Raw genomic sequence first — 55866 nt, 5'->3', positions numbered from 1 at the left:
CTGGAAGCCATTCAGGCAGCATGGATCGATGAAGCACGCTAAGCAAACCAACCAAGCCCCGGCAGCGCTGCCGGCGGAAGTCCGTCCCGGCCAGTCGATCGAGCTGCTGAAGGAGCTCCACATCCTCACGCGCGACGGCAAGCTGAACCAGGACAGCCGCCGCAAGCTCAAGCAGGTCTACCACCTGTACAACTTCATCGAGCCCCTGCTGAAGGACGTGCTCGAGGAGAAGGGCAGCGTGTCGCTGGTCGACCACGGCGCCGGCAAGTCCTACCTCGGATTCATCCTGTACGACCTGTTCTTCAAGGGTTTGCAGGAAGGCTCGCACATCTACGGCATCGAGACCCGGGAAGAGCTGGTCAGCAAGTCGACCGAACTGGCCGCGCGCCTGGGATTCGGCGGCATGTCGTTCCTGCCCCTGTCGGTGGCGGAATCGACAACATCCGGCATGCTCCCGCCGACCATCGACATCGTCACGGCACTGCACGCCTGCAATACGGCCACCGACGACGCCATCGACTTCGCGCTGAAGAAAAAGGCCAGGCACATGGTGCTGGTGCCGTGCTGCCAGGCCGAGGTGGCCACGGTGCTGCGCAAGAACAAGGGCAGGGACCTGGGCCGCAGCGCGCTGACCGAGATCTGGCGCCATCCGATCCATACCCGCGAGTTCGGCAGCCAGGTCACCAACGTGCTGCGCTGCCTGCAACTGGAAGCGCACGGCTACCAGGTGACCGTGACCGAGCTGGTGGGCTGGGAGCACTCGATGAAGAACGAACTCATCGTTGCCACGTACAAGAACCTGCCGCGCCGCCGCCCGACGGAGCGCCTGCAGGAAGTCATGGCCGAGCTTGGCCTGGATGAAATGAAGCAGCGTTTCTATACCCCCGTTGAAGCAAACCAAGCAGACTGAGAACGAGATGAGCGACAAGCACCAGAAGTGGATCGACCTGCGCAGCGACACCGTGACCCAACCGTCCGAGGCGATGCGCGCCGCGATGGCCGCTGCCGATGTCGGCGACGACGTGTATGGCGACGACCCGTCGGTCAACCGCCTGCAGGACTACGCCGCCGAGCTGTTCGGCTTCGAAGCCGGCATGTTCGCCCCTTCGGGCACCCAGACCAACCTGATCGCCCTGATGACCCACTGCGGCCGCGGCGACGAGTACCTGGTCGGCCAGGAAGCGCATACCTACAAGTACGAAGGCGGCGGCGCCGCGGTGCTGGGCTCGATCCAGCCGCAGCCGATCGTCAACCAGCCGGACGGCAGCATTGCCCTGGCGGACATCGAGGCCTACATCAAGCCCGACGACATGCACTTCGCGCGCACCCGCCTGCTGGCGCTGGAAAATACCATCGGTGGCCGCGTGCTGCCGCAGGAGTACGTGAAGGCCGCCACCGACCTGGCGCACAGCCGCGGCCTGGCGACCCACCTCGACGGCGCCCGCATCGCCAACGCGGCCGTCAAGCAGGGCATCGGCCTGCGCGAAGCCGTCAAGGGTTTCGATACCGTGTCGGTCTGCCTGTCGAAGGGCCTGGGCGCCCCGGTCGGTTCGGTCCTGCTGGGCCCGAAGGACTTCATCGAGCAGGGCAAGCGCTGGCGCAAGATGCTGGGCGGCGGCATGCGCCAGGCCGGCGTGCTGGCGGCCGCCGCGCAGCATGCGCTCGAGCACAATGTGCAGCGCCTGGCCGAAGACCACGACAATGCCGCTGCGCTGGCGCAGGGCCTGGCGCAGATCGGTGCACTGAAGGTCGGCACCCCGCAGACCAACATTTTCTGGCTGGACATCCCGGCCGCCGCCTGCGAAGCGCTGCGCCAGTACCTCGCGCGGGCGCGGATCCGCGCCTCGATCGGCCCGCGCACCCGCCTGGTGACCCACCTGGACGTGTCCGCCGCAGACGTGGCGCGCACCGTCGAGGTGTTCCAGGCCTTCTTCGCCGACTGGCGGGGCCAATGATGGAACAGGGCATCCGCCTGGCCAAGCGGGTCGCGGCGCAGCTGGGCTGCTCGCGCGCCGAGGCGGAGCGCTACATCGCCGGCGGCGGCATCAGCGTCGACGGCGTCGTCGTCGAGGATCCGGCCAGCCGGGTCCTGCCTTCCCAGGACGTGCGCGTGCTGCCGGGTGCTTCTTCCGAAGAAGCGCCGCCGGTGACCATCCTGCTGCACAAGCCGGCCGGCTTCAATTCCGGCGTCGGCGCGCGCGGCGAACCGGCGCTGGGTTGCCTGACGGCCGAATCGCTGGCGCAGGGGCACGGGCAGCCGCGCTTCCTCAAGCGGCATCTCGCCAGGCTGACCCTGACCTCACCGTTGGAAACCGATGCGAGCGGGCTGGTCGTGTACACGCAGGACTTCCGGGTCGCGCGCAAGCTGGTAGACGACGCGGCGCGCGTCGAGCAGGAGTACATTGTCGACGTCGCCGGCGCCATCAAGGAAGGCGGACTGGCCTTGCTGAATCACGGTTTGAGCTTCAACGGCAAGCCGGTCGCGCCAATGAAGGCCAGTTGGCAGAGCGAGCATCGGCTGCGTTTTGCGCTGAAGGATGCAAGGCCGGGGCTGATCGACCACATGTGCCGCGAAGTCGGACTGGAGATCGTCGAGATGCGCAGGATCCGCATCGGGCGCGTGCCGATGGCGGGCCTGCAAGCCGGGCAATGGCGCTACCTGCTCGACCACGAGCGGTTCTAACTCGGGTTCTAACTCGGTTACTGGCCCACAAGCAAACTTGGCAATGAATAAGCGTCAGCCTTCATCCGCTCCGGCGGCGCCAGAACCGCACCCCGATCGCCGCAGCAAGCGCCACTGCGCCCACCACGAGCGCCTTGTTGCCTGACTGCTCCGGCCGCCGCTGCCCGCTATGGACCCCGCTGGCTCCGCGCTGGGGCTCGTACAGCACGCCGCGGGTGTCGGGTGCGGGATCCGCACGCTTCGCCCACGCATCGAGGAAGCGGTTCATGCCTGAGGCGAGCAGGTTGGGCGCCGCGATGTTGGCCAGCCTTTGCAGGAAGACCGGTGCACCGAGCGCCGTGGAGTCGCGCGGGTGGCGTGCCAGGTCGACGATGGCCGCGGCCACCTGCTCGGGGCGCAAGGCTCCGGGCGGCACGGAAAGTTTGGCCCCGGTGTAGTTGGCCGCGTGGCGCATGCCCGGCGTGTCGACGAAAGTGGGATACACGTCGCAGACGTGGATGTGGGGCCGCTTGCCCAGTTCGGCGCGCAAGGCCTCGCTGAAGCCGCGCAGGCCGTACTTGCTGGCTGCATAGGCGGCGGCGTAGGGCGAGGCGACGAAGCCGCCGGCCGAGATCATGTTGATCCAGATGCCATGGTCTTGCTCGAGGAAGATCGGCATCACCGCATGGGCGTCGTTCATGTGGGTGAGGAGGTTGGTCTCGATGATGCGCCGGTGGTCGCGCATCGGCACATCGGCATACTTGCCGACCACGCCGGCGCCGACGTTGCTGTACCAGAGGTCGATCCTGCCCAGGATCGCCCGGGCTTTGCGCGCAAACGCCTCGACCGCGTCGGCATCGGTGGCATCCACGACCAGGGCCTCTGCCTGGCCGCCGGCCTGGCGGCACCGCGCGGCGATATCCTCGAGTCCTTCCTTGCCGCGCGCACCCAGCACGAGCCGCGCGCCCTCGCGCGCGAATGCGATAGCCGTTGCCGCTCCGATGCCGCTCGATGCGCCCATGATCACGACGCGAATGTCCGATAGCTTCATGCTTACCTTTCTGTGGGGGTCGGGTTGAAGGCTTCGATTATTCCGCTGTTTTCGCCTTTGGCGCGTCCGAATGCACCATGGCAACAGGTGTTGTAAAACGTGTAGTATCGATATTTACTACAGGCAATTATGCATATCAACTGATACAATTGGTGACAACACGCCACCCGACCCCGTGGTGGCTCCCGACCTCTGTTCCCCAGTGATGCTGCAGCAATCGACAGGCATTTTGTCGGCACATCCGTATTCCCGGCAAAGACAAGCAATGCAGTGTCCCCCAACGTTTTTCGTCCTACCCTTTAGCTTGATGGCGATGAGCTGCGCTCCCGCGCACGCCGATGCCGACAATTCGTTTGCTCCGGTTGATTTTTCCCTCAGGTTCCCCGCTGCTTTGGCAAAATTTTCCTCCTACGGGGATGTGGCCGGTTTCGGCGGCGCATCGGCCGCCAGCCGCTATGGATCAGGAGTCAATCCGGCCTCCTCGGACTGGATGCCGCCGCCGGGCGGCCTGGCTTCCATCAGTCCCCAGCTGTCCCATGTGCGCTTCGAACGCGGGACAAACATGCGGATCGCGACTGTTTCAGGGACTGTCAGCAGCAGCGTCTACGGTACGTTCCAACCGTCGTATGCGCGGGTGACGAACAATGGCAGCATGACCGGCGACTTCCTGCTCGCCGACGGCAAGGTCGCGCAGCTCCAGTGGGGTAAAAAGCTCGACAATGGTCTGGCAATCGGCGCCAACGTCAACCGTTCGGAGTTCGACACCAGGGCCGGCTTCGGCGGCCTGCTGATGGCCGACGACGACAGCGCCAGCAATAGTGTGCGTGGCGGTGTGTTGTGGGCGGCATCGCCACAACTGCTGGCCGGCCTGGTCGTGGATGTCTCGTCCGGACGTTCAAGGTCCATTCTGCTCGACCCGGCCTGTTCCTGTCCCGGCCGGTTTGACGATGCCAGCCGCGCCGCCACGGCACGCGTGGGCCTGACCTACGAATATGCGCCGCAGTCATCGATCTACGCCGATTACCTGCTTGGCCGTTACCGGAACGGTGCGATGTCGATGGTCAGCCGTACGGCCATGCTGGGCGCCGAACACCTGGTATTGCCGGGCTTGTACCTGCGCGCCGGCGTCGCCCATGAGCCGAGAGGTGCGTGGGGCAGGTCCGTCGGTATCGGCTTCATGCCGTCGAAGAACCTGTCCATCGACTTCGCGCTGCAGCGCGACATGTTCCCTGAACTGCGTCCGGAATTCGGCCGGGCGACGCTGGCCAACCTTTCCATGAGTATTGCGCTCTGACCTTGTGCGGTCGGGCTTGCCTCAAGTTTATGCTAACTACGACACCTGGTTCGGGCACCAATAGCCTGCCGGACAGCGGATTCGGCGCACGCCGCGCGCCATGGTCGATGCGCTTCGCCGACCGCGCGCTCGAGCGCAGCTTCCTGCGCGCTTACCTGATCGACGCAGTCCCGATGTGCCGCTGGGGAGTGATCCTGTCCGCCGTGATGGCCCTGGCATTCATGTGGCAGGACACGGAAATTTCCGAGGACGGGATTTACGCCACCTACATCCGGGTCGGCCTGATCATGCCTTTGTGCGCGCTCAGCTGGTTCGCCATGCGCCGCCCCGGCGCCCACAAATGGATCCAGGTAATCATCAGCGTATTCTTGTTGCTGTACTCGGCATGTACGGCTGCAATCTTCGTTGTCTTCGAGCCGACCATCTATGGCATTTCGGGGGCGATTGCCGAAGGTAACTTCGTGATGATCATGCTGGCTGCGTTCACGATCACCTGCCTGCGCCTGTGGTGGGCCATGAGCGTCGGTGTCGGCATCATCGCCATCTATGCGCTGGCGGTATCGCAGTGGGGGGCCGGGGACTACACGGAGTTCATGCTGACCCATCTCTCTAACATCGTCATGGCGTTCTGCCTGGGTGCGCTGACCTGCGGCATGTTCGAATCCTTGCGGCGACGGCAGTTCCTGACACTCAGCCTGCTCGATAACGAGAAAGAGCGCTACAAGAACCTGCTCTGTACGCTGGTGCCGCCGGCCATTGCAAGCCGTATCGAGCGCGGCGAAACACCGATTGCCGATTCCCACTCCGACATCGCGGTCCTGTTCTCGGATTTCGTCGGCTTTACCACCCTGACCAGCCGGGTTGCGCCGCACCGCCTGGTCCAGCTGTTGAATGACTTGTTTTCCGAGTTCGATGCTGCCGCTGAGCGACATGGCATCGAGAAAATCAAGACCATCGGTGATGGTTACATGGCTGCGTGCGGCGCGCCGGTGAGCGAGTCGATGCGGACGATCACGCTGGTAAAGTTCGGGCTCGAGCTGGTGGCCATCACCGAGCACATATCGGAAAAACATGGGATCCCGGTCGGCGTCCGCGTCGGCGTCCATTCCGGCAGCCTCATCGCCGGCGTGATCGGCAAGAGCCGCTTTGCCTATGATATGTGGGGCGAGACGGTCAACATGGCCAGCCGTATGGAGTCGTCGGGCGTACCGGGGCGCGTGCAGGTGTCCGAATCGGCGTTCCAGCGTCTGCGCGGCCATTTCGCCGTCGAAGCACGAGAAAACGTGCAGATCAAAGGGGGAGGCGAGGTCGCTACCTACCTGATCAAGGAGCTTGCAACGCAGCGCGACTAGCGTGCGGCTTTCGGCAGGGCGACCAGGCGCGTGCCGGCCAGGCGGTCGTGCAGGAACTGGCGATCCTTGTCGAACAGCGCGGTCATGGCCCAGGCCACGATCCCGGCCAGGAAGACCAGGGCGATCTCGCCCTTGCCGTGCAGCCCGAAGGCCCGGATGACCAGCAGGGCCGGCAGGAACCAGCCCCAGGCCAGCAGGAAGCGGATCGCCGCCGTCCGGACCGGCAATCGCTGATGGCCCGGCTTGACCACCTTGATGCGCCAGGTCTTCATGGCCAGCGTGTGGCCCGTGTTGGTCCAGCACCAGATGAAGTAAGCCGCCGTCACCAGGAACAACCAGGCTTTCACTCCTTCCTTGGCCACCGGATGCTGGCTGTTCAGTGTCGCCAGCATGTAGACGGCGATCGCCAGCATCTCGACCGAGATCAGCAGCAAGGCCTCATACAGCATGACGGTGACCCGGCGCACGACGGTCGGGGTGGCGGCCGGCGCGGGCCTAGTTGTTGGCGGTGCTGACGTTGCTTGCATTGCTTGCGCTGGTTGCATTCGGAGCGGACGGGGTGGACGGTGCGGCAGGCAGAGGTGCGACAGGCGCCGGCGCCGGCGGCGCCGATGGAGCGGCGGCTGGCGGCGTGGACGTGATCGTGGCCGGAGCGGCGGCGGCCGGCGTGCTCGGCGCCGGGATGATGCAGGAGGTGCCGCGGCGCGTGGCGCCAGGCGGGCAGCTCACCGGGGTGTCGATGATCGGCGAATGCGGCAGGGAAGGCACGCCCTGCGGTTTGGTGCTCGAGCGGGCCAGGCGGCGCTTTTCTTCCTCGGACAGTTGCTTGTAGCTTTCCCAGGTCGCCGCTTTCTTGCCGGGGTCCAGCTTGCGGGTCTTGTTGAAATTCTCGCGCGCCAGGTTGCGCTCGGCCGGCGTCAGGCGCATCCACTCGCGCATGCGCTCGTGCACGCGCTGCTGCTCGGCCGGGCTCATCGAGGCGAAGCGGGCCGACAGTTCGAGCCAGCGGCGTTTCCGGATGCCGTCCATGCCGTCCCATTCGGGTTGCAGGGGCTTGAGCGCGGTCTGCTGGCCGCGCGACAGTTCGCGCCAGAGGGGCTTGTCGAGGGTTTTGGCAGGCGGCTTGGCGCCGGCTGCGATGGTCGGCGGTGCGCCGGCGCCGCGCCCGGCCGGCGCCGTCGACTCGGACTTGTTATAGACCGCCCAGGTCGCGGCCCCGGCAATCAAGACCGCTGCCGCAGTTGCAACAACGGCGATGCGGGGCTTCGGCGCGGTTTTCGTCATTGCTGGCGCTGTTGCGACTCCATGTAGGCGTTGAAACCATGGTCGAGGTAAGCGGTCAGCGGCAGTTCATCGGCCAGCACGGCGGCGTCGATCTCCGCCATCGCGGCGAGGCGCTGCTGTTGCTCGTACTGGTAGACACCGCCCATGCCGATGACCAGCGCCAGCATCGGCGCCGCGACGGCCATGCGCGCCAGCGCCGGGCCAGTAAAGAGGGCCTTGACGTCGAACAGCGGACGCTTGGCCGGCTGGCTCTGGCGCGGGGCCTCAGGTTTCTTGCGAGACAAGGCGAGCGCACGCGCCGCGGCCAGCCGGTCGGTCGTCGAGGCCGGCAGCGCGTCGAGGTTCTCGTTCAGGGCATGGCGTATCTTGTACGCGAGGTTGATGTCGTCCGTGTTCATAGCTTGATTCCCTTGGCCTTGAGCGCCTCGGCGAGAGCGTGGGTTGCACGGGAACAATGCGTCTTGACGCTTCCCTCGGAACAACCCATCGCTTCGGCCGTCTCGGCCACGTCCATATCCTGCCAGTAACGCATAAGGAATGCTTCCCGTTGACGCGGTGGGAGCTTTTCTACTTCTTGTTCGATCAGGCGCAAGGTTTGTGCGCGCTCAAACTGATCGGCGCTTGACTCCGCAGCGGCCGTGCCTTCCTCCGCTTCGTACGAAGAAAGTATATCAAATTCCTCATCGTCCCCTTCCTGCCGGCTGAAGCCGGAAAAAAGACTGACCCAGGTGTTTCGAACCTTTTCTCGGCGGAAGTAATCGAGGATGGTCGTCTGCAGGATGCGCTGGAACAGCATCGGCAACTCGGCCGCCGGCTTGTCGCCGTACTTCTCGGCCAGCTTGATCATCGCGTCCTGCACGATGTCGAGCGCCGATTCGTCCTTGCGAACCGCATAGACCGCCTGCTTGAACGCACGCCGTTCGACATTCTCGAGGAAGTCGTTGAGTTCTTTGTCTGTGGCCATGCGTGCTTGGAAGGGCGTGTGATACGGATGCCGTGAGGAAAACTATCGAATCCTAGCAAAAAACCATGTCGAGCGCATCCGAATCGCGCAGCAGCAGCCTGGAGGACGCGTTCGGTACTTTCAAAAAATGCATGAAGTTAGTCGAAATGATTTGTTGTTGGGCCTGTCGTGCGTGGCTATTCTGGACGCAGGCCCACTCAACATGATCGATTCAGTACCTCACTACGCCGCTCGACTCGACCCGCCAGGATTTCGACATCCGCCCCCTCGTCAACCAGCCGCTCGGCGCGGAAGTGCTCGGCCTCGACCTCGCCCGACCGCTCAGCGACGACGACTTCGACCGCCTGCACTGCGCCACCTGGCGCTGCTGTGGTTCGGCCTGGGCAAGGGGAGCCTCCTGATGGTGCTCGTCCATTCGGCGCTGTGGCCGCTGACCCTGAACGCCACCGCCGGATTCCGCTCGGTGCCGGAGACGCTGCGCATGGCCGGCCGCAACTACCGCCTGGGCGGCCTGCGCACGGTGCTGCAGATCCTGATCCCGGCCGCGCTGCCTGCGATCCTGTCCGGCCTGAAGATCGGCTGGGCCTTTGCCTGGCGCACCCTGATTGCTGCCGAGTTGGTTTTTGGTAGCACTTCCGGACAGGGCGTACTCGGCTGGTACATCTTCCAGAGCCGTAACGAACTCTTCACCGACAGGGTCTTCGCGGGCCTGGCCGCCGTCATCCTCATCGGTCTGGCCATCGAACACCTGGTGTTCCAGACGCTCGAGCGCTTGACCATCCGCCGCTGGGGCCTGCAGAGCTAATCCCTCTGCAATGCACCATGCGAGTGCACCATTCTGGCCGGGGAAAAAAATCATCATTTACGCCTTGACCAAAATGGTGCAACGCAGTAATGTGTTTGAACGCTTTGCACCCCCGAAGCTCTCCGGTCACCCGGTGAAGGCCCACAAGCCATCTCCGGATTGACGCGCTTTCATTTGTAGGCAGTTTGCTCCGACCCGCGCCACAAGCGCGAGAGATGCGTATAAACGCTACAGACACTCAAGCCGAACGAGTTGCGCCCAGCGCCCGTGCGTAAGGACCCTACGGTGTCCTGAACCACAGCCGCGACCGCAGAGAGAAGGGAAGCATGAGGGCTGTTGCGCATTTCGCATTTCGTTAGGAACGGGCATCCGATCAAACTCCCATTGGGTCTTGAAAGGAATGAACATGAATAACGAAACATCAGCCCCCATCACGGGTGCTGAGATTGTGGTGCGTTGTCTCGCGGAAGAGGGCGTCAAGCACGTCTTCGGTTATCCCGGCGGGGCAGTCCTCTACATCTACGACGCCATCTTCAAGCAGGACAAGTTCCAGCACGTCCTCGTCCGCCACGAACAGGCCGCCGTGCACGCCGCAGACGCCTATTCGCGCAGCTCCAACACCGTCGGCGTTGCCCTCGTGACCTCGGGTCCGGGCGTGACCAATGCCGTCACCGGCCTGTCCACGGCCTATATGGATTCGATCCCGATGGTCGTCATCTCCGGCCAGGTGCCGAGCCATGCGATCGGCCAGGACGCCTTCCAGGAATGCGACACCGTCGGCATCACCCGCCCGGTGGTCAAGCACAACTTCCTGGTCAAGGATGTCCGCGAACTGGCCTCGACCATCAAGAAAGCCTTCTTCATCGCCCGCACCGGCCGTCCCGGTCCCGTGCTGGTCGATATTCCGAAGGACATCTCGATGCACAAGTGCGTGTACGACTACCCTCGCGAGATCGAGATGCGCTCGTACAAGCCGGTGGACAAGGGCCATGCCGGCCAGATCCGCAAGGCCGTGCAGCTGCTGCAGGGCGCCGAGCGCCCCATGATCTACGCCGGCGGCGGCGTCATCCTGGCCAACGCATCGAATGAACTGAACCGCCTGGTCGACAAGCTCGGCTTCCCGGTCACGAATACGCTGATGGGCCTGGGCGCCTCGCGCTCGTCGAGCCCGCACTTCGTGGGCATGCCCGGCATGCACGGCACCTACGAAGCCAACATGGCGATGCAGCACTGCGACGTCCTGATCGCGATCGGCGCGCGCTTCGACGACCGCGTGATCGGCAACCCGAAGCACTTCGCCACCAATCCGCGCAAGATCATCCACATCGACATCGACCCCTCGTCGATCTCGAAGCGCGTGAAGGTCGACATCCCGATCGTCGGCAACGTCAAGGACGTGCTGGTAGAACTGCTGTCGCAGCTCGACGCCAGCGCCGCCTCCACGAACACGAATGCACTGCAGGCCTGGTGGAAGCAGATCGCCGAATGGCGCGGCAAGGATTGCCTGGCCTATACCGGTTCGAATGAGCTGATCAAGCCGCAGTCGGTCATCGAACAGCTGCACCGCGTGACGGGCGGCGACGCCTTCATCACCTCGGACGTCGGCCAGCACCAGATGTGGGCCGCGCAGTACTACGGCTTCGACAAGCCGCGCCGCTGGATCAATTCGGGCGGCCTGGGCACCATGGGTGTCGGCCTGCCGTACGCGATGGGCGTGCAGATGGCGAACCCGGACGCGACGGTTGCCTGCGTCACCGGCGAAGGCTCGATCCAGATGTGCATCCAGGAGCTCGCCACCTGCAAGCAGTACCACCTGACGCCGAAGATCATCCTGTTGAACAACCGTTTCCTCGGCATGGTCCGCCAGTGGCAGCAGATCGACTACGGTTCGCGCTATTCCGAGTCCTACATGGACTCGCTGCCGGACTTCGAGAAGCTGGCCGAGGCCTACGGCCACGTCGGCATGCGCATCGAGAAGCCGTCCGACGTCGAAGGCTCGCTGGTTGAGGCCTTCGCGATGAAGGACCGCCTCGTGTTCATGAATTTCATCACCGACCAGAGCGAGAACGTCTGGCCGATGGTCAAGGCCGGCAAGGGCCTGAATGAAATGCTGCTCGGCTCGGAGGACCTGTAATGCGACACATCATTTCCGTCCTCCTCGAGAACGAAGCCGGCGCGCTGTCGCGCGTGGTCGGGCTGTTCTCGGCGCGCGGCTACAACATCGAAACCCTGACCGTGGCGCCGACCGAAGACGCGACCCTGTCGCGCATGACGATCGTCACCAGCGGTTCGGACGACATCATCGAGCAGATCACCAAGCACCTCAACCGTCTCATCGAAGTGGTGAAGGTGGTCGACCTGACCGAAGGCCAGCACATCGAGCGCGAGCTCATGCTCATCAAGGTGCGGGCGGTCGGCAAGGAGCGCGAAGAGATGAAGCGCACCGCCGACATCTTCCGCGGCCGGATCATCGACGTGACCGAGAAGACCTACACGATCGAACTGACCGGCGCCAAGAGCAAGCTCGACGCCTTCATCGACGCCATCGACCGCGCCTCGATCCTGGAGACCGTCCGTACCGGCGGCTCGGGCATCGGCCGCGGCGAGCGCATTCTCAAGGTTTAAGTCGTAGGGTGGTCGGCTATGCCGACCGCGCGTTCAACTGACGCAAACATACATACACATTAAAAATTTAAAGGAATGACCATGAAAGTTTTCTACGACAAAGACTGCGACCTCTCCCTCATCAAAGGCAAGAACGTCGCCATCATCGGCTACGGCTCGCAAGGCCACGCCCACGCCCAGAACCTGAGCGAATCCGGCGTCAACGTCACCGTCGGCCTGCGCCGCGGCGGCGCTTCCTGGAACAAGGTCGAAGCGGCCGGCCTCAAGGTCGCCGAGGTCGATGAAGCGGTGAAGAACGCCGACGTCATCATGATCCTGCTGCCGGACGAGAACATCGCCGAGGTCTACAAGAACAACGTCGAGCCGAACGCCAAGCAGGGCGCCGCGCTGGCCTTTGCCCACGGCTTCAACGTGCACTATGGCCAGGTGGTGCCGCGCGCCGACCTCGACGTGATCATGGTCGCACCGAAGGCCCCGGGCCACACCGTGCGCGGCACCTACCGCCAGGGCGGCGGCGTGCCGCACCTGGTCGCGGTCTACCAGGACAAGTCGGGTTCGGCACGCGACATCGCCCTGTCCTACGCCATGGCCAACGGCGGCGGCCGCGCCGGCATCATCGAGACCAACTTCCGCGAAGAGACCGAGACCGACCTGTTCGGCGAGCAGGCCGTGCTGTGCGGCGGTACCGTCGAGCTGATCAAGGCCGGCTTCGAGACCCTGGTGGAAGCGGGCTACGCGCCGGAGATGGCCTACTTCGAGTGCCTGCACGAGCTGAAGCTGATCGTCGACCTGATCTACGAAGGCGGCATTGCCAACATGAACTACTCGATCTCGAACAACGCCGAGTACGGCGAGTACGTCACCGGCCCGAAAGTCGTCACCTCGGCGACCAAGGACGCGATGCGCCAGTGCCTGAAGGACATCCAGACCGGCGAGTACGCGAAGAGCTTCATCCTCGAGAACAAGGCCGGCGCCCCGACCCTGATCTCGCGCCGCCGCCTGACCTCGGAGCACCAGATCGAAGAAGTCGGCGCCAAGCTGCGCGCGATGATGCCGTGGATTGCCAAGAACAAGCTGGTCGACCAGAGCAAGAACTGATCCGTAGGGTGGGCGGGTCTCCCGCCCACGCGGTGAGTGCGATCGGTTCCACTCTCGGGCTCGATGATCTTGCTGCAAACTATCACCGCGTGGGCGGCATAGCCGCCCACCCTACAAAAAGCGACAAATCGCGACACCTGTTACTCCAGCCGCTCAGTTGCAACGATCCATTACAAAATCACGATGGAAGTTGCTGGACCGGTATCGTATAAGTCATGCGGGCAAGCGCTTGAATTGCTGACTTTTACTGGAGAACAAAAATGAAGATTTCCAAAACGCTCGTCGCCGCCGCCCTGGTGCTGGCCTTCCACACCCAGGCCCAGGCGCAGACCGCCCCGTCCACAACCGGCACGCTGGTCGTGGTCCCGGCCTTCGGCGAGGTGAAGCATGCCAACGACCAGGCCACCGTCACCTTTGCGGTCGAAGAGCATGACAAGGACAAGAATGCCGCTGCGGCACGCGTGAACCGCAAGATGAAGGAGGGAACCGAGATCGTGCGCCGCGCCGATCCGAAGGCCGAGCTGAAGACGATGGGCTACTACACCTACCCGGTGTACCCGGAAGTACCGCCGATGCCGCAGCCGATCACGCGCACGCCGGTAAAGCCGGTGCCGATCGCCTGGCGCGTCGGCCAGTATCTCGAGGTGAAGACCACGAACCTGGCAGACCTGCCGAAGACCGCCGCCGCAGCCCAGAAAGTTCTGCAGATTAACAACGTGAGCTTCGGATTGAGCCCGGAACTGGAGAAGCGCCTCGATGACCAGCGCATCGCCGCGACCTACCGCAACCTGAACGAACGCATCGTCTCGATCGCCGGCGCGATGGGACGCAAGCCTGCCGAGGCAGTACTCGACACTGTCGATTTCGAGGGTTCCGGCAACTATGCGGGCGATAACCAGGCAGCGGGAGCGCCGATGATGATGCGGGCCAGCGCAATGAAGGAAGCGGCCGACCAGATGCCGGAACCGAGCTTTGAACCGGGAGAAACCACGCTCCAAATGCGTCTCGTGGGAAAGGTGCGCTTCAAGTAAATGATCACACAGCAGTGATCATTCGCAAACAGGGGGTTCCCGCCTTTATAATGCTGACAACAGCATTATTTTTTTGACGGACCACTATGCCCAATTTCCCACGACGCCGAGTACCTGGAGCGGCGCCCAAGGCGCCACGATTTTCCCGCTTGAAACGCTTCGGGCGCCGGGCGGAAGACCGTGTCCAAGGCGAGCGCGGCCGCGGCATCTACCTGCTGCCGAACGCGTTCACGACCGGCGCGCTGTTCTGCGGCTTCTACGCGATCGTCATGGCGATGAACCAGCGCTTCGAGCACGCGTGCTGGGCGGTGTTCATCGCGATGATCCTCGACGGGCTGGACGGCCGGATTGCACGGCTGACCAATACCCAGTCGGAGTTCGGCGCGCAGTACGACTCCTTGTCGGACATGGTTTCGTTTGGTGCGGCGCCGGCGCTGGTGATTTATGAATGGTCGCTGCGCGGCCTTGGCAAGCTGGGCTGGATCGCGGCCTTCATTTATTGCGCGGGGGCCGCGCTGCGCCTGGCACGCTTCAACACCAATATCCAGGTGGTGGACAAGCGCTTCTTCCAGGGCTTGCCGAGCCCGGCGGCGGCGGCGCTGATCGTCGGCTTCATCATGATGATGACCGACCCGGACATCAATGTCAGCTCGCGCCAGGTGGACTGGGTGAGCTGGGGCCTGGCGGTGTTCGCCGGCTTGACGATGGTGTCGAACGTACCGTTTTACAGCTTCAAGGACGTGAACTTCCGCAAGTCGGTGCCGTTCATCGTGGTGTTCCTGATTGCCCTCGGCTTCGCGCTGCTGGCGATCGACCCGCCGAAAGTCCTGTGGCCGATTTTTGTGATTTACGGCTTGTCGGGGTATGCCGTGTTCGCCTGGCGCGCAGCCAAGGGCAAGCCGGTGAGCATCATCCCGCTCGACGACGACGAGCCGGAGGACGGCGTGCGCCGCTAGCGCGGACCTTCGGGTCGGGGCAGGGCGCCCGCTAAACATGATTTAGTGAATGGAGCCCTGCATGTCCACCTTGCCTGACCTGAAGCCTGACACTTCGCGTCTCATCATTTTCGACACCACCCTGCGCGACGGCGAGCAATCGCCCGGCGCCTCCATGACCCGGGACGAGAAGGTGCGCATCGCGCGCCAGCTCGAGCGCCTGCGGGTGGACGTCATCGAAGCCGGTTTCGCGGCGGCCTCGCCCGGCGACTTCGAAGCGATCCGTGCGATTTCAAGCGCGGTACGCGAATCCACCATCTGTTCCCTGTCGCGCGCCAACGACCGCGACATCGCCCGCGCCGCCGAGGCGCTTGCTCCGGCCGCGCGCAAGCGCATCCACACCTTCATCGCGACCTCTCCGCTGCACATGCAGATGAAGCTGCGCATGGAACCCGAGCAGGTGCTGGAGCAGGCGAAACTCGCCATCCGCTACGCGCGCAACCATACCGACGACATCGAATTCTCGCCCGAGGACGGCAGCCGCTCGGACGAGGAATTCCTGTGCCGCGTGCTGGAAGCCGTCATTGCCGAAGGCGCGACCACCATCAACTTTCCCGACACGGTGGGCTACGCGGTGCCCGAACAGTTCGGCGAACGCATCCGCCGCCTGCGCGAGCGCGTGCCGAACTCGGACAAGGCCATCTGGTCGGTGCACTGCCACAACGACCTGGGCCTGGCGGTGGCCAACTCGCTGGCCGGCGTGGCCATCGGCGGCGCGCGCCAGATCGAATGCACCATCAACGGCCTGGGCGAGCGGGCAGGGAATACCTCGCTGGAAGAGGTCGTGATGGCGCTGCGCACCCGCCACGATTACTTCAACCTGATGGTCGGCATCGACACCACGCAGATCGTGCCGGCCTCCAAGATGGTCTCGCAGATCACGGGCTTCGCGGTGCAGCCGAACAAGGCGGTGGTGGGCGCCAATGCGTTTGCCCACGCCTCGGGCATCCACCAGGACGGCATCCTGAAGGCGCGCGAGACCTACGAGATCATGCGCGCCGAAGACGTGGGCTGGACCGCCAACAAGATCGTGCTGGGCAAGTTGTCGGGCCGCAATGCCTTCAAGTCGCGCCTGCAGGAGCTGGGGATCGAGCTGGAATCGGAGGCCGAGGTGAACGCGGCTTTTGCGCGCTTCAAGGAGCTGGCCGACCGCAAGGCCGAGATTTTTGATGAGGACATCATGGCCCTGGTGTCCGCCGAGGATCATGCGCAGGAGGGGGAGACCTACCGCCTGGTGTCGCTGGCGCAGCGTTCGGAAACCGGCGAGCTGCCGCATGCGCGCGTCGTGTTCGCGGTGGACGGCAGGGAAGTGTCGGCCGAGTCCTCGGGCGACGGGCCGGTGGATGCGGTGATCGGCGCGATCGAGAGCGTCGTCAAGAGCGGAGCGGAGCAGGTGCTGTTTTCGATTAACGCGATCAGCAACGGGCCGCAGTCGCAGGGCGAGGTCACCATTCGCCTGTCGCACTCGGGGCGGATCGTGAACGGCGTGGGGGCGGATCCGGACATCATCGTGGCCTCGGCCAAGGCCTACCTGTCGGGGCTGAACAAGCTGCACTCGAAGGTCGAACGCGTCAATCCCCAGGGCGTGTAGGCGCCGGCCCGTGCCTGCCGATCCCGGCCGTGCCGGGGTCGGCGTTCCTTACCACCCCATCCTGTCCCTCGGCTCATACATCGGATCCGGCCCGTTCAGCATCTGCCGCACGATCCCCTGCTGGTCGAAGTGGACGTGCATCATCGAGTTCCACACCCCCGCCTCCTTGTAGCGGTAGGACCACACCTCGTAGTCCTTCAGGCCGACATAGGAACGCTCGGCCGGTCGCCCGATGGTGCGCAGCACCTCTTCCTTGGTGGCGGCGTCTACCTTGATGGTCGCGAACTTCTCCCCGGTCAGCACCTGCTCGTAGGACACCAGCCGCCCATCCGCCCCGATGCGCGCCATCCAGGTGCGCTGGCCCATCGGCCCGGTGGCGTACTCGAAGATGCGGTCGTTGCCGGCGCCATAGATGCTGGTGGGCAGGCCCATCTTCTTCTGCACCAGGTCTTCCGGATCGCCAATGCTGGGCGCCTCGCGCAGCATGCCGGCGCAGCCGCCGAGCATGACGAGCGCCACGAATGTTGCAAATCTGATCAATTTGTTCATTATTCGAGCCTCCAAATGCCTCAAAAACCCCCATGATCCACCATCCCGGCGACGCAAACAGTGGCCGCACGCCCAGTTTTCCCCTATACTGGCGGGTCTGTCCGTTTTGGGGCAGGTAATTCGTCAATCACGGTGCGCTGGGTTTCGACTCATGCACCGCATGTGAAAGGTAACATCATGACCGTAGAAAACATCAACAAAGCCGCGATCATCGCGGACAACGCACGTGGCCAGAACGATACCGGTTCGCCGGAAGTCCAGGTCGCACTGCTGACCGCACGCATCAACGAGCTGAACGGCCACTTCAAGGCACACCAGAAAGATCACCACTCGCGTCGTGGCCTGATCATGATGGTTAACCGCCGCAAGAGCCTGCTGGCATACCTGAAGCGCAAAGACGCAAACCGTTACCGCGACCTGATCGCCAAGCTCGGCCTGCGTAAGTAATCGTTGGTCAAGACGATTTCGTCACGAAATGCCTGCGCCAGATAGCTGTCGCGGGCATTTTTTGTTTTCGTTCTTCGTTGTTGTTGAGTTAAAGGCGGATTGTAAGAGCCGCCCGTGGTGAGGTGAACGACAGCTCCTGAAAATCTGTCGGCAAATAGAAAGGGATTACCCATGTTTAACAAAGTTACGAAAACCTTCCAGTACGGTCAACACACGGTCACCCTGGAGACGGGTGAAATCGCGCGCCAGGCAAGCGGCGCCGTCGTCGTGTCGGTCGAAGATACTGTCATCCTGGCAACCGTGGTCGCCAAGAAGGACGCCAAGCCGGGCCAGGATTTCTTCCCGCTGACCGTCGACTACATGGAGAAAACGTACGCAGCCGGTAAGATCCCGGGCGGCTTCTTCAAGCGCGAAGGCCGTCCTTCGGAAAAGGAAACCCTGACTTCGCGCCTGATCGACCGTCCGATCCGTCCGCTGTTCCCGGAAGGCTACCTGAACGAAGTCCAGGTCATCATCCACGTCCTGTCGGTCAATCCCGAAATCGACCCGGACATCCCGTCGATGATCGGCGCCTCGGCTGCGCTGTGCATCGCCGGCATCCCGTTCAACGGCCCGATCGGCGCAGCGCGCGTCGGCTACGCGAACGGCCAGTACATCCTGAACCCGACCACCACCCAGCTCAAGACCTCGCAGATGGACCTGGTTGTCGCCGGTACCGAAACCGCCGTGCTGATGGTGGAATCGGAAGCGCAGCAACTGTCGGAAGAAGTCATGCTGGGCGCGGTCGTCTTCGGCCATGAGCAGATGCGTGTCGTGATCGACGCGATCCACGACCTGGTGGCCGAAGGCGGCAAGCCGGAAGTCGAGTGGAGCCCGGCGCCGAAGAACGAAGAACTGATCGCCCGCGTGAACGACCTGGCCGGCGCCGCGATCCGCGACGCCTACCAGACCCGCGAAAAGTCGCTGCGCCAGCAGAAGCTGAAGTCGATCTCGGCTGAAGTGATGGCCGGCCTGGCAACCCAGGGCGTCGAAGCCGATGCGGCCGAAGTCGGCAACATCCTGTTCGACATGGAAGCCAAGGTTGTTCGATCGCAGATCCTGGACGGCGAGCCGCGCATCGACGGCCGCGACACCCGCACCGTGCGTCCGATCGCGATCCGCACCGGCGTGCTGCCGCGTACCCACGGTTCGGCCCTGTTCACCCGTGGCGAAACCCAGGCGCTGGTCGTGGCCACCCTGGGCACCGCGCGCGACAGCCAGAAGATCGACGCGCTGATGGGCGAGTACACCGACGACTTCATGATGCACTACAACATGCCGCCGTTCGCCACCGGCGAAACCGGCCGTGTCGGCACCCCGAAGCGCCGCGAAGTCGGCCACGGCCGCCTGGCCAAGCGCGCGCTGGTCGCAGCTCTCCCTTCGCCGGAAGAGTTCAGCTACTCGGTGCGCCTGGTTTCGGAAATCACCGAGTCGAACGGTTCCTCGTCGATGGCTTCCGTCTGCGGCGGCTGCCTGGCGCTGATGGACGCCGGCGTGCCGATGAAGGCGCACGTCGCCGGCATCGCCATGGGCCTGATCAAGGAAGGCGGCAAGTTCGCGGTCCTGACCGACATCCTGGGTGACGAAGACCACCTGGGCGACATGGACTTCAAGGTGGCCGGTACCCCGGCAGGCATCACCGCGCTGCAGATGGACATCAAGATCCAGGGCATCACCAAGGAAATCATGCAGGTGGCACTGGCGCAAGCCAAGGAAGCCCGCCAGCACATCCTGGCCGAGATGCAGAAGGCCGTGCCGAGCGTGAAGACCGAGCTGTCGGACTTCGCGCCACGCCTGATCACCATCCGCATCAACCCGGAAAAGATCCGTGACGTGATCGGCAAGGGCGGCGCCGTCATCCGCGCGCTGACCGAAGAAACCGGCACCCAGATCGACATCACCGACGAAGGCGTCGTGACCATCGCCTCGGTCGACGCCGCCGCCGGCCAGGAAGCCAAGCGCCGCATCGAAGAGCTGACCGCCTCGGTCGAAGTGGGCAAGACCTACGACGGCACCGTGCTCAAGCTGCTGGACTTCGGCGCGATCGTCCAGGTCATGCCGGGCAAGGACGGCCTGCTGCACATCTCGCAGATCGCCAACGAGCGCGTCAACGCCGTGGCCGACTACCTGAAGGAAGGCCAGCAGGTGCGCGTGAAGGTCCTCGAGACCGACGAGCGCGGCCGCCTGAAGCTGTCGATGAAGGCTGCCGATCCGGTGGAAGGCGCGGCGCAGTAAGCGATCGCGGCTTCAAGCCAAGGAAAACCGCCAGTGCGTGAGCCTGGCGGTTTTTTATTTCCGCGGCATTCCGGTTTGAGCCGCCGCAACGAAGTGCGGTAAGCATGATCCGAGAATCGTAAGACAGTGTCTTCTTTCTGCGGGGCAAGCATGCGTTCCCTGATCCCTGTCCTCTGCCTGTCGCTGTGCCTGCAAGCCTGCGGCGGCAACACCTCGTTCGCGCTGTTTTTCGAGTGGGGCTCGTGCGACTTCGATCGCGTACGCTGGGCGCAGGCAGACCGGATCGGACGCGGCTGCATGATGTCGTCCTTCCTCGACAAGTATCATCCGGTAGGGATGTCCGTCGTCGAGATCAGATTATTGCTGGGCGAGCCCAGCAGCTATGCCGATTTCGAGGATCCTGCCTACCTGGTCGGGCAGTCATCGTCGAACGGTAGCCCGGCCAGGGAACAACTGCTGGTCTTCAGGATCGACCGGATCACCGGCCGGTGTGTCGAGGTCGTGCTGCGACCGGCATACTAAGAGGAGCATCCGCGACTCGGCGGGACTGTGAGAGCACATCGCCCAAGGGCGTTTCCACCCAACGGAAAAACACCGCGCCCGCCAGCAGGCTGGCAACCCACGCCACCAGCATGCCGACTGCCTGCACATGCGCTTGTTCCGAGACGAAGCGGGTAAAGCCTGCATTGACGACCAGGCTGACCGGGAAGTGCACGAGGAAGACCGAAAACGAGATCTTCCCGGCGTAATTGATGGCGGACAGCGCATTGCCCGCATTGAAGGCCGGTCGTAAGCGGCCGAACAGGTACAGCACGCAGGCAGTGGCCAGCGCCACCGCAATGCGGCTGCGGAACTCCAGCATCAACGCGAGGGACGGCAGCAACAGCATTGCGGCCAGCAGCAGGGCGGCGCTGCGCGGCGGGCGCTCCGGATCGCCCGCCCACCATGCCAGCGCACCGAGTCCATAGGCGCCGAAGAAATAGGGCGCCCACACATCCCAATCCGCGTCCAGGTTGAAATGCAGCAGCGAGGCGCCCACGCCCGCCACGACCAGGCCGGGCAGCAGCCAGCCGGGCGAGTGTCCTCCGGCCAAGTGGCCGGACAGCCAGGCCAGCAGGGTCATCAAGGCATAGAGCTGGAAGTCGATCGCCACATACCAGGCGCCCGCCGACAGGGATTCCATGCCGAGCACGCCATGCAGCAGCAGCGCATGGGCGCCCAGTTGGGCCATCGTCGGTGCCGGCGAGATCGAATCGTGCGTCATCCAGCTGCTGGCCCATGCGGATGCGATGACGGCCAGCAGCATGGCGACGCAAAAGGGCGGGGCCAGCTTGAGATAGCGCCGCCAGACGAGGTGCGCGGGAGACCGTATTCCCGGAAGACCTGCGGGTGATAGCGACCTGGCGGCCAGGAAGCCGCCGATGACCAGGAAGACCTGCACGGCGATGCGGGCATGGTCGTAAAGCCAGTCGATAAGGAGCGGCATGATCGCTTGCGCATGGTCGGCCATGGGGCCGTAGAACGCCAGGTGATGCAGGACAATCAGCTGTGCCGAGATCCCCTTCAACAGATTAATCAGGACAAACTGCCTTGGGCTCGTCCGAACCCCGGCTACCATTCCAACTGCGTTCTCTACCACGTGCTGCCAATCTTCGTTCGAGGATGTTGCGCCCGGCATGGATGAGGCGGAAGTGCGGTAAAACAGCCGGGCGTGGCATTGTAGTCGAATTCGAGCGACCGGCAGGTCCGCTCAGCAGTAATATATGTTGCTTCCTGGTTAATCGACGGGGCGGCTTTCGACAGCCATGGCGCACACCGCACGGTACAAGCGTGTCATAACCTTAATGCAATAAGTGTTATAGTTGTTTATTTCCGTAATGATGGGTTTGCACGCCCGTGTTCCGCGTCGCACCCACCGACTTCAACCATCCAAAAACTAGGAAACGAACAGATGACCACGAAGGATTACGCCGCCCGTATCAGCCAGCTCATCCAGGAACACCAGGCCGACATCGGCGCGGAGTGGATCGCACAGCTGGAAGCGCTGACCGTGCGCGGAACCTCGAGCTCGAAAGAGCAGTTGCGCAACCATTGCCAGCAGTTCCTGGCCACCTTCGCCAGCGCCTCCCGCAGCGGCGAACTGGACAACATCGAGCACCGCTCCTGGGACGAAGTGCGCGACCTGCTGGCCGAAATCTCCTCGACCCGCGCCAAGGCCGGCTCCACCCCGAGCGAGACCGCCACCTTCGTCTTCTCGCTGAAGCAGCCTCTGTTCGGCCGGCTGCGCCAGGGCTTCGACGGCGACAACGAAGGTGTCGCCGCAGCCTCCTGGACCATCAACACCCTGCTCGACAAGCTGGGCCTGTATACCATCGAAGTGTTCCAGAAGACCAAGGACCAGATCATCGTGCGCCAGCAGCAGGAACTGCTCGAGCTGTCCACGCCGGTGGTCAAGCTGTGGAACGGCATCCTGGCGCTGCCGCTGATCGGCACCCTGGACTCGGCCCGCACCCAGGTGGTGATGGAAAACATCCTGCAGAAGATCGTCGACACCGGTGCCATCATCGCCATCATCGACATCACCGGCGTGCCCACCGTCGACACCCTGGTGGCGCAGCACCTGATGAAGACCATCGCCGCCGCACGCCTGATGGGAGCCGACTGCATCATCAGCGGCATCCGCCCGCAGATCGCCCAGACCATCGTGCACCTCGGCGTGAACCTGGAAGACGTGATCACCAAGGCCACCCTGGCCGACGCCTTCCTGGTCGCGCTCGAGCGCACCGGCACGGCCGTCGTGCAGAAGGCTTAAGCGGAACAACCATGGAACGCATTCCTATCCTGCGCATGGGCGACCTGCTGCTCGTGACGATCCAGGTCGACATGCACGACCGCCTCGCCATGCAGCTGCAGGACGACCTGACCGAGCGCATTGTGAGCGATGGCGCCAAGGGCGTCCTGATCGATATCTCGGCACTCGACCTGGTCGATTCCTTCATCGGCCGCATGATCAGCAATACCGCCGCCATGGCCCGCGTGCTCGATGCCCGCACCGTCGTGGTCGGCATGCAGCCGGCGGTGGCCATCACCCTCGTCGAGCTGGGACTGACGCTGCACGGCGTGAGGACCGCCCTGAACGTCGAAAAGGGCATGGCCTTGCTGGGAAAGAGCTATAAATAATGAACGGCGCGCATACCGACGCAGTCCTGTTCGACACCGCGCTGCTGGATCGCCACCGCCAGCATCGCACCGCACGCGTGACCCTGCGCCTGCAGTCGGACGAGGACGTTGTAGGCCTGCGCAAGCAGGTGCGCGAGCGCGCGGTGGCCATTGCCCTGTCCCTGGTCGACCAGACCAAGCTGGTCACGGCTGCTAGCGAGCTGGCACGTAACACGATCAAGTATGGCGGCGGCGGCGAAGTCCACCTCGACAGCCTGGCCGACGGCATCCGCAAGGGAATCGGATTGCTGTTCATCGATGCCGGCCCCGGCATTGCCGACATCGACAACGCGCTGCGCGACGGTTTCACCACCGGTGGCGGCCTTGGCCTCGGCCTTGGCGGCTCCAAGCGCCTCGCGGATGAATTCGAAATCGAAAGCCGTCCTGGAGAGGGCACTGCCGTGCTGGTGGTGAAATGGAAGCGCTGATCAGTTCAGTTGGTTCACTGCGGCAGCAGGAAGTCTTCGCGATCAATCACGCGAGCGACGTGGCGGCGGTGCGGCGCAGCGGCCAGAAGCTGGCCGACGCGCTCGGCTTCAACGAGACCCGCGCCGGCCAGCTGGCGCTGGTCATCACCGAGGCCGCCACCAACATCCTCAAGCATGCGGGCGAGGGCGAAATCCACGTCGGACCGGCGCAGTCGGCCGCCGGCGTCGGCATCGACGTGCTGGCGGTCGACAATGGCCCAGGCATCCTCGACCTGAATGCCAGCCTGGTCGACGGCGTGTCCACCACGGGCACGTCGGGCACCGGGCTGGGCGCGCTGCGCCGCCTGGCCGACGAGTTCGATGTGTACACCAAGCCCGGCGGCGGCGCGGCTTTCTTCATGCGTATCTGGCGCGACGTGCCTGCGCCGGAGCCCTGTGGCGTCGAGATCGGCGCCCTGTGGGTGCCGATGGCCGGCGAAGATGAATGCGGCGACGGCTGGGCGGTGCGCTGCGACGCCAGGGGCGCGAGCCTGCTGGCTGCCGACGGATTGGGCCACGGTCCGGAAGCGGCACGCGCTGCCGCGGCCGCGGTGCGTGCGCTGGAAGTGAGCAAAGGCGGGGGGGCAGGGGAGCTGATGCAGGCTGCCCACGACGCCCTGCGCCCGACGCGCGGCGCAGCCCTGGCCACCGCCCGCATCGACTTCGATGCCGGCGAGCTGCGTTTTGCCGGCGTAGGCAACATCGCCGGCTGCGTGATCGACGGCAGCCGCCGGGCGCTGGTGTCCCACAACGGCATTGTCGGCCACAACATGCGCAAGGTGCAGGAGTTCGCGCTGCCCTTCCCGCCGGGGGCAATGTGCATCATGCACTCGGACGGCATCCAGACCCAGTGGGACCTGGACAAGTATCCGGGCCTGGTCGGGCGCAGCCCGGTGCTGGTCGCGGCCATCCTGATGCGCGACTACATCCGCCGCCGCGACGATGCCATGGTGCTGGTCGTGCGCCGGCACGGGAGCTGACATGAGCCTGCATCGCATCCTCAGCGTTGCCCTGGACAGCGACCAGGACGTGGTGGCGGTGCGCCAGCGCGCGCGCCAGGTATCGGAATTGCTCGGATTCTCGCAGCAGGACCAGGTGCGCATCGCCACTGCCGTGTCCGAGATCGCGCGCGCTGCCTGCCATCAGGGCTCGGGCGGGCGCGCCGCCTTCCTGTTGGGCCGCAAGCTGGGAAGCCAGTACCTCGAGGTGACGATCCACCCCGGCGCCGGCGAACGGCTGGCGCCGACAGCGGATGCGCTCAGCCAGGGCATCAGCCGGACGCTCCCGGAACTGGCCTTGATCAGCGCGCATCGCCTGATGGATTCCTGCGAGGTCGAACCGGAGCAGGGCGCGGTCACCGCGGTCACGATGCGCAAGGCGCTTCCGTCGCACGTGCTGGTCGACTCCGCGCGCCTGAACGATATCGGCACGCGCCTTGCCGGCAGCCCGGTGTCGAACACACTGCAGGAACTGCAGCTGCAGAACCACGAACTCCTGGGGACGCTGGCCGAGCTGCGCGAGCGCCAGGAAGACCTGCTGTCGCTCACGCGCGAGCTGGAAGACACCAACCGCGGCATCGTCGCGCTGTACGCCGAAATCGAAGACAAGGCCGAGCGCTTGCGCCGCGCCGACGAGATGAAGTCGCGCTTCCTGTCGAATACCAGCCACGAGCTGCGCACGCCGCTGTCCTCGATCCGTGCCCTGGCCCAGCTGCTGCTGGACCGCATGGACGGCGACCTGACGGTCGAGCAGGAGCGCCAGGTGCAGTTCATCGCCAAGGCCGCCAACGACCTCTCGGACCTGGTCAACGACCTGCTCGACCTGGCCAAGATCGAGGCCGGCAAGGTCGAGGTCCAGCCGGCGCCGGTGGTGGTCGACAACCTGTTCCGCGCATTGAAGGGCATGATGCGCCCGCTGGTCGACGAAGGACGGGTCGATCTGGTCTTCGAGCCGAGCGAGTTCAACGAGCCCTTCGATTCCGACGAGGGCAAGATCTCGCAGGTCCTGCGCAACTTCATCTCCAACGCGCTCAAGTTCACCGAGCGCGGCGCCGTACGGGTATCTGCCACTTATGACGCACAGGCCGATACAATTGCGTTTGCAGTCGCCGACACCGGGATCGGCATCAGCCCGGAAAACCTGCAGCTGATCTTCGAAGAATTCAGCCAGATCGAGCATCCGCTCCAGCGGCGCAGCAAGGGTACGGGCCTGGGCCTGCCGCTTTGCCGCAAGCTGGCAGATCTGCTGCAGGGGCGCGTCGACGTGGAGAGCCGGGTGGGCGAAGGCTCGACCTTTACCCTGACCCTGCCGCGACGCTACCAAGAGCCCAGCCAAGATGGAACCGAAACATGAAAGCCAATTCCACCCTGATCCTCAACGTTGACGACAACGACGGCGCCCGCTACGCCAAGAACCGCATCCTGCGCGGGGCGGGCTTCGAGGTGGTGGAGGCGACCAACGGCACCGACGCGCTGGAAATGGTCAAGCGCCTGTGCCCGGCGCTGGTGCTGCTCGACGTGAAGCTCCCCGACATCAACGGCATCGAAGTCTGCCGCCGCATCAAGGCCAATCCCGAGAGCGCCATGGTGCTGGTGCTGCAGACCTCGGCCGCGCTGACCGGCCGCGCCGACAAGATCCGCGGACTGGAAGGGGGCGCCGACAACTACCTGGCCGCGCCGATCGAGGCCGACGAGCTGATCGCCAACGTGAACGCGCTGCTGCGCATGCGTCAGACCCAGGTCCAGCTGCGCGACAGCGAGGAGCGCTTCCGCCAGATCACGGACAACATCGACGACGTGTTCTGGATGTTCGCCGTGCCGGAAGGCGACCTGGTCTACGTCAGCCCGGCGTATTCGGCGATCTGGGGCGGCAACGCCGAGGATCTGCGCCAGCGGCCCGAGGCCTGGCTGGAGGCCGTGCATCCGGACGACCGCGAGCGCATCGCCGGGCGCTGGCGCCAGCTGCAGCAGGCGCCGCACTACGACGACGAATTCCGCATCCTCGGGCCGGACGGGCGCACCCACTGGGTACGCGACCGCCTGTTCGCGGTCCGCAACGCGCGCGGCGAAGTGTACCGGGTGGCGCGCGTGACCAGCGACATCACGGCGCGCAAGGAGATGGAAGCGCTGCTGCGCGCGGCCGACCGCAACAAGAACCAATTCCTGGCCACGCTGGCGCACGAGCTGCGCAACCCGCTCAGCCCGATCCGCAACGCGGCCGCGCTGCTCGGTTCGAGCAGTGACGGCGTCGGCAACAGCGTGGGCAACAGCAGTGCCGAGCGCCAGGCGCGCGCGCGCGAAGTCATCACGCGCCAGGTCGACCACCTGGCCCACCTGGTGGACGACCTGCTCGACGTTGCCCGCATCTCCGAAGGCAAGATCGTGCTGCGCACCGAAGAGGTGGACCTGGGCGCCGTGGTCGCCCAAGCCATCGAGACGGCCGGTCCCCTGATCGCCGCGCGCAACCACCACCTGGATGTGCGGCTGCCTGGACCGCAGGTGTGGGTGATGGGCGACCCGGTGCGCCTGGCCCAATCGGTGGGCAACCTGCTGCACAATGCGGCCAAGTTCACGCCGAAGGGCGGCGACCTGTCGGTGAGCGTTTCCCTGGTCGAGAACGAACGGGTGCAGATCGCGGTGCGCGACAACGGCATCGGCATTGCCGAGGACAACCTGCCGCGCATCTTCGGCATGTTCGCCCAGGTGGACGTGCCGCCCGACCGGGCACCCGAGGGACTGGGCATCGGCCTTTCCTTGGTGTCGCACCTGCTCGAGCTGCACGGCGGACACCTGTCGGCGCAAAGCCCGGGCATCGGCATGGGCAGCACCTTCACGGTCGAGCTGCCCTTGCTGCGCGTGAGCGCGCCGCAGGCCAGCCTGGATCATTGCCAGCCATCGGAGCAGGGCGGCAGCGGCATGCGCGTGCTGCTGGTCGACGACAACGTCGATGCGATGGAAATGATGGGCTTCCTGCTGGCCGAAATGGGCTACGAGACCTGTACCACCTCGGACGCCGCCCAGATCGAAGAGCTGGCGCTGCGCCACAAGCCCCAGGTGATCGTGCTCGACATCGGCCTGCCCGGCATCGACGGTTATGAAGTGGCGCGCCGCATCAAGAGGAATCCCGCCTTCTCGGACATCCGGCTGGTGGCCCACACCGGCTATGGTTCGCCGGAGGACCGCAAGCGCGCGATGGATGCCGGCTTCGATGCCCACCTGGTCAAGCCGGCCGAGCTGCCGGACCTGGAGCGGGCGCTGAAAGGCTAGGGCAGCTAGAATATCGCCTTCTGGAGGACGACCTCCCCCGCCGTGGGAACAATGTCCGGGACGGCCCGGCTTTTCGAAAGGAGAGCCGGTATGGCTTGGATCATGTTGTTCGTTGCGGGACTCTTCGAAGTGGTGTGGGCGGTGGCCATGAAGCAGTCGGACGGCTTCAGCAGGCTCTGGCCCACCGTCGTCACGCTGGTTGGCATGGTCGCCAGCTTCGTTTTGCTCGCCGCGGCGATGCGCACCATTCCCCTCGGGACTGCCTATACGATCTGGACCGGCATCGGGGCCGTGGGTGCCTTCGTGGTCGGGATTGCGATGCTCGGGGAGCAGGTCAACACGATGCGCGTCGTTGCGGCGGTGCTGATCGTTTGTGGACTGGTGATGATGAAGCTGTCCGCGGATTAAGGTAGAAAAAAGCCCCGCATTCGCGGGGCCTTGCACATCGGGGACCTGCTTATTTGTCGGTCACCGTGAACTCCCCGAACGCCTTGAGCTGCTCGCCCACCGCCTTCTGGTCGCCCACCACCACGATCGACTGGTTCTCCGGATTGAAGTACTTGCGCGAGACGTCGCGCACCTGCTCCGGCGTGACCTTCTGGATGCGCGGCACGTACTCGCCCAGGAACTCGGCCGGCAGGCCCACCAGCCAGTTGTTCGCCAGGGTCGCGGCGACCGAACGTTGCAGCTGGTTGCTGATCATGTAGCCGCCCGCCACGTAGCGCTTGTTCATCTCCATTTCCTTGGCCGGCACCAGTTCGGTGCCGATGCGCTTGTACTCGCCGAGGAATTCGTTCAGCGCTGCGCCGGTCACTTCGTTGCGCACGTCGGCGCCGCCGACGATCGCGCCGCCCACGCGGTTCATGCGCGCGCCGGCCGAGGCGCCGTAGGTATAACCCTTTTCCTCGCGCAGGTTGATGTTCACGCGACTCGAGAAGCCGCCGCCGAGGATGGTGCTGGCCAGGCGCAGCGGGATCTGGTCTTGCGCGCTGGCGGCGATGCCCGGGCTGCCCAGGCGTACGGCCGACTGCACGCTCTTGTCACGCTGCAGCAGGATGCGCGCCGGCTTGGCGCTGGCCGGGGCGGCGGCGGTATCAAGCAGTGCCGGGCCGCTGGCACGCCAGTCGCCGAAGGCCTGCTCGGCCAGCTTGACCGCTTCCGCTTCCTTGACCGGGCCGGTGATCACCAGCAGGGCGCGGTCCGGACGCATGCGCCTGGCGTGCTCGCTGCGCAGCATGTCCTGGGTCACCGCGTTGATGGCTTCGACCGTCGGGGTGGTGCGGGCATAGGGGTGCTCGCCGTAGATCGCGCGGCTGATGGCACGCTCGGCGCGGAAGCCAGGCTGGGTCTCGGAGACCTTCAGCGATTGCAGCGCATTGGCCTTGGCCAGCTTCACTTCGCTTTCCGGGAAGCTTGGTGTGCGGGCGACTTCGGCCAGCAGCTGCATCATCGGGGCGGCCTGCGACGCCAGCGCATTGGCCGAGACGATGATGCCGTCCGACGAGGCGCCGGCGGCGACTTCGCCGCCCATGCCCTGGGCCGCTTCGGCGATTGCGCGCGAGTCGCGCTTGGCCGTGCCTTCGTTGAGCAGCCCCGCCAGCATGTTGGCGAAGGCGGGGGTTTGCGGGGCGTCGGCCGCGAAGCCGGCGCCGCGCACGGCCAGCACGTAGTCCACGCGCGGCAGGCCCTTGCGCGGCACGACCCAGACCGTCAGGCCGTTGCCCAGGGTTTTCTTGGTGATCTTCGGCACCGGAATCGGCTTGTCCTTGCCGTAGGCCGGCATCGGGAGGTTGTCCGCGGCAGGGGCGGCGCTTGCGGCGTCAGCGGCCGCCGGCGCGAACGCCAGCGTGACAGCGAGGGAAAGGGCCAGTGGCATCAGTTTTTTCATCGATGCGCTCCTTATTGGTTAGCGCCAGCCGGTGCGGCTGCGGCAGGGGTGGCTGGTGCGGCGGCAGGCGCGGCGAGCATCGCGGCCGGCTTGCGGTCGATGACGGTGCGGTTGGTCGGCACCAGGTAGGTGCGCACCGCGCGCTGGATGTCTTCCGAGCTCACGCCTTCGATCAGGCCGGGGATCTTGTTGACCACGTGGGCGTCGCCCCACATCACCTGCATCTTGGCCATCATGTCGGCGCGGTTGATGAAGCTTTCGAGCTGGTTGTTCCAGTTGGCCAGCAGGCGGGTCTTGACGCGCTTGAGCGTCGCCGCATCCACGCCGCCCTGGGCGACCTTGGCGAGTTCCTCGTCGATGGCCTTGAGCATGGCGTCGGCGCTGCTGTTCGGCTTGTACAGGGCGAATACGGTCAGCAGGGTCGGACCGTCGTACTCGAAGGGACCGGTCAGGCCGAACAGGGAGTCGACGTTGAGCGCGATCTCGCGGCCCTTCACCAGGCCCTGGTACAGCAGCGAGGCGTCGCCGCCGGCCAGCAGTTCGCCCAGCACGGCCATGGCGGCCTGGTCGCGGTGGCCGCGCGGCGGCATCTTCCAGGCCGCGGCGATCGCCGGCACCTGGGCCAGGGCGTCGCTCTGCACCAGGCGTTTTTCCTCCGTGTTCAGGCCTTCGCTGAAGTCGGTCGGCTTCGGGGTTGGACGGGCAGGGATGCCGCCGAAGTACTTCTGCGCGAGCGCGAAACCCTCGGCCGGGCTGATGTCGCCCGCGATCGCGATCACGGCGTTGTTGGGGCCGTAGTAGTCGCGGTGGAAGGCGCGCACGTCTTCCAGGCTGGCGTTCTCGAGGTCTTCGAAGCTGCCGTAGCCGTCATGGTTGTTCTCCCATTTCTGGAAGGCGTGCTGGCTGATGTCGATCCACATGAAGCCGCCGTAGGGCTGGTTCTTCACGTTCACGCGGATCTCTTCCTTCACCACGTCCTGCTGGTTCTTCAGCGTGGCCGGGTTGAAGTCGAGCGTCTTCATGCGGTCCGCTTCCAGCCACAGGATCGGCTCGAGCGCCGACCTGGGGGCGGTCTCGATGTAGTTGGTGTAGTCCGGACGGGTCGAGCCGTTGTTGCGGCCGCCGCCGGCGGTGATGGTGGTGTCGAACACGCCCTTCTTGGCGTTCGGCGTGCCCTGGAACATCAGGTGTTCGAACAGGTGGGCGAAGCCGGTGCGGTTCCTGGGCTCCAGGCGCATGCCCACTTTGTAGACGACGGACACGCCGACGGTCGGCGAGCTGCGGTCTTCGGTGACGACGACAGTCAGGCCATTGTCGAGCTTCTTGACGGCGATCGGCAGGGTCCACTGGTCCGCGGAGGCGGCGAACGCCGACAGCGAGAACGTGAGCCCGGCCAGCAAAACAGGTAATTGGCGCATGCGCATGGGTTGACCTCGAAAATATACTCAGGAAGGTAGACGCTGTCGTGCCGTACTGACAGCCCGGGGCGTCATGCGCTGCATCTTAGCTCAATGGCATGCCAATAAGTAATCTTTTTTCTTCGGAAAGTTTGCGCCACGTCCACCCCGCGCCACAGGCAAGCTGTCCGTGCATACGCCGCTCCATGCTGCGATTCCTGCAGTTCATCGCAGACCGGTGGGCGGCGGCGGCCCGAACGGATATAGTTGCAACATGATAATTTTGAGCTGTTGCACACCGGTTCACCCACAAGGCGGCCCACGTACAACAAGAATACGAATTCGGAGAATGTAATGAATCAGCTTTCCAAGGCCGGCCTCGCTTTTGCTGCACTCTGCACCTGGCTGTTTACCTGCATGGGCCTGGCGAAGGCGGCGCCGGATGTGGCCACCGAAATGCGCCAGGTCGATGCGCGCGTGGTGCGCGTCAAGCTCGATGGCGTGGTGGACCTCAAGATCCGCCAGGGCAATACGCCCCAGCTGGTCTTGAGTGGCGACCCGCGCCTGCTCGGCAAGACCACCACGCTGCAAAGCGGCGACACGCTCAGCATCGGCACCGAGACCAAGGGCGTCGGCATCAAGCTCGGCCGCAGCATGGGCTTGCATGCCGAACTGACCCTGCCGAATCTGCGGGAAGTCAGTTCCGAAAGCGTCGGCGGCACCGCCATCAGTGGTTTTTCGGGTGACGAGCTCGAGCTCAACCTCGATGGGGCCGGCTCAATGAATGTATCATGTAACTACAAGGTGCTGACCGCCAACCTCGGCGGTGTCGGCAGCATGAAAATACATGGAATTAACAGCGAGAGCGTCGAGCTGAACCTGAGCGGCGCCGGCTACGTGACCCTGTCGGGCCGCAGCCGCCAGCTCAAGGCGGAGCTGGGCGGACTCGGCGGTCTGGACGCCCAGGCATTCTCGGCCGAGAACGTGATCCTCGAGTTGTCCGGCCTGGGCAACGCGACCGTGACCGCCAAGGACAGCGCCAACCTGACGCTGTCCGGCCTGGGTTCGGTGACGGTGCACGGCAAGCCGCAGAACCGCAAGGTCAGCGTCGACGGCCTGGGCAAGGTCAACTGGAAGTAAGCTGGGCCTGAACAAGAACAACAGGCAAACCTACAAGAACAACGGGAGTCCCGCGAGGACCAAGGGTACGCAGAGATCCTGATTCCATGAACGAGACATGAAAAAACTATTCGTAGCGATCGCATTCGTGCTGGGCCTGCAGGCCGGTGCGCATGCGGGCTTCGCGGAAGGGGCGAGCGCGTATAACGCCCGCAACTACGCGGCCGCACTGAAAGAGATCGTCCCGCTCGCCAAGGCCGGCCATGCGGATGCCCAGCATTTGCTGGGCCTGATGTATTACATGGGTCGCGGCGTCACGCGCGACTACAAGCAGGCCTTTGCCTGGCACCACAGGGCGGCCCAGCAGGGCAAGGCCGACGCGCAGTACGTGGTCGGCGCCATGTACTACACCGGCAACGCCGTGCCGCAGGACCAGCGCCATGCCGTGAGCTGGTTTCGCAGGGCGGCCGAGCAGGGCCATGCCGAGGCCCAGCATGCACTCGGGTTGATGTACCGTTACCACCAGGCGGGCATGCCGCAGGACAAGGTGCTGGCCTATATGCTGTGGAACCTGGCGGCGGCCAGCGGCAACCATAATGCGGTCGAGCAGCGTGCGGCCATCTCGCGCCAGATGACGCAGGAGCAGATCGAGGAGGCGCAGGCCTTGTCGCGCACGTGGAGGCCGGGCAGGCCGCTGCCGACATCGTCGCGCACGGGGAGTAACTCCTGAGATAGAACCGCCGGGATAATGAACTGGCTTCTCGGGAGCTGTAGGGTGGGCGGGTCTCCCGCCCACGCGGTCAACCGTCAGCGGAACTGTCGCAGCGGATCATCGTTTGTCTATCACCGCGCGGGCGGGGAACCCGCCCACCCTACGAGCATCACTTGGCCGGGGCCGGCGCCGCCGCCCGTGCTATCGCGGCACTGCGGAACAGCGCCAGCGACACCGCATTGCCCATGGCCTGGTAACCCAGGTCGTTCGGATGCAGGTGGTCGCCGCTGTCATAGGCCGGCAGGAAGCGTGTCGGACGGGCCGGGTCGCGCGTGACGCGGTCGAAGTCGATCACGGCGTCAAACTCGTCGTTGTTGCGGATCCAGTTGTTCACGGCTTGCCGGATCACTTCCTTCTCGGGCGAGTAGTAGCCTGCGCCTTCGAAGGGCGTGAGGGTAGCGCCGATCACGCTGATGCCCTTGGCGTGCGCGCGGTGGATCAGCTGGCGGTAGCCGGCGATCAGGTCCTCGGCAGTCACGGGATTGGTGGGCGAGCTGTTGCCGATGTCGTTGATGCCGATCAGGACCACCAGGTAGCGTACGCCCGCGGTGGCCAGCACGTCGCGGTCGAAGCGCTCCTGGGCGCTGCGCCCGGCCAGCGGGTTCGGCGAATTGCTCAGCAGGCGGTTGCCGCTGATGCCGCGGTTGACCACGCCGAAACGCGCATTGATGCCGAGGACCGGGTCGCGCTCGGTCTGCAGGCGGCGCGCCAGCCAGTCGGGCCAGCGCTTGTTGGTGTCGGGCGTGCTGCGGGTGCCGTCCGTGATCGAGTCGCCCAGCGTGACGATGGTCGGCCCGGCGGTATCGACATCGACCTCGGTCAGGAAGGGCCAGACCTGGATCGTGCGCTGCACCGGCAGGGTGGGCGCGGCCGTGAAGTTGCCGGGCAGCGACACGTAGTTGGTCTGCAGGGCCAACTGGTGCACGGTGGTCGCCTGCACGGTGCCGGGCAGGTAGAGGCTCACCGCCAGGTCGGACAGCGGCGGCACGTTCAGCTCTACCGGATCCGAGAGCGCGGGTGCGCCGGGCGGGATGGTCACGAAAGCGCGCCCGCCGAAGGTCAGCGCGCGGTCGGTGCCGGCAGCCACGTCCGAGCCGCCGGCACGCAGGCCGATGCGGGCGGCGCCGATCGTCAGCGGCGTCGCGCCGAATTCGTTCGACACGCGGATGCGCACGCGATTGCCGCCGGTGCTGGTGTGCACGATCAGGCGCAGGGTCTGGTCGGTGAAGGTCTGCAGGCTCGCTTCCGGCGGCGGGCCGCTTGGCGCCGTGCCCCAGGTGCCGGTCCAGTTTTCCGTGGTCCAGGGCTGGGCCGCGACCGGATGGGGCGGCAGCGCCATCGCGGCGGCCAGCATGGCGCTGCCCAGCAGCAGGCGCCGGCGCGGCGGATTCATGCCGACGGTGGAGAAGGCGATGCCGTTCCAGAGGCGCCGGGCGGCATCGCGCAGGAGGGGAAGGAAGCGTTTCATGGTGAGCTCCTCGAAGTGAAGGCCATGCGATATGCATGAGCTCGTCTAAACAATGTAGCCAGCAGCGGAACGCCGGACAAGAAGGCGACGGCCGTCTCTTTTGCGCCGGATCGAAGCTTGAAAAGATTATTATTCCTGCAAGAATTTTCTCTGGTGGCGGGAGCAATGATGACCGGCGATTGACCCGTCCTGCTGGCCCCACCGTTCGCGGGCGCACCGAGGCGTACCGGCGAGGAGACTAGCGTGGCGGTTCCACGGACGAGGGAAGCGCCATGACCAAGCATACAGACGTAAGGATCGAGAACCCGACCATGCCGGCCGGCGGCTGGGGTTCGGTGCAGGAAGTCTCCACCATCCTGCTGCACCAGCGGGTGCCGCTGAAGGATAGCCCCCTGCTGCTGAAGCAGAACAAGCCGGACGGCTTTGCCTGTGTCAGCTGTGCATGGGCCAAGCCGGCCAACCCGCACCCTTTCGAATTCTGCGAAAGCGGCGCCAAGGCCACGGCCTGGGAAACCACCAGCAAGGTGATTGGCGCCGACTTCTTCGAACGCCATACCGTCACCGAACTCGAAGCCTGGGACGACCACCGGCTGGAAGACCAGGGCCGCCTGACCGTGCCGCTGCGCTACGACCCGCACACGGACAAGTACCGCGAGATCGCCTGGGACACGGCTTTCGCCGAAATCGGGGCGGCGCTGCGCGGCATGGACCGCAAACAGGTCGTGTTCTACAGCTCCGGACGGGCGTCGCTGGAGACCTCGTACATGTATGGATTGCTGGCGCGCATGTACGGCAACAACAACCTGCCGGACAGCTCCAACATGTGCCACGAAAGCACTTCGGTCGGGCTGCAAAAAACCATCGGCGTGCCGGTCGGCACCGTGGCGCTGGACGACTTCGAGCGCACCGATTGCATTTTCTTCTTTGGCCAGAACGTGGGCGTGAACAGCCCGCGCATGCTGCACCAGTTGCAGCAGGCGCGCCGGCGCGGGGTGCCCATCATCACCTTCAACCCGCTGCGCGAGCGCGGGCTGGTCAGCTTCACCAATCCGCAATCCCCCGTCGAGATGCTCACCAAGGCCGAGACGGCGATCAGCACCCAGTACCATCAAGTGAAGCCGGGCGGCGACACGGCCGCCATCATGGGGCTGTGCAAGGCCATCTTCGCCGTCGACGACGCCACCCGTGCGGCGGGCGCCCGGCGCATACTCGACACCGCCTTCCTGCAGGAGCATACCCACGGTTTTGCGGCGTTCGAGGCGGCGGTGCGCGCCTGCGCCTGGGAAGCCATCGAGCGCGAATCCGGCCTGCGCCGCGCCGCCCTCGAAAGCGCGGCCCGGGTGTACTGCGGATCCGCCGCCGTGATGGCCGTCTACGGCATGGGCCTGACCCAGCACCGCAACGGCGTGCAGAACGTGGCGATGGTCGTCAACCTGCTGCTCCTGCGCGGAAACATCGGCAAGCTCGGGGCCGGCGTGTGCCCGGTGCGCGGGCACTCCAACGTGCAGGGCCAGCGCACGGTGGGCATCACCGAGAAGCCCGGGCTGGCGCCGCTCGACAAATTTAAGGAGCAGTACGGCTTCGAGCCGCCGCGCGAGCCCGGCATGAACACGGTCGAGGCCTGCGAAGCCATGCTGGCCGGGCGCGTGCAGGCCTTCATTGGCCTGGGCGGCAACTTCGTGCGCGCGGTGCCGGAACGCGGCCTGATCGAAGCGGCGTGGCGCGAATTGCCGCTGACGGTGCAGGTGTCGACCAAGCTGAACCGCAACCACCTCATCCACGGGAAAGCCTCCTACATCCTGCCTTGCCTGGGCCGCATCGAGGTCGACCGCCAGGCCGGCGGCCCGCAGGACGTCACTGTCGAGGACTCGACCGGCTGCATGCACGGCTCGCGCGGCATGGCCGAGCCGGTAGCCGGCACGCTGCTGTCGGAGCCGGCCATCGTGGCCGGCATCGCCAAGGCCACGCTCGCGCCCAATCCGCACGTCGACTGGGACCGCTGGGTGGGCGAGTATGCGACCATCCGCGCTGCGATTGCCGAGACTTATCCCGAGATCTTCCACGACTTCAATGCGCGCATGTGGACGCCGGGCGGCTTCCGCAAGCCGCTCGCGGCCGCGCACCGGGTCTGGAAGACGGAGAGCGGCAAGGCCAACTTCACGGTGCCGGAAGCGCTCGAAGGCAATCCGGACCTGAAGTCCGATCCGAACACGCTGCGCCTGTTCACGGTGCGCAGCGACGGCCAGTTCAACACGACGATCTACAGCCACGACGACCGCTTCCGCGGCGTCTACGGCAGCCGCATGGTGCTGTTCATGGCGCGCGCCGACATGGCGAAATACGCACTGGCGCAGGGCGACGTCGTGGGACTGCGCTGCGCGGCCGAGGATGGCGTCGAGCGCCGCGTCGGCGGCTTGAGCGTGGTGCCCTATGACGTGCCGGAAGGTTGCATCGCGGGCTACTTCCCCGAGCTGAATCCCTTGATTCCGCTGTGGCACCACGCCAGGGAAAGCATGGTGCCGGCAGCCAAGGCGATCGACGTGATCCTCGAGCGCGGCGGGAGGCTGTCGTGAACGCCGGTGAGGGATTCTTCGCGCCGCAGGGCGCGTGCCGGCTGGCGGCCGAGCGCTGGCGCGACGGGATGCTGGAGGGTGTGACCGAACTGGTGGCGGACGAGGTGCCGGTGGCACTCGTCTACAACGGCATCAGCCATGCGGTGATGCTGGCCTCGCCCCGGGACCTGGAGGATTTCGCCGTCGGCTTCTCTCTCGGCGAGCGCATCGTGCGCGACGCGCGCGACATCTACGACATCGAAGTCGGGCAGGCGGCGCACGGGATCGTCATCGAGATGCGCATTGCCTCGGGCGCCATGATGCGGTTGAAGGAGACGCGCCGTGCCCGCACGGGCAAGACCGGGTGCGGCCTGTGCGGTGTCGAGAGCCTGGACCGGTTCGACGACGATGCCTTTGCCGTGGTCGCCTCGCGCGCCACCGAAGGCCGCCTCGACCCTGGATCCCTGCAGCACGCAATGGCGGCGATGGCCGCGCGCCAGGACCTGCACCATGCCACCGGCGCCGTGCACGCGGCCGGCTGGGCCGACCGCAGCGGCGAACTGCTGTGCGTGCGCGAGGACATCGGCCGCCACAATGCGCTCGACAAGCTGGTCGGGGCGCTGGCGCGCGGCAGGGTGGACACGGCTGACGGCTTCGCGGTGGTGACCAGCCGCGCCAGCTTCGAGATGGTGCAGAAGGCGGCGCGCGCAGGCTTTCCGGTGCTGGCCGCGATCTCGGCCCCGACCGCACTGGCGGTGCAGGTGGCCGAGCGGGCCGGGCTGACGCTGGCCGGCTTCGTGCGGGGAGGGCGTCACATCCTCTACAGCCATCCGCAACGCTTCGCGCCTGAACCGGAGTGAAGCGCCGGGGGGAACACGGTATGATGCGCTCCTGATTTCAAGATTCCGGAGCACACATGGTCATCGTGACCCACAACGGCAAGTTTCATGCGGACGACGCATGGGCGGTGGCCGTCCTGCACATCCTCTTCCCCGACGCCGAGATCGTCAGGACCCGCGAGCCCGCCATCATCGAGGCCGCCGATTTCGTCGTCGACGTCGGCGGCATCTGGGATCCGGCCGCGGGCCGCTTCGACCATCACCAGAAGGGCTTCGAGGGCGCCCGCGCCAGCGGCGTGCCCTACGCCAGCGCCGGACTGGTCTGGCGCGAGTACGGCGCGCGCTGCGTCGCCTACCTGGCCGCGCAGCATACCGGTCACCAGTTGGAGGAGGAGACGGCCCAGCAGATGGCCTATGCCATCGATGGCGACATCGTCCAGTACCTCGACCTCTCGGACGTCGGCGCCGCCAAGAACGCGCCCGGCGGCTACGGCATGTCGGCCGTGGTGTCCGGCTTCAACCCGAACTGGCTGGACGAGCAGCGCCTCGGCTACGGCCTCGAGGCGGAAGCCTACCGCCTGGCCCAGTTCCGCAAGGCGATGGATTTCCTGACCGAGGTGATCGTCAATTCGGTCAAGTACCGGGTCGGCGCCATCCTGGCGCTGGCCCAGGTGCGTCAGTCCGAGACCCTGGAAAACGGCCAGCTGCTGTTCCTGAAGAATGCGGCCTTGCCCTGGAGTTCGGTGGTGCGCAAGGAGATGCCGAAGGTGCTCTTCGTGCTCAGCCACAGCCTGTCGGAAGACCGCTACATGCTGCACACGGTCCCGGCCACGACCGACACCTTCGATGCGCGCGCCGACCTGCCGGAAAGCTGGGCCGGCCTGCGCGACGCGGACCTGGCCGCGGTGACCGGCGTGCCCGACGCAAAGTTCTGCCACAACGGCCGTTTCATTGCTGCTGCGAAATCGTATGAGGGCGCGTATGCGATGGCGAAGCAGGCCCTGCAGGCCGTGGATGCCGGCCTGAGCCCGTTGTTCGTGCCGCGCGAATCGGCAGCACCACCGACATCGTCACTGGGTTAGGTAGGGCACGGTCAGTCCGGTCCCGAAACCTTATCTTGGTCCCATGGCCAAGATTGTTTCAATAAAAAAACTTTATGCGATGCAGCGTATGTCGGCCGCGCTGAACCGGGCCTCGGCAGCGCGGCCCTTTGGTCCGGAAACGGACCGGGCGCTGCGCTGGGCCGCGGCCTGGGGCATGTGTGCCGGGATCCGCACCCCGCACACGCGCATGCGCCTGCGGCGCGATACCCTGGTGGGTGTCAGCGTCATGCAGGACCCGGAGCGGCGCATCCGCCCTTGACCTTGCAGATCCAATCGTTCCGACACCCCGCCATGTATCCGGTCGCGCCAGCTGACGCGGCACGCGACGCGCAGTTTTCCGCCGACTCCCTTACAATTGTGGTTTTTTCAACACGGGAGCTCCCATGCGCGCCATTGAAATCACGCAGCCCGGCAAGCCGGACGTCCTGCAGCTGTGCGAACGGCCGGTGCCTACCCCCAAGCCCGGCGAGGTGTTGATCAAGGTGCACGCGGCCGGCATCAACCGGCCGGACGTGTTGCAGCGACTCGGCAAATACCCGGTGCCGCCGGGCGCCTCCGACCTGCCCGGCCTGGAGGTGGCCGGCGAGATCGTCGACGGCGACTACGCTGCAGCCGGCCTCAGGAAGGACGACATGGTCTGCGCGCTGGTCCAGGGCGGCGGCTATGCCGAATACTGCACCGCCCCGGCCGAACAGTGCCTGCCGGTCCCGCAAGGCTTGAGCCCGATGGAAGCGGCCTCGCTGCCGGAAACTTTTTTTACCGTTTGGTCAAATGTGTTCGACCGCGCGCGCTTGGGGCCGGGTGAATCGCTGCTGGTGCAGGGCGGCAGCTCGGGCATCGGCGTCACCGCGATCCAGCTCGCCGCGGCCCTGGGTCACCGCGTGTTCGCCACCGCAGGTTCGGATGAGAAATGCCGCGCCTGCGAACAGCTCGGCGCGGAGCGCGGCATCAACTACCGCAGCGAGGATTTCGCCGCCGTGGTGAAAGAACTGACGGGCGGGAAGGGCGTCGACGTGATCCTCGACATGGTCGCCGGCGACTACCTCCCGCGCGAGATCGATTGCCTGGCCGACGACGGCCGCATCGCCCTGATCGCGCTGCTGGGCGGCGCGAAAGCCGAGATCGACCTGGGCCAGGTGCTGCGCCGCCGCCTGCACATCAGCGGCTCCACGCTGCGCCCGCGCCCGGTCGCCTTCAAGGCGGCGATCGCGCGCAGCTTGCGCGAGCGCGTCTGGCCGCTGTTCGAACAGGGCAAACTCAAGCCGGTCATCTACCGCAGCTTCCCGCTGGCCCGGGCGGCCGAGGCGCATGCGCTGATGGAGTCGAGCGCGCACGTGGGCAAGATTGTGCTGGAAGTGGTCTGAGCACGCTAAGAGATTGAATCAAAAAGGGAAGTGGCGTTTGGCAAATGGCTCAGCCATTGTTTGACCGCCACATATTCGACCGCTAGAATAGCGGGTTAAATTAAAAGATGGGGTTCTATGCGTCCCAAGCTCGTCGTAGGTAACTGGAAAATGAACGGCAGCCGCGCTGCCAATGCCGCGCTCCTGACCGGCATCCTCGAAGGTCTCGGCAATGCCGAGGCCCAGGTGGCGGTCTGTGTGCCGGCGCCCTACCTGTTCCAGTGCGAAGAAATCCTGAAAGGCTCCCCGGTCGCCTGGGGTGCGCAGGACGTGTCCTGCCATCCGGTCGGCGCCTATACCGGCGAAGTGTGCATGTCGATGCTGCAGGATTTCGGCAGCCGCTACGTGATCGTCGGCCACTCGGAGCGCCGCGCCTACCACGGCGAGACCAATGAACTGGTTGCCAAGAAAACCAAAGCTGCACTGGAGGCCGGGCTGACCCCGATCGTCTGCATCGGCGAAACCCTGGTGCAGCGCGAAGCAGGGCAGACCATGGATGTGGTCAGCAGCCAGCTCGAGGCCGTGCTGGAAGCGGTCGGCAGCGAGGCCGTGGACAAGATCGTGCTGGCCTACGAGCCCGTATGGGCGATCGGCACCGGCAAGACCGCGACCCCGGAAATGGCGCAGGAAGTCCATGCCGCCCTGCGCGAAAAACTGCGCGCCTGCAACGCCGACGCCGCGGAACGCACGCTGGTGCTGTACGGCGGCAGCATGAAGCCGGATAATGCGGCGGACCTGATGGCGCAACCGGACATCGACGGCGGCCTGATCGGTGGGGCGGCGCTGAAAGCAGCTGACTTCCTCGGAATCATTCGCTCAGCAAATTGAGAGATTCATAGTTTCAGTAGTAAGTATTTAAAAACGTCGTTAACTTGGAAATGGAATTGCAATGAACACCGTGTTCAATCTGATTATTGTTGTGCAGGTTATTTCGGCCCTGGCCATCATCGGCCTGGTGCTGGTCCAGCACGGCAAGGGCGCCGACATGGGCGCGGCCTTCGGTTCGGGCGCCTCGGGCAGCCTGTTCGGCGCCTCGGGCTCGTCGAACTTCCTGTCGAAGTCGACCGCCGTCGCGGCCGCGGTGTTTTTTGCATCGACCCTGGCGCTGGCCTGGCACAGCAACGGCCGCACCGCCGGCGGCGCCGATGGTGGTGTGATGGAGCGTGTCACCGTGCCGTCGTCGCAAGCGCCGGCCACCGGCATTCCGAACGACGTGCCGGGCGCTGGCCCGAACGCCGGCCCGACCACGGTTGTACCGGCAAACGACATTCCGCAAACCCCTGGCGTTGCCGTTCCGGCAGCACCGGGTGAAGCCGCTCCGGCGCCAGCCGCTCCGGCGGCTCCTGCGCCGGCTCCGGCCAAGTAATTCCAGCGGCGGGCTGCACGCCCGTTCGTGATTCGGAGTAGAATGCGGCACGCCTTCCGGGGTGCGCCGCTTGCAGTAAGGGCGAAAGCCCGTTCAATGCGGCCAGCCCTGCTGTAAAGATTGGCTAGTCTCAAAAGAAATGTTGAGTAATTGCGTAAATTCCTTGTAATAGCGCAATTTGTGCATTGAAAAGTAGTGCCAAGGCAGGGTAAAATACTGGTCTCCAGCCGACGTGGTGAAATTGGTAGACACGCTATCTTGAGGGGGTAGTGGCGCAAGCTGTGCGAGTTCGAGTCTCGCCGTCGGCACCAATATACGAAAGAGCCAGCAAGGGCGCATGAGCGATCGCTCTCCTGCCTGAGCTGGCTTTTTCACGAGGATCAGTCGTACGGTCCTGGTGGCAACCATCGGGGGTCTTGAAAACCGTTGCGGTCGGCAGCATTATCGGTCGCAAGGTGCTTTGTGCCAGCGGTGCAGAGTACACAGGTGTTCGAGGCCATCCAGCCAGGTTCGCGCGATTCGGCGCTGCAGCCCTGCAGTGTTTCATTAACCGATCGTTCAAATAGGCTTCACGTGAACCTCGAAAATTATCTCCCCGTTCTTCTCTTTATCCTGGTTGGCATCGGTGTCGGTGTCGCTCCGCAGGTGCTCGGCCGCATCCTTGGTCCGCACCGTCCGGACGCCGCCAAGCTGTCTCCGTATGAATGCGGCTTCGAAGCCTTCGAAGACGCGCGCATGAAGTTCGACGTTCGCTACTACCTGGTGGCGATCCTGTTTATTTTGTTTGATCTGGAAACGGCATTCTTCTTCCCATGGGGCGTCTCGATGCGCGAACTGGGTTGGACCGGTTTCGTCACGATGGCGGTGTTCATCGCCGAATTCATCGTGGGCTTCTGGTACATCTGGAAGAAAGGTGCCCTTGATTGGGAATAAGCCATGGCAATTGAAGGCGTATTAAACGAAGGTTTCATTACCACAACAGCCGATAAGCTGATCAACTGGGCGCGGACGGGATCGATGTTCCCGATGACGTTTGGCCTGGCATGCTGCGCGGTCGAGATGATGCATGTGGGCGCTGCCCGCTACGATCTCGACCGTTTTGGCATTGTGTTCCGCCCGTCGCCGCGCCAGTCCGACGTGATGATCGTTGCCGGCACGCTGTGCAACAAGATGGCTCCCGCCCTGCGCAAGGTGTACGACCAGATGGCCGAGCCGCGCTGGGTGATCTCGATGGGGTCCTGCGCCAACGGCGGCGGCTACTACCACTACTCGTATTCGGTGGTGCGCGGCTGCGACCGCATCGTGCCGGTCGACGTGTACGTGCCGGGCTGCCCGCCGACCGCGGAGGCCCTGCTGTACGGCATCCTGCAGCTGCAGAACAAGATCAAGCGCACCAACACCATCGCGCGCTAAAAAGACAGCGAAACACCATGACGACGAAACTCGAAACCCTTGAACTCGCCCTGAAAAACGCATTGGGCGAGGGCGCTGCGATCACCTCGGCGCTGGGCGAACTGACCGTGGTGGTCAAGGCCGCCGACTACATCCAGTCGATGCAGGCGCTGCGCGACGACCCGGCGCTGCGCTTCGAACAAATGATCGACCTGTGCGGCGTCGACTACTCCCAGTATGGGGAAGGCACCTGGGACGGTCCGCGCTTCGCGGTGGTCGTCCACCTGCTGTCGGTGACCCACAACTGGCGCGTGCGCGTGCGTACCTTCTGCCCGGACGACGACATGCCGATGGTCGAGTCGATCACCGGCATCTGGCGTGCCGCCAACTGGTTCGAGCGCGAAGCCTTCGACCTGTTCGGCATCCTGTTCGACGGCCACGGCGACCTGCGCCGCATCCTGACCGACTACGGCTTCATCGGCCACCCGTTCCGCAAGGACTTCCCGATCACGGGCTATGTCGAGATGCGCTACGACCCTGAACAGAAACGCGTGATCTACCAACCGGTGACGATCGAGCCGCGCGAGAACATCCCGCGCGTGATCCGCGAAGAAACCTACGGGACATCGAAATAATGGCTGAGCTTAAGAATTACACCCTGAACTTTGGTCCGCAGCACCCGGCAGCGCACGGCGTGCTGCGCCTCGTGCTGGAGCTGGACGGCGAAGTGATCCAGCGCGCCGACCCGCACATCGGCCTGCTGCACCGCGGCACCGAAAAGCTGGCCGAGACCCGCACCTACCTGCAGTCGGTCCCGTACATGGACCGCCTCGACTACGTGTCGATGATGTGCAACGAGCACGGCTATGTGCTGGCAGTGGAAAAGCTGCTGGGCATCGAGGCGCCGATCCGCGCGCAGTACATCCGCACGATGTTCGACGAGATCACCCGTATCCTGAACCACCTGATGTGGCTGGGCGCGCACGCGCTCGACATCGGCGCGATGGGCCCGTTCCTGTACGCCTTCCGTGACCGCGAAGACCTGTTCGACGTGTACGAAGCGGTATCGGGCGCGCGCATGCACGCGGCCTACTACCGCCCGGGCGGCGTGTACCGCGACCTGCCGGACTTCATGCCGCGGCACAAGGAATCGCCGATCCGCTCGAAGAAGGCGATCGACGACCTCAACCGCGACCGCCAGGGCTCGGTGCTGGACTTCATCGAGGCCTTCACCAAGCGCTTCGACGGCTACGTCGATGAATACGAGACCCTGCTGACCGATAACCGTATCTGGAAGCAGCGTACCGTCGGCATCGGCGTGGTGTCGCCGGAAGACGCGCTGGCGATGGGCTTCACCGGTCCGATGCTGCGCGGTTCGGGCATCGCCTGGGACCTGCGCAAGACCCAGCCGTACGCGGCCTATGACAAGGTCGAGTTCGACATCCCGGTCGGCACCAACGGCGACTCCTACGACCGCTACCTGGTGCGCATCGAAGAAATGCGCCAGGCGAACCGCATCATCAAGCAGTGCGTCGCCTGGCTGCGCGTGAACCAGGGTCCGGTCATGATCGACAACCACAAGATCGTGCCGCCGAACCGCATGGACATGAAGTCCAACATGGAATCGCTGATCCACCACTTCAAGCTGTTCACCGAAGGCTTCCACGTGCCGGAAGGCGAGGCCTTTGCCGCGATCGAGCACCCGAAGGGCGAGTTCGGCATCTACATCGTGTCGGACGGCGCCAACAAGCCGTATCGCCTGAAGATCCGCACCCCGGACTACGTCCACCTGCAGAGCCTCGACGAGATGTCGCGCGGCCACATGATCGCCGACGCCGTCGCGATCATCGGGACCCAGGACATCGTGTTCGGCAGTATCGACAGGTAACGCTCACGTTCGCTAAGAGGGCAGGAAAGAATATGTTATCGCAGGAAACCTACAAGAAAATTGATCGCGAGCTGGCCAAGTACCCAGCCGATCAGCGCCAGTCGGCCGTGATGGCCTCGCTGGCCCACGCCCAGGTGGAACTGGGCTGGCTGTCGCCGGAAACCATGCAGGAAATCGCCGACTACATCGGCATGCCGGCCATCGCCGTGCAGGAAGTGGCGACCTTCTACAACATGTACAACCTGAAGCCGGTGGGCAAGGCCAAGATCACGGTCTGCACCAACCTGCCGTGCGCCCTGTCGGGCGGCGAGCGCGCCGGCCAGTACCTGAAGGACAAGCTGGGCATCGACTACCGCGAGACCAGCGCCGACGGCCAGTTCACCCTGGTCGAAGGCGAGTGCATGGGCGCCTGCGGCGACGCACCGGTCATGCTGGTGAATAACCACCGCATGTGCTCGTTCATGAACAACGAGAAAATCGACGCCCTGGTAGAGGAACTGAAGAAATGACCAGCCTGCACGATCGTCACATCAATCCGCTGATCCTCAAGGACCTGAACGGCGATAACTGGCGCCTGGCCGACTACGTCAAGCGCGGCGGCTATTCGGCGCTGCGCAAGATTCTCGAAGGAGGCATTGCGCCGGAACAGATCATCGCCGACCTGAAGGCCTCGGGCCTGCGCGGCCGCGGCGGCGCCGGTTTCCCGACCGGCCTGAAGTGGAGCTTCATGCCGCGCCAGTATCCGGGCCAGAAATACCTCGTCTGCAACACCGACGAAGGCGAGCCGGGCACGTTCAAGGATCGCGACATCATCCGCTACAACCCGCACGCGCTGATCGAAGGCATGGCCATCGGCGCCTACGCGATGGGCATCACCGTGGGCTACAACTACATCCACGGCGAGATCTTCCAGGAATACCTGCGCTTCGAAGAGGCGCTGGAAGAGGCGCGCGCCGCCGGCTTCCTGGGCGATAACATCATGGGCTCGAACTTCTCGTTCCAGCTGCATGCGCACCATGGCTACGGCGCCTACATCTGCGGCGAAGAAACCGCGCTGCTCGAATCGCTGGAAGGCAAGAAGGGCCAGCCGCGCTTCAAGCCGCCGTTCCCGGCCTCGTTCGGCCTGTACGGCAAGCCGACCACGATCAACAACACCGAGACCTTCGCGGCCGTCCCGTTCCTGCTGAACATCGGCCCGGAAAACTACATGGCGCTCGGCAAGCCGAACAACGGCGGCACCAAGATCTTCTCGATCTCGGGCGACGTCGAGCGTCCGGGCAACTACGAAGTCCCGCTGGGCACCCCGTTCGCCAAGCTGATGGAGCTGGCCGGCGGTATGCGTGGCGGCAAGAAGATCAAGGCCGTGATCCCGGGCGGTTCGTCGGCGCCGGTGATCCGCGGCGAGGTCATGATGGATACCGACCTCGACTACGACTCGATCGCCAAGGCCGGCTCGATGCTGGGTTCGGGCGCCGTGATCGTCATGGACGAGACCCGCTGCATGGTCAAGTCGCTGCTGCGCCTGTCGTACTTCTACTACGAAGAATCCTGCGGCCAGTGCACCCCGTGCCGTGAAGGCACCGGCTGGATGTACCGCATGGTCCACCGCATCGAGAACGGCAAGGGACGTCCGGAAGACATGGACCTGCTGAACAACATCGCGGGCAACATCAAGGGCCGCACCATCTGCGCGCTCGGCGACGCCGCCGCGATGCCGGTGGAAGCGATGATCAAGAACTTCCGCGAGGAGTTCGAATATCACATCGAGCACAAGCACTGCCTCGTGCCCGCATACCTTTAAACCAGGTCAGGTAACGATCAAATGGTTGAAATTGAATTAGACGGCAAAAAAGTCGAAGTCGCACCAGGTTCCATGGTGATGGACGCCGCAAACAAACTCGGGACCTACATCCCGCACTTCTGCTATCACAAGAAACTGTCGATCGCAGCGAACTGCCGCATGTGCCTGGTCGAAGTCGAGAAGGCACCGAAGCCGCTGCCGGCCTGCGCCACCCCGGTCTCGCCGGGCATGATCGTGCGCACCCACAGCGACAAGGCCGTGCAGGCACAGAAGTCGGTGATGGAGTTCCTCCTCATTAACCACCCGCTGGACTGCCCGATCTGCGACCAGGGCGGCGAATGCCAGCTGCAGGACCTGGCCGTGGGCTACGGCAAGAGCAACTCGCGCTACGAAGAAGAGAAGCGCGTGGTGGCCCCGAAAGAGGCCGGCCCGCTGATCTCGATGGAAGAGATGGCGCGCTGCATCCAGTGCACCCGCTGCGTGCGCTTCGGCCAGGAAGTGGCCGGCGTGATGGAATTCGGCATGGTCGGCCGCGGCGAGCACTCGGAGATCACCACCTTCGTGGGCAAGACCGTGGACTCGGAAGTCTCGGGCAACATGATCGACCTGTGCCCGGTCGGCGCGCTGACCAGCAAGCCGTTCCGCTTCTCGGCACGTCCGTGGGAACTGCAGCGCCGCAAGTCGATCTCGCCGCACGACTCGCTGGGCTCGAACCTGATCGTCCAGGTCAAGGGCGGCAAGGTCATGCGCGTGCTGCCGCTGGAAAACGAATCGATCAACGAATGCTGGCTGTCCGACAAGGACCGCTTCTCGTACGAGGCGCTGGACAATGCCGACCGCCTGATCAACCCGATGATCAAGCAGGACGGCAAGTGGATCGACACCGATTGGCAGACCGCGCTGGAATACGTGGCCCACGGCCTGCGTAACATCCGCCACGAGCATGGCGCCGACAGCATCGCTGCCGTCGCGACCCCGCACTCGACGCTGGAAGAGCTGTACCTGTTGAACAAGATGACCCGCGGCCTTGGCTCGGACAACATCGAGTTCCGGCTGCGCCAGACCGATTTCTCGCTGGACGGCCAAGTCACGCCGTGGCTGGGCATGCCGATCGCGAACTTCTCGCTGCTCAAGCGCGCCTTCGTCATCGGTTCCAACCTGCGCAAGGACCATCCGCTGGTCGCGACCCGCCTGCGCGTCGCCACCAAGGGCGGCGCCAAGCTGTCGCTGCTGGGTGCGAGCGATGACGACCTCCTGATGCCGGTTGCGAACAAGCTGATCGCCGCACCAGGCGACTGGCTGGCCGCGCTGTCGGAAGTCGTGTCGGCCGTCGCCGGCGCCAAGGGTGTTGCTGCTCCCGCTGGCTTCGAAGGCGTGGAAGCAGGCGGGGCCGCCAAGGCCATCGCTGCGACCCTGGTCGGCGTCGATGCTCCGGGCGCCGTCCTGCTGGGCAATGCCGCTTCGTACCACCCGCAAGCATCGAAGATCCACGCTTGCGCCCAATGGATCGCCGAGCAGACCGGCTGCTCCTTCGGCTACCTGGTCGACGCTGCCAACACCGTCGGCGGCCACATCGTCGGCGCGCTTGGGAAGGGCGAGCCTGTGTTCGCCTCGCCGAAGAAGGCCTATGTGCTGTTGAACGCGGAACCGGAACTGGATGCGGCCAATCCGCAGCAGGCCCGTGCCGCCCTGATTGGTGCCGACATGGTCGTCGCCATGTCGGCCTTCAAGCACGGCATGGACTTCGCCGACGTGCTGCTGCCGATCTCGCCGTTCAGCGAGACCGCCGGCACCTTCGTGAACTGCGAAGGCCGCGCACAGAGCTTCAACGGCACCGTGCGTCCGCTGGGCGAGACCCGTCCGGCATGGAAAGTGCTGCGCGTGCTCGGTAACCTGCTCGGCCTGTCGGGCTTCGACTACGAGACCTCGGAGTCGATCCGCGACGAAGCCATCGGCAAGGGCACGACCGACCTGTCGGCCAAGCTGAACAACGTCGCGCGCCTGGCGCCGGCCGCCGGTTCCTACGCTCCGGCCGGCCAGCTCGAGCGCGTCGCCGACGTGCCGATCTACTTCACCGATGCGCTGGCGCGCCGTTCGGAACCGCTGCAGCGTACCGCCGACGCGAATGCGCCGCTGGTGACCCTGTCGAAGGCGGTCGCCGAGCAGATCGGCGTGCAGGCCGGCGACTCGGTGCGCGTCTCGCAGGGTTCGGGCAGCGCCGTGCTGGTAGCCAACGTGGATGCACGCCTGCCGTCGAACGCGGTGCGCGTGGCCGCCGGCCACCCGGCTGTCGCCACCCTCGGTGCGATGTTTGGTTCGATCAATGTTGAAAAAGCAGGGGAGGGCAAGTAATGGCAACGCCCGGTTTTATCGATAGTTTTTATGAGATGGGCGCTGCCAGCCCGATCGCACCGGCCTGGCCGCTGATCTGGACCGTCATCAAGATCCTGGTGGTGCTGCTGCCGCTGATGGGCCTGGTCGCCTACCTGACCCTGTGGGAGCGCAAGCTGATCGGCTGGATCCAGATCCGCGTGGGCCCGAACCGCGTGGGTCCGGGCGGCCTGCTGCAGCCGATCGCCGACGCGGTCAAGCTGCTGCTCAAGGAAATCGTCATCCCGACCAAGGCCAACCGCAGCCTGTTCGTGATCGGCCCGATCATGACCATCATGCCGGCGCTGGCCGCATGGGCGGTGGTGCCGTTCGGCCCCCAGGCCGCGCTGGCCGACGTCAACGCCGGCCTGCTGTTCCTGATGGCGATCACCTCGATGGAAGTCTACGGCATCATCATCGCCGGCTGGGCGTCGAACTCGAAGTACTCGTTCATGGGCGCGATGCGCGCCTCGGCCCAGATGATTTCGTACGAAATCCCGATCGGCTTCGTGCTGGTGGTGGTGCTGATGGTGACCGGCAGCCTGAACATGTCGGACATCGTCCTGAGCCAGCAGATGGGCACCATGGCCGACATGGGCCTGAACTTCCTGTCGTGGAACTGGCTGCCGCTGCTGCCGCTGTTCGTCATCTATTTCGTCTCCGGCCTGGCCGAGTGCAACCGCCACCCGTTCGACGTGGTGGAAGGTGAATCGGAAATCGTGGCCGGCCACATGGTCGAGTACTCGGGCATGTCCTACGCGATGTTCATGCTGGCCGAATACGCCAACATGATCCTGATCGCCACCCTGGCATCGATCCTGTTCCTGGGCGGCTGGTCGGCTCCGTTCGGCTTCCTGGAATTCGGCGCGATCGGCGGCTTCTTCTGGCTGTTCCTGAAGATGTTCATCATGGTCTCGCTGATGATCTGGGTCCGCGGCACCTTCCCGCGCTACCGCTACGACCAGATCATGCGTCTTGGCTGGAAAGTGTTCATCCCGCTGACCCTGTTCTGGCTGGTCGTGGTCGCACTCTGGATGCACTCGCCCCTGAACATCTGGCCTGCTCTGAAGTAAGGAAGCAAACTCAAAATGAATCGGATTAAAGAATTTGTCGGCAGCCTGATGCTGTCCGAACTCTTCAAGGGCCTGGCCCTGACCGGCAAGTACGCGCTGTCGCGCAAGATCACGGTCCAGTACCCGGAAGAGAAGACGCCGATGTCGAACCGCTTCCGCGGCCTGCACGCCCTGCGTCGCTACCCCAACGGGGAAGAGCGCTGCATCGCCTGCAAGCTGTGCGAGGCAGTCTGCCCGGCAATGGCGATCACGATCGAATCGGCGCAGCGCGAGGACGGCACCCGCCGCACCACGCGCTACGACATCGACCTGACCAAGTGCATCTTCTGCGGCTTCTGCGAAGAGTCTTGCCCGGTCGACTCGATCGTCGAAACCCACGTGCTGGAATACCACGGTGAAAAGCGCGGCGATCTCTACTACACCAAAGAGATGCTGCTGGCCGTCGGCGACCGCTACGAAAACGACATCGCTAGCGCCCGCGAAGCGGACGCGAAGTACCGCTAATAAGAAGAGGCTGTCCAAGTCATGGAATTCACAACTTTCCTGTTCTACGTGTTCGCGGCCATCACGGTGCTGGCTGCCTTGCGCGTCATCACCACCAAGAACCCGGTCCACGCCGCGCTGTTCCTGGTGCTGACCTTCTTCAACATGGCCGGCATCTGGATGCTGTTGAAGGCCGAGTTCCTGGCCATCGTGCTGGTGCTGGTCTATGTCGGTGCCGTGATGGTGCTGTTCCTGTTCGTCGTCATGATGATCGACATCAATATCGACCGCATGCGCGAGGGCTTCTGGGGCTACCTGCCGCTGGCCTCGGGTATTGGCGCCCTGATCGTGCTCGAGATGGCCGCCGTGCTGTACCGTTCGTACAGCCAGACCGACCTGTCGGCCGAGGCTGCCGCCTTGAACATCGGCGGCACCAAGGAACTGGGCCTCTTGATCTACACCAAGTACATCTACGGCTTCGAGATCGCCGCCGTGATCCTGCTGGTGGCGATCATCGCCGCCGTCGCCCTGACCCTGCGCAAGCGCAAGGACACCAAAGCAATCGACCCGGGCGCCGCCGTCCGCGTCAAGCGTAACGACCGCCTGCGCATCGTCAAGATGGATGCGGTCAACCAGCGTGCCATCGATGCAGCCGCCGCCGAACGAGCAGCAGCAGCAGCGGCCGCCGCACCGAAGGAGAACCCATGACTTTGTCGCTTGCACATTACCTGATCCTGGGCGCGATCCTGTTCGCGATCTCGGTGATCGGTATCTTCCTGAACCGGAAGAACATCATCATCCTGCTGATGGCCGTCGAACTGATGCTGCTGGCAGTGAACCTGAACTTCGTCGCGTTCTCGCACTACCTGGGAGACGCGGCGGGGCAGATCTTCGTGTTCTTCATTCTGACCGTCGCGGCCGCCGAAGCAGCAATCGGCCTGGCGATCCTGGTGGTCCTGTTCCGTAACCTGGACACGATCAATGTGGAAGACCTCGACAGCCTGAAGGGCTGATGGTCTCGGTTGATTAACAATAACGATTAAGGTTCAACAATGGCGGGGCAACTCTCTTCCTCAATGTTACTGGCGGTGCCTCTGGCGCCGCTGGCGGGCTCGGCGATCGCCGGCCTGCTCGGCACCAAGTTCTTCGGCAACGTGGTCGGCCGCAAGGTGTCGCATACCGCGACCATCCTGGGTGTGCTCATTGCACTGATCATCTCGGTCCAGACCCTGATGGCGGTGCTCGGCGGCGCCTACTTCAATGAAGACATCTATACCTGGATGACCGTCGGCACGCTCAAGATGGCCGTCGGCTTCGAGATCGACACCCTGTCGGCCACCATGATGTGCGTGGTGACCTCGGTGTCGCTGATGGTGCACGTCTACACGATCGGCTACATGGCCGAGGACGAAGGCTACAACCGCTTCTTCTCGTACATCTCGCTGTTCACCTTCGCGATGCTGATGCTGGTCATGTCCAACAACTTCCTGCAGCTGTTCTTCGGCTGGGAAGCGGTGGGCCTGGTCTCGTACCTCCTGATCGGCTTCTGGTACACCCGTCCGACCGCGATCTTCGCGAACATGAAGGCCTTCCTGGTCAACCGCGTGGGCGACTTCGGCTTCATCCTGGGTATCGGCCTGCTGCTGGCCGCCTCGGGCACCATGCACTACGACGAAACCTTCGCCCAGGCCGGCAAGCTGGTGAACATGACCGTGCCGGGCATCGGCTGGCCACTGCTGACGGCAGCCTGCATCTGCCTGTTCATCGGCGCGATGGGTAAATCGGCGCAGTTCCCGCTGCACGTCTGGCTGCCGGACTCGATGGAAGGCCCGACCCCGATCTCGGCGCTGATCCACGCTGCTACCATGGTTACCGCAGGCATCTTCATGGTGGCACGCATGTCGCCGCTGTTCGAGCTGTCGGACGGCGCACTCTCCTTCATGATCGTCATCGGTTCGATCACCGCGCTGTTCATGGGCTTCCTGGGCATCATCCAGAACGACATCAAGCGCGTCGTCGCTTACTCGACCCTGTCGCAGCTGGGCTACATGACCGTCGCGCTGGGCGCCTCGGCCTACTCGGTGGCCGTGTTCCACCTGATGACCCACGCCTTCTTCAAGGCGCTGCTGTTCCTCGGCGCGGGTTCGGTCATCATCGGCATGCACCACGACCAGGACATGCGCAACATGGGCGGCCTGCGCAAGTACATGCCGATCACCTGGATCACCTCGCTGCTGGGCTCGCTGGCCCTGATCGGTACCCCGTTCTTCTCGGGCTTCTACTCGAAGGATTCGATCATCGAGGCGGTGCACGCGACCAACATCCCGGGCGCCGGCTTCGCCAACTTCGCGGTGCTGGCCGGTGTCTTCGTGACCGCCTTCTACTCGTTCCGCATGTACTTCCTGGTGTTCCACGGCCAGGAGCGCTGGCACACTGCCCATGGCCATGACAGCCATGCTCACGACGCCCACGAGCAGAAACTGGCTGCGGCAGGGAAGGGCGATCCGCACGCCCTGCACGATTCGCACGCCCACCACGAAGAAGATTCGCATGGCCATGACGACCACCACCACGGCCTGGCCCCGGGCCAGAAGCCGCACGAGTCGCCGTGGGTCGTGACCCTGCCGCTGATCCTGCTGGCGATCCCGTCGGTCATCATCGGTTACCTGGCACTCGGCCCGATGGTGCATGGCGACTTCTTCAAGGACGTCATCACGGTCAACCCGAACCACCCGGCAATGGCCAGCTTGAGCGAAGCCTTCCACGGCCCGATGGCGATGGCGATTCACGGCCTGCAGACCGCACCGTTCTGGCTGGCACTGGCCGGCGTTGCCCTGGCTTACTACTGCTACATGGTCAACCCGCGCGTCCCGGCCTGGTTCTATGCCAAGTTCAAGTTCCTGCACACCCTGCTGGACAACAAGTACTACATGGACAAGTTCAACGACGTCGTGTTCGCCGGCGGCGCACGCGCCGTCGGTGGCGGCCTGTGGAAAGTGGGCGACCGCGGCCTGATCGACGGCCTGCTGGTCAACGGTTCTGCCAAGCTGGTCGGCTGGTTCTCGACGATCACCCGTACCTTCCAGACGGGCTACATCTACCACTACGCGTTCGTGATGATCGTCGGCGTGCTGGCAACCCTGCTGTGGTTCTTCCCGTTCTGGCGCGGTTAAGACGGGCCTCGACAAGAGAAAAGCGAAAAGCAAAAAATGATGCAGTCAATTTCTACATTTCCTCCTTACCTGAGCCTGTCCATCTGGCTCCCGATCCTGTTCGGCCTGATCGTGCTGGTCGTGGGTCGCGACAAGAACGCCGGCTTCGTGCGCCTGCTCTCGCTGGTGGGCGCCGTCGTCAGCCTGCTGCCGACGCTGCCGCTGATCATGAACTTCGACAATGCCGCCCACGGCATGCAGTTCTATGAGTCGGCCGCCTGGATCGAACGCTTCAACGTGTTCTACAAGCTGGGCGTCGACGGCCTGTCGCTGTGGTTCGTGCCGCTGACGGCCTTCATCACCATCATCGTGGTGCTGGCGGCATGGCAGGTGATCGAAGAGCGCGTCGCGCAGTACATGGGTTCCTTCCTGATCCTGTCGGGCCTGATGATCGGCGTGTTCGCCGCGCTGGACGGCCTGCTGTTCTACTTCTTCTTCGAAGCCACGCTGATCCCGATGTACATCATCATCGGCGTGTTCGGCGGCCCGAACCGCGTGTACGCGGCATTCAAGTTCTTCCTGTACACGTTCTTCGGCTCGCTGCTGACCCTGGTCGCGATCATCTACCTGTACAACCAGTCGGGTTCCTTCGACATCCTCGAGTGGCACCGCCTGCCCTTGAGCATGAACGAGCAGATCCTGATCTTCATCGCCTTCTTCATGGCCTTCGCCGTGAAGGTCCCGATGTGGCCGGTGCACACCTGGCTGCCGGACGCCCACGTGGAAGCGCCTACCGGCGGTTCCGTCGTGCTGGCCGCGATCATGCTGAAGCTGGGCGCCTACGGTTTCCTGCGTTTCTCGCTGCCGATCACCCCGGACGCCTCGCAGTACCTGGCGCCGGTCGTCATCGTGCTGTCCCTGATCGCCGTCATCTACATCGGCCTGGTCGCGATGGTGCAGAAGGACATGAAGAAACTGGTGGCGTACTCGTCGATCGCCCACATGGGCTTCGTCACCCTGGGCTTCTTCATGTTCAACGACCTGGGCGTGCAGGGCGGCCTGATGCAGTCGATCTCGCACGGCTTCGTGTCGGGCGCGATGTTCCTGTGCATCGGCGTGCTGTACGACCGCATGCACTCGCGTGAAATCGCCGACTACGGCGGCGTCGTCAACACGATGCCGAAGTTCGCGGCCTTCGCCGTGCTGTTCTCGATGGCCAACGCCGGCCTGCCGGCGACCTCGGGCTTCATCGGCGAATTCATGGTGATCCTGGGCGCCGTCGAGTTCAACTTCTGGACCGGCGTGGCCGCGGGTACCGCCCTGATCCTGGGCGCAGCCTACTCGCTGTGGATGGTCAAGCGCGTCGTGTTCGGCCCGATCGGCAACAAGCACGTTGCCGAGCTGACCGACCTGAACGGCCGCGAGTTCGCCATCCTGGGCGTGCTGGCCATCGCCACCCTGTGGATGGGCCTGTACCCGGCGCCGATCGCCGAGACCCTGCAGGTGTCGGTTACCGACCTCCTGCAACACGTTGCAGCTGGCAAATTGCCTCAATAAAGACGCCATGAACGAAATGAACTCCACAATGCTAGCGGCAACCGACGCCAACCTGGCGCCGGTCTATGCCGAAATCTTCCTGCTGATCGCGGCTTCCGCGATCCTGCTGATCGACATGTTCCTGAAGGAGGGAAAGCGCAACCTGACGTACGCGCTGACCCTGCTGACCATCGCCGGTTGCTTCGTGCTGACCTTTGCCGACATGAGCGCCGGCGCCACCGTGTACACCTTCAACGGCATGTACGTGTCGGACCCGATGTCGAACCTGCT

General features: G+C 64.5%; 55 protein-coding genes, 1 tRNA gene and 2 pseudogenes (2 of these 58 cut by a window edge). 48 read left to right on the top strand and 10 right to left on the bottom strand.

All coding sequences use genetic code 11. The features are described from left to right. The 4 genes in view from iscX to MA09_RS13185 are tightly spaced (at most 7 nt apart) and all read left to right on the top strand, a layout consistent with a single transcriptional unit that may run on beyond the window. Window positions 1-42, top strand: the 3' end of a protein-coding gene (gene iscX, locus MA09_RS13200) for a Fe-S cluster assembly protein IscX (RefSeq protein WP_036249152.1). It extends 153 nt beyond the left edge of the window; 42 of the gene's 195 nt are visible here — the last part of the coding sequence; its start codon lies beyond the left edge, outside the window; the stop codon is at window positions 40-42. Further along, entirely contained in the window at window positions 29-910 is an 882-nt protein-coding gene (locus tag MA09_RS13195) for an SAM-dependent methyltransferase (RefSeq protein WP_051933417.1), read from the top strand. Before iscX ends, MA09_RS13195 begins: the two co-directional genes overlap by 14 nt. 7 nt (window positions 911-917) lie before the next feature. Further along, window positions 918-1955, top strand: a complete 1038-nt coding sequence (ltaE, locus tag MA09_RS13190; RefSeq protein WP_036249149.1) for a low-specificity L-threonine aldolase — start codon at window positions 918-920, stop codon at window positions 1953-1955. Beyond that, the gene (locus MA09_RS13185) at window positions 1952-2683 is read left to right on the top strand and encodes an rRNA pseudouridine synthase (protein WP_036249147.1); all 732 of its coding nucleotides are present in this window, start codon (window positions 1952-1954) and stop codon (window positions 2681-2683) included. Before ltaE ends, MA09_RS13185 begins: the two co-directional genes overlap by 4 nt. A gap of 61 nt (window positions 2684-2744) precedes the next feature. Here the strand turns inward: MA09_RS13185 and MA09_RS13180 are convergent, their stop codons facing one another. Next, the gene (locus MA09_RS13180; RefSeq protein ID WP_036249145.1) at window positions 2745-3713 is read right to left on the bottom strand and encodes an SDR family oxidoreductase; all 969 of its coding nucleotides are present in this window, start codon (window positions 3711-3713) and stop codon (window positions 2745-2747) included. A gap of 265 nt (window positions 3714-3978) precedes the next feature. Between MA09_RS13180 and MA09_RS13175 the strand changes: the two genes are divergently transcribed. Then, on the top strand, window positions 3979-5007 hold the full coding sequence (locus tag MA09_RS13175; protein ID WP_161783220.1) for a hypothetical protein: 1029 nt from the start codon (window positions 3979-3981) through the stop codon (window positions 5005-5007). Between the two features lie 107 nt (window positions 5008-5114). After that, window positions 5115-6359 carry an adenylate/guanylate cyclase domain-containing protein gene (locus tag MA09_RS23715; protein ID WP_051933416.1) on the top strand — a complete coding sequence of 415 codons (1245 nt, stop codon included), beginning with the start codon at window positions 5115-5117 and terminating at the stop codon, window positions 6357-6359. On the opposite strand, the gene MA09_RS13165 is transcribed toward MA09_RS23715, so the two are convergent. The 4 genes from MA09_RS13165 to MA09_RS13150 are packed head-to-tail and all read right to left on the bottom strand — an operon-like array spanning window position 6356 to window position 8607. Continuing rightward, window positions 6356-6886 (bottom strand): RDD family protein, encoded by a 531-nt coding sequence (locus MA09_RS13165; protein ID WP_081897581.1) that lies wholly within the window; start codon window positions 6884-6886, stop codon window positions 6356-6358. The genes MA09_RS23715 and MA09_RS13165 overlap by 4 nt on opposite strands. After that, on the bottom strand, window positions 6855-7643 hold the full coding sequence (locus MA09_RS13160) for a DUF3106 domain-containing protein (RefSeq protein ID WP_051933415.1): 789 nt from the start codon (window positions 7641-7643) through the stop codon (window positions 6855-6857). The genes MA09_RS13165 and MA09_RS13160 overlap by 32 nt, the downstream gene beginning before the upstream one ends. Beyond that, window positions 7640-8041: a DUF3619 family protein gene (locus MA09_RS13155; RefSeq protein ID WP_036249140.1), complete on the bottom strand. Its 402-nt coding sequence runs from the start codon at window positions 8039-8041 to the stop codon at window positions 7640-7642. The genes MA09_RS13160 and MA09_RS13155 overlap by 4 nt, the downstream gene beginning before the upstream one ends. Continuing rightward, window positions 8038-8607, bottom strand: coding sequence for an RNA polymerase sigma factor (locus MA09_RS13150; protein WP_036249138.1), 570 nt, complete (start codon window positions 8605-8607; stop codon window positions 8038-8040). Before MA09_RS13150 ends, MA09_RS13155 begins: the two co-directional genes overlap by 4 nt. A 209-nt stretch (window positions 8608-8816) precedes the next feature. Here MA09_RS13150 and MA09_RS25305 point away from each other — a divergent pair. The 8 genes and pseudogenes from MA09_RS25305 to MA09_RS13115 form a co-directional block, all read left to right on the top strand. Next, a pseudogene (locus MA09_RS25305) lies at window positions 8817-8963 on the top strand (TauD/TfdA family dioxygenase); the annotation flags it as partial. After that, window positions 8954-9412, top strand: a pseudogene (locus tag MA09_RS13145) (ABC transporter permease); the annotation flags it as partial. The pseudogenes MA09_RS25305 and MA09_RS13145, both read left to right, overlap by 10 nt. A gap of 406 nt (window positions 9413-9818) precedes the next feature. Then, window positions 9819-11546 carry an acetolactate synthase 3 catalytic subunit gene (locus tag MA09_RS13140; RefSeq protein WP_081897580.1) on the top strand — a complete coding sequence of 576 codons (1728 nt, stop codon included), beginning with the start codon at window positions 9819-9821 and terminating at the stop codon, window positions 11544-11546. Continuing rightward, window positions 11546-12037: an acetolactate synthase small subunit gene (gene ilvN / locus MA09_RS13135; RefSeq protein WP_027867685.1), complete on the top strand. Its 492-nt coding sequence runs from the start codon at window positions 11546-11548 to the stop codon at window positions 12035-12037. Before MA09_RS13140 ends, ilvN begins: the two co-directional genes overlap by 1 nt. 81 nt (window positions 12038-12118) lie before the next feature. After that, window positions 12119-13135: a ketol-acid reductoisomerase gene (gene ilvC / locus MA09_RS13130; protein ID WP_036249135.1), complete on the top strand. Its 1017-nt coding sequence runs from the start codon at window positions 12119-12121 to the stop codon at window positions 13133-13135. A 260-nt stretch (window positions 13136-13395) separates the two neighbouring features. Then, entirely contained in the window at window positions 13396-14166 is a 771-nt protein-coding gene (locus MA09_RS13125) for an SIMPL domain-containing protein (protein WP_036249132.1), read from the top strand. Window positions 14167-14252: 86 nt separating this feature from the next. After that, entirely contained in the window at window positions 14253-15122 is an 870-nt protein-coding gene (gene pssA, locus MA09_RS13120) for a CDP-diacylglycerol--serine O-phosphatidyltransferase (protein WP_036249130.1), read from the top strand. 61 nt (window positions 15123-15183) lie between these two features. Then, window positions 15184-16752 (top strand): 2-isopropylmalate synthase, encoded by a 1569-nt coding sequence (locus MA09_RS13115; protein WP_036249129.1) that lies wholly within the window; start codon window positions 15184-15186, stop codon window positions 16750-16752. Between the two features lie 48 nt (window positions 16753-16800). Here MA09_RS13115 and MA09_RS13110 read toward each other — a convergent pair whose 3' ends face one another. Continuing rightward, entirely contained in the window at window positions 16801-17301 is a 501-nt protein-coding gene (locus MA09_RS13110; protein ID WP_036249127.1) for an outer membrane protein assembly factor BamE, read from the bottom strand. A 177-nt stretch (window positions 17302-17478) separates the two neighbouring features. On the opposite strand from MA09_RS13110, the gene rpsO reads away from it, so the two are divergent. The 3 genes from rpsO to MA09_RS13095 all read left to right on the top strand — a co-directional run bounded on the left by rpsO (window position 17479) and on the right by MA09_RS13095 (window position 20544). Then, entirely contained in the window at window positions 17479-17748 is a 270-nt protein-coding gene (gene rpsO / locus MA09_RS13105) for a 30S ribosomal protein S15 (protein ID WP_027867691.1), read from the top strand. 171 nt (window positions 17749-17919) lie between these two features. After that, window positions 17920-20022 carry a polyribonucleotide nucleotidyltransferase gene (pnp, locus tag MA09_RS13100; RefSeq protein WP_036249125.1) on the top strand — a complete coding sequence of 701 codons (2103 nt, stop codon included), beginning with the start codon at window positions 17920-17922 and terminating at the stop codon, window positions 20020-20022. 150 nt (window positions 20023-20172) lie between these two features. Further along, window positions 20173-20544, top strand: coding sequence for a hypothetical protein (locus MA09_RS13095; protein WP_036249123.1), 372 nt, complete (start codon window positions 20173-20175; stop codon window positions 20542-20544). On the opposite strand, the gene MA09_RS13090 is transcribed toward MA09_RS13095, so the two are convergent. Further along, entirely contained in the window at window positions 20501-21640 is a 1140-nt protein-coding gene (locus MA09_RS13090) for an acyltransferase (protein WP_051933414.1), read from the bottom strand. The two genes, MA09_RS13095 and MA09_RS13090, sit on opposite strands and share 44 nt — an antisense overlap. Window positions 21641-21973: 333 nt before the next feature. Here MA09_RS13090 and MA09_RS13085 point away from each other — a divergent pair, with 333 nt between their 5' ends. The 7 genes from MA09_RS13085 to sugE all read left to right on the top strand — a co-directional run bounded on the left by MA09_RS13085 (window position 21974) and on the right by sugE (window position 28381). Beyond that, window positions 21974-22834, top strand: coding sequence for an STAS domain-containing protein (locus MA09_RS13085; RefSeq protein WP_036249121.1), 861 nt, complete (start codon window positions 21974-21976; stop codon window positions 22832-22834). Window positions 22835-22845: 11 nt separating this feature from the next. After that, window positions 22846-23202 (top strand): STAS domain-containing protein, encoded by a 357-nt coding sequence (locus MA09_RS13080; RefSeq protein WP_036249120.1) that lies wholly within the window; start codon window positions 22846-22848, stop codon window positions 23200-23202. Next, window positions 23202-23669, top strand: a complete 468-nt coding sequence (locus MA09_RS13075; protein ID WP_081897579.1) for an anti-sigma regulatory factor — start codon at window positions 23202-23204, stop codon at window positions 23667-23669. The genes MA09_RS13080 and MA09_RS13075 overlap by 1 nt, the downstream gene beginning before the upstream one ends. Beyond that, a complete protein-coding gene (locus MA09_RS13070; RefSeq protein ID WP_036249118.1) occupies window positions 23657-24688 on the top strand; it encodes an ATP-binding protein in 1032 nt (343 codons plus the stop codon). Before MA09_RS13075 ends, MA09_RS13070 begins: the two co-directional genes overlap by 13 nt. Window position 24689: 1 nt before the next feature. Then, entirely contained in the window at window positions 24690-26060 is a 1371-nt protein-coding gene (locus tag MA09_RS13065; RefSeq protein WP_051933413.1) for a sensor histidine kinase, read from the top strand. Next, window positions 26057-27973 (top strand): response regulator, encoded by a 1917-nt coding sequence (locus MA09_RS13060; RefSeq protein WP_036249116.1) that lies wholly within the window; start codon window positions 26057-26059, stop codon window positions 27971-27973. The genes MA09_RS13065 and MA09_RS13060 overlap by 4 nt, the downstream gene beginning before the upstream one ends. Window positions 27974-28063: 90 nt before the next feature. Then, entirely contained in the window at window positions 28064-28381 is a 318-nt protein-coding gene (sugE, locus tag MA09_RS13055; protein WP_036249114.1) for a quaternary ammonium compound efflux SMR transporter SugE, read from the top strand. Window positions 28382-28430: 49 nt separating this feature from the next. Here the strand turns inward: sugE and MA09_RS13050 are convergent, their stop codons facing one another. Continuing rightward, a complete protein-coding gene (locus MA09_RS13050) occupies window positions 28431-29861 on the bottom strand; it encodes a pitrilysin family protein (RefSeq protein ID WP_036249112.1) in 1431 nt (476 codons plus the stop codon). An 11-nt stretch (window positions 29862-29872) separates the two neighbouring features. Next, window positions 29873-31279: a pitrilysin family protein gene (locus MA09_RS13045; RefSeq protein ID WP_229440700.1), complete on the bottom strand. Its 1407-nt coding sequence runs from the start codon at window positions 31277-31279 to the stop codon at window positions 29873-29875. A gap of 333 nt (window positions 31280-31612) precedes the next feature. Here MA09_RS13045 and MA09_RS13040 point away from each other — a divergent pair, with 333 nt between their 5' ends. After that, on the top strand, window positions 31613-32398 hold the full coding sequence (locus tag MA09_RS13040; RefSeq protein WP_036249107.1) for a GIN domain-containing protein: 786 nt from the start codon (window positions 31613-31615) through the stop codon (window positions 32396-32398). Window positions 32399-32495: 97 nt separating this feature from the next. After that, on the top strand, window positions 32496-33107 hold the full coding sequence (locus tag MA09_RS13035; protein ID WP_036249104.1) for a tetratricopeptide repeat protein: 612 nt from the start codon (window positions 32496-32498) through the stop codon (window positions 33105-33107). Between the two features lie 151 nt (window positions 33108-33258). Here MA09_RS13035 and MA09_RS13030 read toward each other — a convergent pair whose 3' ends face one another. Next, complete coding sequence (locus MA09_RS13030) at window positions 33259-34617, bottom strand: SGNH/GDSL hydrolase family protein (protein ID WP_081897578.1); 1359 nt, start codon at window positions 34615-34617, stop codon at window positions 33259-33261. A gap of 272 nt (window positions 34618-34889) precedes the next feature. Between MA09_RS13030 and MA09_RS13025 the strand changes: the two genes are divergently transcribed. The 22 genes from MA09_RS13025 to nuoN all read left to right on the top strand — a co-directional run. After that, complete coding sequence (locus MA09_RS13025) at window positions 34890-37190, top strand: FdhF/YdeP family oxidoreductase (RefSeq protein WP_051933412.1); 2301 nt, start codon at window positions 34890-34892, stop codon at window positions 37188-37190. After that, a complete protein-coding gene (gene fdhD, locus MA09_RS13020) occupies window positions 37187-38029 on the top strand; it encodes a formate dehydrogenase accessory sulfurtransferase FdhD (RefSeq protein ID WP_036249102.1) in 843 nt (280 codons plus the stop codon). Before MA09_RS13025 ends, fdhD begins: the two co-directional genes overlap by 4 nt. A gap of 56 nt (window positions 38030-38085) precedes the next feature. Continuing rightward, window positions 38086-39090 (top strand): MYG1 family protein, encoded by a 1005-nt coding sequence (locus tag MA09_RS13015; RefSeq protein ID WP_051933411.1) that lies wholly within the window; start codon window positions 38086-38088, stop codon window positions 39088-39090. Between the two features lie 79 nt (window positions 39091-39169). Continuing rightward, window positions 39170-39370, top strand: coding sequence for a hypothetical protein (locus tag MA09_RS13010; RefSeq protein WP_036249099.1), 201 nt, complete (start codon window positions 39170-39172; stop codon window positions 39368-39370). A 124-nt stretch (window positions 39371-39494) separates the two neighbouring features. Continuing rightward, the gene (locus tag MA09_RS13005; protein ID WP_036249096.1) at window positions 39495-40475 is read left to right on the top strand and encodes an NAD(P)H-quinone oxidoreductase; all 981 of its coding nucleotides are present in this window, start codon (window positions 39495-39497) and stop codon (window positions 40473-40475) included. A gap of 117 nt (window positions 40476-40592) precedes the next feature. After that, complete coding sequence (tpiA, locus tag MA09_RS13000; RefSeq protein ID WP_036249094.1) at window positions 40593-41342, top strand: triose-phosphate isomerase; 750 nt, start codon at window positions 40593-40595, stop codon at window positions 41340-41342. A gap of 61 nt (window positions 41343-41403) precedes the next feature. Continuing rightward, window positions 41404-41880: a preprotein translocase subunit SecG gene (secG, locus tag MA09_RS12995; RefSeq protein ID WP_036249092.1), complete on the top strand. Its 477-nt coding sequence runs from the start codon at window positions 41404-41406 to the stop codon at window positions 41878-41880. A gap of 226 nt (window positions 41881-42106) precedes the next feature. Continuing rightward, window positions 42107-42191: transfer RNA gene (locus tag MA09_RS12990), tRNA-Leu, on the top strand. A 262-nt stretch (window positions 42192-42453) separates the two neighbouring features. Continuing rightward, on the top strand, window positions 42454-42813 hold the full coding sequence (locus MA09_RS12985; protein WP_036249090.1) for an NADH-quinone oxidoreductase subunit A: 360 nt from the start codon (window positions 42454-42456) through the stop codon (window positions 42811-42813). 3 nt (window positions 42814-42816) lie between these two features. Then, window positions 42817-43293, top strand: a complete 477-nt coding sequence (locus tag MA09_RS12980; protein WP_036249088.1) for an NADH-quinone oxidoreductase subunit B family protein — start codon at window positions 42817-42819, stop codon at window positions 43291-43293. 17 nt (window positions 43294-43310) lie between these two features. Further along, on the top strand, window positions 43311-43907 hold the full coding sequence (locus MA09_RS12975; RefSeq protein ID WP_036249086.1) for an NADH-quinone oxidoreductase subunit C: 597 nt from the start codon (window positions 43311-43313) through the stop codon (window positions 43905-43907). Then, the gene (locus MA09_RS12970; RefSeq protein WP_036249083.1) at window positions 43907-45160 is read left to right on the top strand and encodes an NADH-quinone oxidoreductase subunit D; all 1254 of its coding nucleotides are present in this window, start codon (window positions 43907-43909) and stop codon (window positions 45158-45160) included. The genes MA09_RS12975 and MA09_RS12970 overlap by 1 nt, the downstream gene beginning before the upstream one ends. Window positions 45161-45192: 32 nt before the next feature. Continuing rightward, the gene (gene nuoE, locus MA09_RS12965; RefSeq protein ID WP_036249080.1) at window positions 45193-45669 is read left to right on the top strand and encodes an NADH-quinone oxidoreductase subunit NuoE; all 477 of its coding nucleotides are present in this window, start codon (window positions 45193-45195) and stop codon (window positions 45667-45669) included. Further along, window positions 45666-46961 carry an NADH-quinone oxidoreductase subunit NuoF gene (gene nuoF, locus MA09_RS12960; RefSeq protein ID WP_036249077.1) on the top strand — a complete coding sequence of 432 codons (1296 nt, stop codon included), beginning with the start codon at window positions 45666-45668 and terminating at the stop codon, window positions 46959-46961. The genes nuoE and nuoF overlap by 4 nt, the downstream gene beginning before the upstream one ends. A 21-nt stretch (window positions 46962-46982) precedes the next feature. Then, window positions 46983-49313: an NADH-quinone oxidoreductase subunit NuoG gene (gene nuoG, locus MA09_RS12955; protein WP_036249075.1), complete on the top strand. Its 2331-nt coding sequence runs from the start codon at window positions 46983-46985 to the stop codon at window positions 49311-49313. After that, complete coding sequence (nuoH, locus tag MA09_RS12950; RefSeq protein ID WP_036249073.1) at window positions 49313-50404, top strand: NADH-quinone oxidoreductase subunit NuoH; 1092 nt, start codon at window positions 49313-49315, stop codon at window positions 50402-50404. The genes nuoG and nuoH overlap by 1 nt, the downstream gene beginning before the upstream one ends. Window positions 50405-50419: 15 nt before the next feature. Beyond that, on the top strand, window positions 50420-50908 hold the full coding sequence (gene nuoI, locus MA09_RS12945; protein WP_036249070.1) for an NADH-quinone oxidoreductase subunit NuoI: 489 nt from the start codon (window positions 50420-50422) through the stop codon (window positions 50906-50908). A gap of 21 nt (window positions 50909-50929) precedes the next feature. After that, window positions 50930-51595: an NADH-quinone oxidoreductase subunit J gene (locus tag MA09_RS12940; protein WP_036249069.1), complete on the top strand. Its 666-nt coding sequence runs from the start codon at window positions 50930-50932 to the stop codon at window positions 51593-51595. Continuing rightward, entirely contained in the window at window positions 51592-51900 is a 309-nt protein-coding gene (nuoK, locus tag MA09_RS12935) for an NADH-quinone oxidoreductase subunit NuoK (protein WP_036249066.1), read from the top strand. Before MA09_RS12940 ends, nuoK begins: the two co-directional genes overlap by 4 nt. 39 nt (window positions 51901-51939) lie before the next feature. Then, the gene (gene nuoL / locus MA09_RS12930) at window positions 51940-54060 is read left to right on the top strand and encodes an NADH-quinone oxidoreductase subunit L (protein WP_036249064.1); all 2121 of its coding nucleotides are present in this window, start codon (window positions 51940-51942) and stop codon (window positions 54058-54060) included. Between the two features lie 36 nt (window positions 54061-54096). Then, window positions 54097-55596, top strand: a complete 1500-nt coding sequence (locus MA09_RS12925; protein ID WP_036249061.1) for an NADH-quinone oxidoreductase subunit M — start codon at window positions 54097-54099, stop codon at window positions 55594-55596. A gap of 28 nt (window positions 55597-55624) precedes the next feature. Next, window positions 55625-55866, top strand: the beginning of a protein-coding gene (gene nuoN, locus MA09_RS12920; protein ID WP_036249059.1) for an NADH-quinone oxidoreductase subunit NuoN. The gene runs 1252 nt beyond the window's last position; only the first 242 of its 1494 coding nucleotides appear in the window; it begins with the start codon at window positions 55625-55627; its stop codon lies beyond the right edge, outside the window.

This window comes from Massilia sp. BSC265 (genome assembly GCF_000740675.1).
In the GTDB taxonomy this organism is placed as follows: Bacteria; Pseudomonadota; Gammaproteobacteria; order Burkholderiales; family Burkholderiaceae_D; genus Telluria.
The sequence above is the reverse complement of the archived record's forward strand: the minus strand, read 5'-3'. Positions and strand labels throughout refer to the sequence as shown.

Coding starts and splice junctions, on each gene's coding strand:
- MA09_RS13195 (WP_051933417.1), top strand. CDS start 29: ATGAAGCACGCTAAGCAAACCAACCAAGCCCCGGCAGCGCTGCCGGCG.
- ltaE (WP_036249149.1), top strand. CDS start 918: ATGAGCGACAAGCACCAGAAGTGGATCGACCTGCGCAGCGACACCGTG.
- MA09_RS13185 (WP_036249147.1), top strand. CDS start 1,952: ATGATGGAACAGGGCATCCGCCTGGCCAAGCGGGTCGCGGCGCAGCTG.
- MA09_RS13180 (WP_036249145.1), bottom strand. CDS start 3,713: ATGAAGCTATCGGACATTCGCGTCGTGATCATGGGCGCATCGAGCGGC.
- MA09_RS13175 (WP_161783220.1), top strand. CDS start 3,979: ATGCAGTGTCCCCCAACGTTTTTCGTCCTACCCTTTAGCTTGATGGCG.
- MA09_RS23715 (WP_051933416.1), top strand. CDS start 5,115: ATGCGCTTCGCCGACCGCGCGCTCGAGCGCAGCTTCCTGCGCGCTTAC.
- MA09_RS13165 (WP_081897581.1), bottom strand. CDS start 6,886: ATGCAAGCAACGTCAGCACCGCCAACAACTAGGCCCGCGCCGGCCGCC.
- MA09_RS13160 (WP_051933415.1), bottom strand. CDS start 7,643: ATGACGAAAACCGCGCCGAAGCCCCGCATCGCCGTTGTTGCAACTGCG.
- MA09_RS13155 (WP_036249140.1), bottom strand. CDS start 8,041: ATGAACACGGACGACATCAACCTCGCGTACAAGATACGCCATGCCCTG.
- MA09_RS13150 (WP_036249138.1), bottom strand. CDS start 8,607: ATGGCCACAGACAAAGAACTCAACGACTTCCTCGAGAATGTCGAACGG.
- MA09_RS13140 (WP_081897580.1), top strand. CDS start 9,819: ATGAATAACGAAACATCAGCCCCCATCACGGGTGCTGAGATTGTGGTG.
- ilvN (WP_027867685.1), top strand. CDS start 11,546: ATGCGACACATCATTTCCGTCCTCCTCGAGAACGAAGCCGGCGCGCTG.
- ilvC (WP_036249135.1), top strand. CDS start 12,119: ATGAAAGTTTTCTACGACAAAGACTGCGACCTCTCCCTCATCAAAGGC.
- MA09_RS13125 (WP_036249132.1), top strand. CDS start 13,396: ATGAAGATTTCCAAAACGCTCGTCGCCGCCGCCCTGGTGCTGGCCTTC.
- pssA (WP_036249130.1), top strand. CDS start 14,253: ATGCCCAATTTCCCACGACGCCGAGTACCTGGAGCGGCGCCCAAGGCG.
- MA09_RS13115 (WP_036249129.1), top strand. CDS start 15,184: ATGTCCACCTTGCCTGACCTGAAGCCTGACACTTCGCGTCTCATCATT.
- MA09_RS13110 (WP_036249127.1), bottom strand. CDS start 17,301: ATGAACAAATTGATCAGATTTGCAACATTCGTGGCGCTCGTCATGCTC.
- rpsO (WP_027867691.1), top strand. CDS start 17,479: ATGACCGTAGAAAACATCAACAAAGCCGCGATCATCGCGGACAACGCA.
- pnp (WP_036249125.1), top strand. CDS start 17,920: ATGTTTAACAAAGTTACGAAAACCTTCCAGTACGGTCAACACACGGTC.
- MA09_RS13095 (WP_036249123.1), top strand. CDS start 20,173: ATGCGTTCCCTGATCCCTGTCCTCTGCCTGTCGCTGTGCCTGCAAGCC.
- MA09_RS13090 (WP_051933414.1), bottom strand. CDS start 21,640: ATGGTAGCCGGGGTTCGGACGAGCCCAAGGCAGTTTGTCCTGATTAAT.
- MA09_RS13085 (WP_036249121.1), top strand. CDS start 21,974: ATGACCACGAAGGATTACGCCGCCCGTATCAGCCAGCTCATCCAGGAA.
- MA09_RS13080 (WP_036249120.1), top strand. CDS start 22,846: ATGGAACGCATTCCTATCCTGCGCATGGGCGACCTGCTGCTCGTGACG.
- MA09_RS13075 (WP_081897579.1), top strand. CDS start 23,202: ATGAACGGCGCGCATACCGACGCAGTCCTGTTCGACACCGCGCTGCTG.
- MA09_RS13070 (WP_036249118.1), top strand. CDS start 23,657: ATGGAAGCGCTGATCAGTTCAGTTGGTTCACTGCGGCAGCAGGAAGTC.
- MA09_RS13065 (WP_051933413.1), top strand. CDS start 24,690: ATGAGCCTGCATCGCATCCTCAGCGTTGCCCTGGACAGCGACCAGGAC.
- MA09_RS13060 (WP_036249116.1), top strand. CDS start 26,057: ATGAAAGCCAATTCCACCCTGATCCTCAACGTTGACGACAACGACGGC.
- sugE (WP_036249114.1), top strand. CDS start 28,064: ATGGCTTGGATCATGTTGTTCGTTGCGGGACTCTTCGAAGTGGTGTGG.
- MA09_RS13050 (WP_036249112.1), bottom strand. CDS start 29,861: ATGAAAAAACTGATGCCACTGGCCCTTTCCCTCGCTGTCACGCTGGCG.
- MA09_RS13045 (WP_229440700.1), bottom strand. CDS start 31,279: ATGCGCCAATTACCTGTTTTGCTGGCCGGGCTCACGTTCTCGCTGTCG.
- MA09_RS13040 (WP_036249107.1), top strand. CDS start 31,613: ATGAATCAGCTTTCCAAGGCCGGCCTCGCTTTTGCTGCACTCTGCACC.
- MA09_RS13035 (WP_036249104.1), top strand. CDS start 32,496: ATGAAAAAACTATTCGTAGCGATCGCATTCGTGCTGGGCCTGCAGGCC.
- MA09_RS13030 (WP_081897578.1), bottom strand. CDS start 34,617: ATGAAACGCTTCCTTCCCCTCCTGCGCGATGCCGCCCGGCGCCTCTGG.
- MA09_RS13025 (WP_051933412.1), top strand. CDS start 34,890: ATGACCAAGCATACAGACGTAAGGATCGAGAACCCGACCATGCCGGCC.
- MA09_RS13015 (WP_051933411.1), top strand. CDS start 38,086: ATGGTCATCGTGACCCACAACGGCAAGTTTCATGCGGACGACGCATGG.
- MA09_RS13010 (WP_036249099.1), top strand. CDS start 39,170: ATGCAGCGTATGTCGGCCGCGCTGAACCGGGCCTCGGCAGCGCGGCCC.
- MA09_RS13005 (WP_036249096.1), top strand. CDS start 39,495: ATGCGCGCCATTGAAATCACGCAGCCCGGCAAGCCGGACGTCCTGCAG.
- tpiA (WP_036249094.1), top strand. CDS start 40,593: ATGCGTCCCAAGCTCGTCGTAGGTAACTGGAAAATGAACGGCAGCCGC.
- secG (WP_036249092.1), top strand. CDS start 41,404: ATGAACACCGTGTTCAATCTGATTATTGTTGTGCAGGTTATTTCGGCC.
- MA09_RS12980 (WP_036249088.1), top strand. CDS start 42,817: ATGGCAATTGAAGGCGTATTAAACGAAGGTTTCATTACCACAACAGCC.
- MA09_RS12975 (WP_036249086.1), top strand. CDS start 43,311: ATGACGACGAAACTCGAAACCCTTGAACTCGCCCTGAAAAACGCATTG.
- MA09_RS12970 (WP_036249083.1), top strand. CDS start 43,907: ATGGCTGAGCTTAAGAATTACACCCTGAACTTTGGTCCGCAGCACCCG.
- nuoE (WP_036249080.1), top strand. CDS start 45,193: ATGTTATCGCAGGAAACCTACAAGAAAATTGATCGCGAGCTGGCCAAG.
- nuoF (WP_036249077.1), top strand. CDS start 45,666: ATGACCAGCCTGCACGATCGTCACATCAATCCGCTGATCCTCAAGGAC.
- nuoG (WP_036249075.1), top strand. CDS start 46,983: ATGGTTGAAATTGAATTAGACGGCAAAAAAGTCGAAGTCGCACCAGGT.
- nuoH (WP_036249073.1), top strand. CDS start 49,313: ATGGCAACGCCCGGTTTTATCGATAGTTTTTATGAGATGGGCGCTGCC.
- nuoI (WP_036249070.1), top strand. CDS start 50,420: ATGAATCGGATTAAAGAATTTGTCGGCAGCCTGATGCTGTCCGAACTC.
- MA09_RS12940 (WP_036249069.1), top strand. CDS start 50,930: ATGGAATTCACAACTTTCCTGTTCTACGTGTTCGCGGCCATCACGGTG.
- nuoK (WP_036249066.1), top strand. CDS start 51,592: ATGACTTTGTCGCTTGCACATTACCTGATCCTGGGCGCGATCCTGTTC.
- nuoL (WP_036249064.1), top strand. CDS start 51,940: ATGGCGGGGCAACTCTCTTCCTCAATGTTACTGGCGGTGCCTCTGGCG.
- MA09_RS12925 (WP_036249061.1), top strand. CDS start 54,097: ATGATGCAGTCAATTTCTACATTTCCTCCTTACCTGAGCCTGTCCATC.